At 63.4% G+C, this 57671-nt stretch carries 49 protein-coding genes and 1 pseudogene (2 of these 50 cut by a window edge); 18 read left to right on the top strand and 32 right to left on the bottom strand.

The window, feature by feature from the left end; genetic code table 11:
* Positions 1 to 354: the 5' end (the start) of a cytochrome ubiquinol oxidase subunit I gene (locus tag AC5RWO_RS12995; protein WP_498731811.1), read on the bottom strand. 1233 nt of this gene lie to the left of the window's left edge; only the first 354 of its 1587 coding nucleotides appear in the window; it begins with the start codon at positions 352 to 354; its stop codon lies beyond the left edge, outside the window.
* 194 nt (positions 355 to 548) lie between these two features.
* Between AC5RWO_RS12995 and AC5RWO_RS12990 the strand changes: the two genes are divergently transcribed.
* Positions 549 to 935: a BlaI/MecI/CopY family transcriptional regulator gene (locus AC5RWO_RS12990; protein ID WP_074702571.1), complete on the top strand. Its 387-nt coding sequence runs from the start codon at positions 549 to 551 to the stop codon at positions 933 to 935.
* Positions 936 to 941: 6 nt separating this feature from the next.
* Positions 942 to 1895 carry a M56 family metallopeptidase gene (locus AC5RWO_RS12985; RefSeq protein WP_498731809.1) on the top strand — a complete coding sequence of 318 codons (954 nt, stop codon included), beginning with the start codon at positions 942 to 944 and terminating at the stop codon, positions 1893 to 1895.
* Between the two features lie 67 nt (positions 1896 to 1962).
* On the opposite strand, the gene AC5RWO_RS12980 is transcribed toward AC5RWO_RS12985, so the two are convergent.
* Positions 1963 to 4074 carry a DNA gyrase/topoisomerase IV subunit B gene (locus tag AC5RWO_RS12980; protein WP_498731808.1) on the bottom strand — a complete coding sequence of 704 codons (2112 nt, stop codon included), beginning with the start codon at positions 4072 to 4074 and terminating at the stop codon, positions 1963 to 1965.
* A gap of 268 nt (positions 4075 to 4342) precedes the next feature.
* Here AC5RWO_RS12980 and AC5RWO_RS12975 point away from each other — a divergent pair, with 268 nt between their 5' ends.
* Entirely contained in the window at positions 4343 to 4564 is a 222-nt protein-coding gene (locus AC5RWO_RS12975; protein WP_074702574.1) for a DUF7455 domain-containing protein, read from the top strand.
* A 98-nt stretch (positions 4565 to 4662) separates the two neighbouring features.
* On the opposite strand, the gene AC5RWO_RS12970 is transcribed toward AC5RWO_RS12975, so the two are convergent.
* From AC5RWO_RS12970 to AC5RWO_RS12955, 4 genes are all read right to left on the bottom strand, one after another.
* Complete coding sequence (locus tag AC5RWO_RS12970) at positions 4663 to 5901, bottom strand: RNA polymerase sigma factor (RefSeq protein ID WP_101632632.1); 1239 nt, start codon at positions 5899 to 5901, stop codon at positions 4663 to 4665.
* Positions 5902 to 6218: 317 nt separating this feature from the next.
* On the bottom strand, positions 6219 to 7424 hold the full coding sequence (locus AC5RWO_RS12965; protein ID WP_498731806.1) for a DUF4192 domain-containing protein: 1206 nt from the start codon (positions 7422 to 7424) through the stop codon (positions 6219 to 6221).
* A 157-nt stretch (positions 7425 to 7581) separates the two neighbouring features.
* On the bottom strand, positions 7582 to 8934 hold the full coding sequence (locus AC5RWO_RS12960) for an MFS transporter (protein ID WP_498731805.1): 1353 nt from the start codon (positions 8932 to 8934) through the stop codon (positions 7582 to 7584).
* Between the two features lie 51 nt (positions 8935 to 8985).
* Positions 8986 to 9933, bottom strand: a complete 948-nt coding sequence (locus AC5RWO_RS12955; protein WP_498731804.1) for a proteasome assembly chaperone family protein — start codon at positions 9931 to 9933, stop codon at positions 8986 to 8988.
* A gap of 262 nt (positions 9934 to 10195) precedes the next feature.
* On the opposite strand from AC5RWO_RS12955, the gene AC5RWO_RS12950 reads away from it, so the two are divergent.
* From AC5RWO_RS12950 to AC5RWO_RS12930, 5 genes are all read left to right on the top strand, one after another.
* On the top strand, positions 10196 to 11725 hold the full coding sequence (locus AC5RWO_RS12950; RefSeq protein ID WP_498731803.1) for a leucyl aminopeptidase: 1530 nt from the start codon (positions 10196 to 10198) through the stop codon (positions 11723 to 11725).
* A 209-nt stretch (positions 11726 to 11934) separates the two neighbouring features.
* A complete protein-coding gene (lpdA, locus tag AC5RWO_RS12945; RefSeq protein ID WP_498731802.1) occupies positions 11935 to 13317 on the top strand; it encodes a dihydrolipoyl dehydrogenase in 1383 nt (460 codons plus the stop codon).
* 119 nt (positions 13318 to 13436) lie between these two features.
* Positions 13437 to 15191 (top strand): 2-oxoglutarate dehydrogenase, E2 component, dihydrolipoamide succinyltransferase, encoded by a 1755-nt coding sequence (sucB, locus tag AC5RWO_RS12940; RefSeq protein ID WP_498731800.1) that lies wholly within the window; start codon positions 13437 to 13439, stop codon positions 15189 to 15191.
* A 174-nt stretch (positions 15192 to 15365) separates the two neighbouring features.
* Positions 15366 to 15725: a hypothetical protein gene (locus AC5RWO_RS12935; protein ID WP_498731799.1), complete on the top strand. Its 360-nt coding sequence runs from the start codon at positions 15366 to 15368 to the stop codon at positions 15723 to 15725.
* Between the two features lie 216 nt (positions 15726 to 15941).
* On the top strand, positions 15942 to 16373 hold the full coding sequence (locus tag AC5RWO_RS12930; RefSeq protein WP_074702582.1) for an OsmC family peroxiredoxin: 432 nt from the start codon (positions 15942 to 15944) through the stop codon (positions 16371 to 16373).
* 76 nt (positions 16374 to 16449) lie between these two features.
* Here AC5RWO_RS12930 and AC5RWO_RS12925 read toward each other — a convergent pair whose 3' ends face one another.
* A complete protein-coding gene (locus tag AC5RWO_RS12925; protein WP_498731798.1) occupies positions 16450 to 19914 on the bottom strand; it encodes a S41 family peptidase in 3465 nt (1154 codons plus the stop codon).
* A gap of 91 nt (positions 19915 to 20005) precedes the next feature.
* Here AC5RWO_RS12925 and AC5RWO_RS12920 point away from each other — a divergent pair, with 91 nt between their 5' ends.
* Positions 20006 to 20908: a TIGR01777 family oxidoreductase gene (locus tag AC5RWO_RS12920; RefSeq protein WP_498731797.1), complete on the top strand. Its 903-nt coding sequence runs from the start codon at positions 20006 to 20008 to the stop codon at positions 20906 to 20908.
* Between the two features lie 20 nt (positions 20909 to 20928).
* Here the strand turns inward: AC5RWO_RS12920 and AC5RWO_RS12915 are convergent, their stop codons facing one another.
* Entirely contained in the window at positions 20929 to 22545 is a 1617-nt protein-coding gene (locus AC5RWO_RS12915) for a serine/threonine-protein kinase (RefSeq protein WP_498731796.1), read from the bottom strand.
* Between the two features lie 104 nt (positions 22546 to 22649).
* On the opposite strand from AC5RWO_RS12915, the gene lipB reads away from it, so the two are divergent.
* The 3 genes from lipB to AC5RWO_RS12900 all read left to right on the top strand — a co-directional run bounded on the left by lipB (position 22650) and on the right by AC5RWO_RS12900 (position 25250).
* Positions 22650 to 23363, top strand: coding sequence for a lipoyl(octanoyl) transferase LipB (lipB, locus tag AC5RWO_RS12910; protein WP_498731794.1), 714 nt, complete (start codon positions 22650 to 22652; stop codon positions 23361 to 23363).
* Positions 23360 to 24373 carry a lipoyl synthase gene (lipA, locus tag AC5RWO_RS12905; RefSeq protein WP_498731793.1) on the top strand — a complete coding sequence of 338 codons (1014 nt, stop codon included), beginning with the start codon at positions 23360 to 23362 and terminating at the stop codon, positions 24371 to 24373. The genes lipB and lipA overlap by 4 nt, the downstream gene beginning before the upstream one ends.
* A gap of 118 nt (positions 24374 to 24491) precedes the next feature.
* Complete coding sequence (locus tag AC5RWO_RS12900) at positions 24492 to 25250, top strand: DUF4191 domain-containing protein (protein ID WP_498731792.1); 759 nt, start codon at positions 24492 to 24494, stop codon at positions 25248 to 25250.
* Positions 25251 to 25327: 77 nt separating this feature from the next.
* On the opposite strand, the gene AC5RWO_RS12895 is transcribed toward AC5RWO_RS12900, so the two are convergent.
* Entirely contained in the window at positions 25328 to 25765 is a 438-nt protein-coding gene (locus AC5RWO_RS12895; protein WP_498731790.1) for an RDD family protein, read from the bottom strand.
* A gap of 243 nt (positions 25766 to 26008) precedes the next feature.
* Here AC5RWO_RS12895 and glnA (AC5RWO_RS12890) point away from each other — a divergent pair, with 243 nt between their 5' ends.
* Positions 26009 to 27433 carry a type I glutamate--ammonia ligase gene (glnA, locus tag AC5RWO_RS12890; RefSeq protein ID WP_498731789.1) on the top strand — a complete coding sequence of 475 codons (1425 nt, stop codon included), beginning with the start codon at positions 26009 to 26011 and terminating at the stop codon, positions 27431 to 27433.
* A gap of 180 nt (positions 27434 to 27613) precedes the next feature.
* Positions 27614 to 27775 (top strand): DUF7455 domain-containing protein, encoded by a 162-nt coding sequence (locus AC5RWO_RS12885; protein WP_498731788.1) that lies wholly within the window; start codon positions 27614 to 27616, stop codon positions 27773 to 27775.
* On the opposite strand, the gene AC5RWO_RS12880 is transcribed toward AC5RWO_RS12885, so the two are convergent.
* The 4 genes and pseudogenes from AC5RWO_RS12880 to glnA (AC5RWO_RS12865) form a co-directional block, all read right to left on the bottom strand.
* The gene (locus tag AC5RWO_RS12880; RefSeq protein ID WP_498731786.1) at positions 27776 to 28123 is read right to left on the bottom strand and encodes a cupin domain-containing protein; all 348 of its coding nucleotides are present in this window, start codon (positions 28121 to 28123) and stop codon (positions 27776 to 27778) included.
* A gap of 128 nt (positions 28124 to 28251) precedes the next feature.
* Positions 28252 to 28975, bottom strand: a pseudogene (locus AC5RWO_RS12875) (amino acid ABC transporter ATP-binding protein); the annotation flags it as partial.
* Between the two features lie 37 nt (positions 28976 to 29012).
* Positions 29013 to 32030, bottom strand: coding sequence for a bifunctional [glutamine synthetase] adenylyltransferase/[glutamine synthetase]-adenylyl-L-tyrosine phosphorylase (locus AC5RWO_RS12870; RefSeq protein ID WP_498731785.1), 3018 nt, complete (start codon positions 32028 to 32030; stop codon positions 29013 to 29015).
* 9 nt (positions 32031 to 32039) lie between these two features.
* Positions 32040 to 33380 (bottom strand): type I glutamate--ammonia ligase, encoded by a 1341-nt coding sequence (gene glnA, locus AC5RWO_RS12865; protein ID WP_498731783.1) that lies wholly within the window; start codon positions 33378 to 33380, stop codon positions 32040 to 32042.
* A gap of 147 nt (positions 33381 to 33527) precedes the next feature.
* On the opposite strand from glnA (AC5RWO_RS12865), the gene panB reads away from it, so the two are divergent.
* Positions 33528 to 34406, top strand: a complete 879-nt coding sequence (gene panB, locus AC5RWO_RS12860) for a 3-methyl-2-oxobutanoate hydroxymethyltransferase (RefSeq protein WP_498731782.1) — start codon at positions 33528 to 33530, stop codon at positions 34404 to 34406.
* A gap of 36 nt (positions 34407 to 34442) precedes the next feature.
* Here panB and AC5RWO_RS12855 read toward each other — a convergent pair whose 3' ends face one another.
* Complete coding sequence (locus tag AC5RWO_RS12855) at positions 34443 to 34607, bottom strand: SPOR domain-containing protein (protein WP_498731780.1); 165 nt, start codon at positions 34605 to 34607, stop codon at positions 34443 to 34445.
* 80 nt (positions 34608 to 34687) lie between these two features.
* On the opposite strand from AC5RWO_RS12855, the gene map reads away from it, so the two are divergent.
* Both map and ppgK read left to right on the top strand, forming a co-directional pair.
* Positions 34688 to 35566 (top strand): type I methionyl aminopeptidase, encoded by an 879-nt coding sequence (map, locus tag AC5RWO_RS12850; RefSeq protein ID WP_498731779.1) that lies wholly within the window; start codon positions 34688 to 34690, stop codon positions 35564 to 35566.
* A gap of 52 nt (positions 35567 to 35618) precedes the next feature.
* Entirely contained in the window at positions 35619 to 36431 is an 813-nt protein-coding gene (ppgK, locus tag AC5RWO_RS12845; RefSeq protein WP_498731777.1) for a polyphosphate--glucose phosphotransferase, read from the top strand.
* A gap of 96 nt (positions 36432 to 36527) precedes the next feature.
* Here the strand turns inward: ppgK and nrdR are convergent, their stop codons facing one another.
* Both nrdR and hisD read right to left on the bottom strand, forming a co-directional pair.
* Positions 36528 to 37028: a transcriptional regulator NrdR gene (gene nrdR / locus AC5RWO_RS12840; RefSeq protein WP_498731776.1), complete on the bottom strand. Its 501-nt coding sequence runs from the start codon at positions 37026 to 37028 to the stop codon at positions 36528 to 36530.
* A 116-nt stretch (positions 37029 to 37144) separates the two neighbouring features.
* Positions 37145 to 38404 carry a histidinol dehydrogenase gene (hisD, locus tag AC5RWO_RS12835; protein ID WP_498731775.1) on the bottom strand — a complete coding sequence of 420 codons (1260 nt, stop codon included), beginning with the start codon at positions 38402 to 38404 and terminating at the stop codon, positions 37145 to 37147.
* Positions 38405 to 38677: 273 nt separating this feature from the next.
* Here hisD and AC5RWO_RS12830 point away from each other — a divergent pair, with 273 nt between their 5' ends.
* The gene (locus AC5RWO_RS12830) at positions 38678 to 39208 is read left to right on the top strand and encodes a flavin reductase family protein (protein ID WP_498731774.1); all 531 of its coding nucleotides are present in this window, start codon (positions 38678 to 38680) and stop codon (positions 39206 to 39208) included.
* Between the two features lie 12 nt (positions 39209 to 39220).
* On the opposite strand, the gene dnaE is transcribed toward AC5RWO_RS12830, so the two are convergent.
* The 16 genes from dnaE to AC5RWO_RS12750 form a co-directional block, all read right to left on the bottom strand.
* Positions 39221 to 42763, bottom strand: a complete 3543-nt coding sequence (gene dnaE / locus AC5RWO_RS12825; RefSeq protein ID WP_498731773.1) for a DNA polymerase III subunit alpha — start codon at positions 42761 to 42763, stop codon at positions 39221 to 39223.
* Positions 42764 to 42824: 61 nt separating this feature from the next.
* Complete coding sequence (locus AC5RWO_RS12820; protein WP_498731772.1) at positions 42825 to 43760, bottom strand: RluA family pseudouridine synthase; 936 nt, start codon at positions 43758 to 43760, stop codon at positions 42825 to 42827.
* Positions 43753 to 44361, bottom strand: a complete 609-nt coding sequence (gene lspA / locus AC5RWO_RS12815; RefSeq protein ID WP_498731771.1) for a signal peptidase II — start codon at positions 44359 to 44361, stop codon at positions 43753 to 43755. The genes AC5RWO_RS12820 and lspA overlap by 8 nt, the downstream gene beginning before the upstream one ends.
* A 133-nt stretch (positions 44362 to 44494) precedes the next feature.
* Complete coding sequence (locus AC5RWO_RS12810) at positions 44495 to 45190, bottom strand: DivIVA domain-containing protein (protein ID WP_498731770.1); 696 nt, start codon at positions 45188 to 45190, stop codon at positions 44495 to 44497.
* A gap of 164 nt (positions 45191 to 45354) precedes the next feature.
* Positions 45355 to 45642: a YggT family protein gene (locus AC5RWO_RS12805; RefSeq protein WP_074702604.1), complete on the bottom strand. Its 288-nt coding sequence runs from the start codon at positions 45640 to 45642 to the stop codon at positions 45355 to 45357.
* Between the two features lie 71 nt (positions 45643 to 45713).
* Positions 45714 to 46247, bottom strand: a complete 534-nt coding sequence (locus AC5RWO_RS12800; protein WP_498636838.1) for a cell division protein SepF — start codon at positions 46245 to 46247, stop codon at positions 45714 to 45716.
* Positions 46248 to 46291: 44 nt separating this feature from the next.
* Positions 46292 to 47062: a YggS family pyridoxal phosphate-dependent enzyme gene (locus tag AC5RWO_RS12795; RefSeq protein ID WP_498731768.1), complete on the bottom strand. Its 771-nt coding sequence runs from the start codon at positions 47060 to 47062 to the stop codon at positions 46292 to 46294.
* The gene (locus tag AC5RWO_RS12790; protein ID WP_498731767.1) at positions 47055 to 47768 is read right to left on the bottom strand and encodes a purine nucleoside phosphorylase YfiH/LACC1 family protein; all 714 of its coding nucleotides are present in this window, start codon (positions 47766 to 47768) and stop codon (positions 47055 to 47057) included. The genes AC5RWO_RS12795 and AC5RWO_RS12790 overlap by 8 nt, the downstream gene beginning before the upstream one ends.
* A 34-nt stretch (positions 47769 to 47802) precedes the next feature.
* Positions 47803 to 49008 (bottom strand): cell division protein FtsZ, encoded by a 1206-nt coding sequence (gene ftsZ / locus AC5RWO_RS12785; protein WP_498636843.1) that lies wholly within the window; start codon positions 49006 to 49008, stop codon positions 47803 to 47805.
* A 206-nt stretch (positions 49009 to 49214) separates the two neighbouring features.
* A complete protein-coding gene (locus tag AC5RWO_RS12780) occupies positions 49215 to 49850 on the bottom strand; it encodes a cell division protein FtsQ/DivIB (RefSeq protein WP_498732002.1) in 636 nt (211 codons plus the stop codon).
* Between the two features lie 413 nt (positions 49851 to 50263).
* Positions 50264 to 51694 (bottom strand): UDP-N-acetylmuramate--L-alanine ligase, encoded by a 1431-nt coding sequence (gene murC, locus AC5RWO_RS12775; protein WP_498731766.1) that lies wholly within the window; start codon positions 51692 to 51694, stop codon positions 50264 to 50266.
* Positions 51691 to 52797 (bottom strand): undecaprenyldiphospho-muramoylpentapeptide beta-N-acetylglucosaminyltransferase, encoded by a 1107-nt coding sequence (gene murG / locus AC5RWO_RS12770; RefSeq protein ID WP_498731765.1) that lies wholly within the window; start codon positions 52795 to 52797, stop codon positions 51691 to 51693. The genes murC and murG overlap by 4 nt, the downstream gene beginning before the upstream one ends.
* Before the next feature lie 28 nt (positions 52798 to 52825).
* A complete protein-coding gene (ftsW, locus tag AC5RWO_RS12765) occupies positions 52826 to 54181 on the bottom strand; it encodes a putative lipid II flippase FtsW (RefSeq protein WP_498731764.1) in 1356 nt (451 codons plus the stop codon).
* Positions 54182 to 54199: 18 nt separating this feature from the next.
* Positions 54200 to 55744, bottom strand: a complete 1545-nt coding sequence (gene murD / locus AC5RWO_RS12760) for a UDP-N-acetylmuramoyl-L-alanine--D-glutamate ligase (protein ID WP_498731763.1) — start codon at positions 55742 to 55744, stop codon at positions 54200 to 54202.
* Complete coding sequence (gene mraY, locus AC5RWO_RS12755; RefSeq protein WP_498731762.1) at positions 55726 to 56835, bottom strand: phospho-N-acetylmuramoyl-pentapeptide-transferase; 1110 nt, start codon at positions 56833 to 56835, stop codon at positions 55726 to 55728. The genes murD and mraY overlap by 19 nt, the downstream gene beginning before the upstream one ends.
* On the bottom strand, positions 56832 to 57671 hold the 3' portion of the coding sequence (locus AC5RWO_RS12750; RefSeq protein ID WP_498731760.1) for a UDP-N-acetylmuramoyl-tripeptide--D-alanyl-D-alanine ligase. Its footprint extends 687 nt past the window's final position; only the last 840 of its 1527 coding nucleotides appear in the window; its start codon lies beyond the right edge, outside the window; the stop codon is at positions 56832 to 56834. Before AC5RWO_RS12750 ends, mraY begins: the two co-directional genes overlap by 4 nt.

Genomic DNA, 57671 nt, shown 5'->3' with positions numbered 1-57671 from the left:
GCCCCAGCCAAAGATCCACAGGCCCAGGAAGATCGACTCGACGAAGAAGGCCAGCAGCGATTCCAGCGCCAGCGGCGCACCGAAGACATCTCCGACGAAGCGGCTGTACTCGCTCCACGCCATGCCGAACTGGAATTCCTGCACCAGGCCGGTGGCCACGCCCATAATAAAGTTGATCAGGAAAAGTTTGCCCCAGAACTTGGTCATCCGCAGGTACTGGTCCTTGCCGGTCCGGTACCAGGCCGTCTGCATGACCGCGACGACCAGGCCGAGGCCGATAGTCAACGGCACCATCAGGAAGTGGTAGACGGTGGTGATGCCGAATTGCCAGCGGGCGATTTCCAGGGCTTCCACGATAAATACCCCTTCGGGACGAGCCGGCACAGGCTAAGGCGTCGGCGGGAAATATTTCTACAGGCCGTAGAAGTACAACTTTCTACGTAGTGTAGAACAATTTCCGCAAACGCGGTAAATTAGAGAGTGAGACCACATCCCGGCAGCCTGAGCCGCCGGGGCGAGCAGCTAGTTTGGTAGGACGAAGGAAATACATGGCAACTCTTGGGGAGCTGGAACGCGCGGTTATGGACCTGCTGTGGCAGGCCGACTCGGAAGATCCAGCGGAGATCGCTTTTACCGCAAACGCCCTGCGCGACCGTCTGGCACGGAAAACGGATTCAAGCCCGGATGGCAAGGAACTGGCAGTAACGACTGTGCTCACTGTTTTGTCCCGGTTGGAAAAGAAGGGCCTGGTACAGCGTGAACGGGACATCCGTCCGCACCGCTACCGGGCAGTGACCAGCCGTGAGGAACACACTGTTGAGTTGATGAACGAGGTCCTTGGATCCGCGCCGGACCGCGAGGCCGTGCTCGCCAAATTCATCGGCAGCGTTTCCGAACAGGAAGCCGAAACCCTGCGTAAGCTGCTGACTGCGTAGCCCGTAGTGTTCTGGGCCTCGTATCTCTTGGCCGCCATGGCGGTCATTTTGGCGTGGCCCGTGCCGGTTTTGCTCGCCCGGGCAAAATGGACCGCACGGGCACCGGTCACGGCCTTGGTACTGTGGCAAGCCATCGCGCTGGCAGGCGGGCTCTCCATGATCGGCGCCATGCTGACATGGGGGCTGGAACCACTGGGCGAGAACCTCCTTGCGGGGCTTCAAGGTCTGGCCGGGCTGCTGGCCAGTTACGCGCCGGCACCCGGCCTGGACCTGGTCCATGTGTTCGCGCTCAGTGCTGCTCTGCTGCTGGGCGTACATCTGGTCTTCACTCTGCTGTTGACCTATTACCGGATCCGCAAGCAACGCAACAAGCACCGTGACCTGCTGAACCTGCTCAGTTCTCCGGTCAAAAACTCTCCCAAGACCCTGGTGATCAGCCATCCCGCACCGGTGGCGTATTGCCTCCCCGGCGGAGCTGGCTCCGTTACAGTACTCTCGGAAGGTCTGCTGGAGTTGCTCCGGCCCGAAGAGCTCGAGGCGGTTCTGAACCATGAGCGCGCCCATCTGAACCAGCGCCACGACCTGCTGCTGTGGGCCTTTGCTGCCTGGCGCTCCGCGCTCCCCTGGCTGCCGACATCGCAGCTCGCGCAGCGTGCCGTGAACGAACTGATCGAGATGCTCGCCGATGACGGGGCACTCAGAACCGCGAACAGGGAAACCTTGATCCGTGCCGTTGCCGTGGTGGCTAGCGGCGAACGGCCAACCGGCGTCGGCCCTCCAGCCAAAGAGTTGCTGACCCCGGAAGAGTCTGAGGCCCTGAGCACCGCCCACCGGCTGCACCGGCTACTGTCGCCGTCGCCGCCTCTGGGCAAGCCCGCGCAAGCACTGGTGCTGGGCTGCTCGGCCTTGCTGCTGGCCGTGCCGACCGTCCTGCTCCTGGCCCCGGGGCTGGCCGGGTAGCAGCAGAACGCTGGCACCCTCTCCGGACTGCCTGCAAGCGGCTCCCCCGCTGCAGGCCTGACCTTCGTTAGGCGTCGATCCGCTCGCGGTCCAGCATGGCTGCACCGGCAACAATGAACTCCTTGCGCGGTGCCACGTCCGACCCCATCAGCAGGTCAAAAGCACGCTCGGCAGCCTCGGCATGCTCGATGCCGACACGTCGCAGAGTCCGGTGCCGCGGGTCCATGGTCGTTTCAGCCAACTGGTCGGCGTCCATTTCGCCCAGGCCCTTGTACCGCTGGATCGGCTCCTTGTAGTTCCGGCCGCTCTTCTCCAGTTCGGCCAGCAGGCGCAGCAGTTCATTCTCCGAGTAGGTATAGATGAGTTCGTTGGCTTTTGATCCGTGATTGATTACTTCCACCCGGTGCAACGGTGGTACCGCGGCGTACACCCGGCCGGCTTCAACCAGCGGGCGCATGTAGCGGAAGAAAAGCGTCAGCAGCAGCGTACGGATATGCGCACCGTCGACATCGGCGTCGGTCATCAGGATGACCTTGCCGTAACGGGCGGCGTCAAGCTGGAAACTTCGGCCCGAACCGGCGCCCACCACCTGGATCAACGCGGCGCACTCGGCGTTGGCAAGCATGTCTCCCACCGAGGCCTTCTGGACATTAAGGATCTTGCCGCGGATCGGCAGCAGCGCTTGATGGTCTGAGGAACGGGCCAGCCGCGCCGTCCCCAGTGCGCTGTCACCTTCGACAATGAACAGCTCGGAGCGCGCCACATCATCCGTACGGCAATCCAGCAGTTTCGCCGGCATCGAGGAAGTTTCCAAGGCGTTCTTGCGCCGCTGCGTTTCCTTGTGCACGCGCGCGGAAATCCGCGACTTCATCTCGCTGACAACCTTTTCCAGCAGCAGCGCAGACTGGGCCTTGTCTCCCCTGGCCGTGGAGGTGAGCTTCGCTTGGATTTCCTTTTCCACCACGCGCGAGACGATATTGCGGACGGCGGAGGTACCGAGGATTTCCTTGGTCTGCCCCTCGAACTGCGGTTCGGCCAGCCGCACGGTCAGCACGGCAGTCAGGCCTGCGAAGACGTCATCCTTTTCGATCTTGTCATTGCCGGCCTTGAGCTTGCGCGAATTAGCTTCAATGACCTTGCGGAAGGTTTTCAGCAGTGCCTGTTCGAAACCGGCCTGGTGGGTGCCGCCCTTCGGTGTAGCGATGATGTTGACGAAGCTGCGGACGCTTGTGTCATAGCCAATCCCCCAGCGAAGGGCGATGTCCACCTCGCAGTCCCGTTCAACCTCCGCCATCCGGCTGTGGCCCTTTTCGTCCAGCACCGGCACGTTTTCCTTGAATTTGCCGGAGCCGTGGACGCGCCAAACATCGGTGACCGCGCTGTCGTTGGAGAGATACTCGACGAACTCGGCGATCCCGCCGTCATGCTGGAAGACCTCTTCAATCGGCCCGTTTTCTCCGGGCGTACCGGGCAACTGGCGTTCGTCGCGCAGAGTGATCCGAAGCCCTGGAACCAGGAAGGACGTCTGCCGCACCCGGGCCTGCAGTTCCTCATAGGAGAACTTGGCATCGGGGGTGAATATCTGGCGGTCGGCCCAGTAGCGGATCCGAGTACCGGTGACACCCCGCTTGGCTTTGCCCACCACTTCAAGAGTGGAGCTCTGCAGGAAAGGCTCGAACTTCGAATCGGGGCTGGGGCGTTTGCCCGTGTCCGCGAAATGTCCGGGCTCGCCCCGGCGGAAGGACATCTGGTACGTCTTGCCGCCGCGGTCCACCTGGACATCCAAACGGGAGGAGAGGGCGTTGACCACGCTGGCGCCGACGCCATGCAGGCCACCGGATGCTGTGTACGAACCTCCGCCGAACTTTCCGCCGGCGTGCAATTTGGTGAAAACGACTTCGACACCGGTCAGGCCGGTCCGCGGTTCCACGTCAACGGGAACCCCGCGGCCGTCATCGTGGATTTCCACGGAACCGTCGGGATGCAGGATGACAGTGATGCTCTGGCCGAATCCGGCCAAAGCCTCATCCACTGAGTTGTCGATAATTTCCCAGAGGCAGTGCATGAGTCCACGCGAATCCGTGGACCCGATGTACATGCCTGGGCGCTTGCGGACCGCTTCCAGTCCCTCGAGGACGGAAAGATGGCGGGCTGTGTAATCGGAACTCGGTGGCGCCACTGAACTAGGAACTCCTTGGCCATACGAAAAGTGAACTCAAACATCCCGGGGGCTCCCCGGGCGGCCGCTTGCAAAATAAAGGACCGATACTAGGCTAGTCCCCTTTAGCAGCACGGATGTGCACCTCTTCGGCCAGCGCGTCGGGGATCACAGCAGATCCTGCCCGTTACGTACATGTGATACGCGGTCAGCGAAAGTGATCCAAAGGTGCAAAGAAAACAGCCAAAGCAGTGGTTGTATGGACATACACATTTGTAAGGAGGTCGTCATGACAACAGCAGTAGCTACCCGAGAACTGACCGCAATGGACCGTTGTGATCGCTGCGGGGCCCAGGCCTACGTCCGAGTTGTGTTGGAGTCCTCCGGGGGAGAATTGCTTTTCTGCGGACACCACGCCCGCCAGCACGAACCGCAGTTGCGTTCCAAGGCTGCCGAATGGCAGGACGAAACCGGCCGGCTTCGCGAGACGCCTGCCATGGCTGCGGAATAGACTTCAGGAATTCCTCTGTCGCACAGCCGATAACTGCATAAATAACGATGGCGCCGTCCCCTTTCGGGGGACGGCGCCATCATTATTGGCCGTGGAGATTAGTCCAGGTAGTCGCGCAGCACCTGGGAACGAGACGGGTGGCGCAGCTTGGACATCGTCTTGGATTCAATCTGGCGGATCCGTTCCCGCGTCACGCCGTAGACCTTGCCGATTTCGTCTAAAGTCTTAGGCTGGCCATCGGTCAGGCCGAAGCGCATGGCAACGACGCCGGCCTCACGCTCAGACAAGGTGTCCAGGACGGAGTGCAGTTGCTCCTGCAGCAGGGTGAAGCTGACTGCGTCCGCCGGGACAACAGCCTCGGAGTCCTCGATCAGGTCACCGAATTCGGAGTCGCCGTCCTCGCCCAGCGGCGTGTGAAGGGAAATCGGCTCGCGGCCGTACTTCTGGACCTCGACAACCTTTTCGGGCGTCATGTCCAGCTCCAGCGCCAGTTCCTCCGGCGTAGGCTCACGGCCCAAGTCCTGCAACATCTGCCGCTGTACACGGGCAAGCTTGTTGATGACTTCGACCATGTGCACGGGAATACGGATGGTGCGGGCCTGGTCGGCCATGGCACGGGTAATGGCCTGGCGGATCCACCAGGTGGCGTAGGTCGAGAACTTGAAGCCCTTGGTGTAGTCGAACTTCTCCACAGCACGGATCAGGCCCAGGTTGCCTTCCTGGATCAGGTCCAGGAAAAGCATGCCGCGGCCGGTATAACGCTTGGCCAGCGAAACGACCAGACGAAGGTTGGCCTCGAGCAGGTGGTTCTTCGCACGCTTGCCGTCGTGGACAATCTGCTCCAGATCACGGCGAAGGCGCGTTTCCATGCTGCCATCGTCCTTGGCCAGCTTCTCTTCGGCAAAAAGTCCGGCCTCGATGCGCAGCGCGAGATCGACTTCCTGCTCTGCGTTCAGCAGGGCGACCTTACCGATCTGCTTCAGATAGTCCTTGACCGGATCTGCAGTGGCTCCGGCCGAAACTACCTGCTGGGCCGGAGCATCATCGTCGTCCGCGTCGGAGTAGACGAAGCCGCCTTCTTTGCCGGCAGGCTTTGCGGTTTCGTCAGCTTCATCGGCTTCGTCAATAACGTCCGGCTCGGCGTCCTCATCCTCGACGTCAACGTCGGTCTGGTCCTCAGCGGCTTTTGTGGTCTTCTTGGCTGCGGGGCCCTTCTTGGCTGCGGCTGCACCTGGCTTGCGACCGCGGCGCTTGGGCGCGGCGGGAGAGGCAGAAGTTGTCGTGGCGGTAGCAGTCTCCTCCACGGGAACTGCAGCAGTCTTCTTCTCAGGTGACACAGAGAACCTTTCATACGGGCGGTCTGTGATGATACCTGTGGGTAACACCACTATGACCCTGTCAAGTCCGTGTTTGATTTCAAGCAAAAGCCACAGATGCAGGGTCTGCGATACATAACCTGCTCTGCGCCGCGGGTATTCCCATACTGGTCATACCCACTTGCAACACGAACCCGACCGGGTCTCGGTTCCCATTGTCTCACGTTTTCACCCCGCTGGTGAACGAACATTTGCCTTCCTCGCCTGTGTTGCCGCGACCGTATGGAGATGGCGGGCGGCAGGGCTCGGCCGGCTTTCACCGCGGCTCGCGATGCCGGTCAGGCAGCTCGATCGGCTGACCCGGACCACGATGAGTCTCGGTCCGTAGCCCAAACAGGCAGGGTGCCGGTCGCGACGAAGTCACTGAGCAGCCGGGCGAGGCTGTAGTTCGGGAACTCCTGCAGAACCATTTCCAGTGCCTCGTGCGCCATGGATCCGCGGCCGCGGGCCCATTCAAGCCACGCCAGCAGAGTTCCCGCTGCCGCCTTGGACGACCCCTCCGACCCGTAATAAAGGCCGACCAGAAGATTCGCTGCCCGGTCCACCCTGGCCCATTGCGGGGCCTGCGGGGAATCCCCGAGCAGCACGGCATCGAAGATGCGCCGGTATGCATCCAAAGTCATACCCGGTTTCCATGTCGCGCAGGGAAACGGGCCCACCGGAGGGACATCGATGCCGGTCGGTTCGGTACCGGTCAACACTCCGCTGCTGACTGCGCCTCCGTAAGCAGCATCCAGTCCGCGGCAAATCAGCACGATAACGGCGTCGCGGACATGAAACGAAGTCAGACTCGCGAGCAAAAAAGGGATCCGCTCCGGTCCGGGCGCAGAGCGGATGGCTGCGTCCCAGCAGAGCAGGGTCCGTCGGAACACCTCAGGTGCATCCCAGCGCCCCTCAAGCTTCCGCACGATTTCGCTGCTCTTACTGAACATTGCAGCTGCAGACTTCGCGACGGCGGATTCGGAGCGTCGGAGAGTGAGGGCTTGGCTCACGGACGGGGCGACGCTGCTCCCCCGGAAAATCATCTCCGCGTTGATGGTGCTTTCGGCGATACGTTCCACCGGATGGCCACCCGCCGGGCAACAACCCGGCCCCTTGCAGTGGAGGCAGCGGAAACGCTCGGAACCCACAACCCACCCGTCCCGGACGGGCAGGCCGGCACCATCGAGAGCGGTCAGGAGCAAGTCCAAAAGGGTCTCATAAGGGGGAAACTGCATGCACCCTTCCAACGCATCGATGTACAACACCAGCAGCGAGCTGTCCGCCCGGCTGTCCTTGCGGAGGTAAGCGGTGGCAGCGTCGGCAAAACGCGCCAATTCGTCCTCACCGCTGTCCTTCGGCAGGTCAACGCGAAGAGTAGCCCCTAGCCGTTTGCCGTTCAGGGACAGCAGCACCAGGCTTTGCCGGGGTTGGAACTCCAGAGCGTGGGGTATGTAGCCAAGGATGTCTTCTGGCCGGGACACATGAATTGTTTGTTTGTTCATTCCCCCAATCTGGCCGGGCCTGATGCCGTCGGACAGAGCCCCACGGCGCAATGTGGAGCAGTCGACACCACGGCACGTTTGTGGAGGAAGAGCCGTGCGAATCGCTTGTAGGTCGCACAGGAGTTGTTGAATCACATCCGGCAGTGTGTGTCCTGCTTTAACGCCGGCCGGCGCCCGCATCACGGCGGCGGTCCCGGCGTTGTTTGCGCAACCGGCGCTGTCGGGCCAATGCCACCCGCAGCGGCGGCACATCCTGGCCCTCCGCAGCCATGTTGGCCCTGACCCTCCTGCGGATGAACAGGATGGCAGCCGTGCCGCCGCCCAGGAACAGGAACTGGACGCTCAAGGCGATACGGAACGAGTCCAGGGCGTAGAGCTCCCCCTGCGAGTAACCGCTGGCATAAAGAGCATCCAGCGCCACCCCGACACAGAACATCACGAGCAGCGCGGAGACAAACCCGCCGACGTTGACGATTCCGGTTGCTGTGCCGGCCCGGCTGACCGGGTTGAAGGTCCGGGCGAAGTCGAACGCGATCATTGACCCCGGGCCGCCGACCGCCAGGACGAGAACCAGCACAACCAGCAGCCAGAAAGGTGCCCTCCCTGGATACAGCAACACGGCTAGCCACACGGCTGCCGTCGCGGCGATGATCAGCAATACGAGCGAGGAACGACGGAGCGGATGGCGGGCAACCCACCGTCCGAAAAACGGGCCGCTGCACAGTGCCACCGCCACGAAAACAGTCATCAGTGCCGAAGCTGCAGCCGGTTCCAGTCCCTGACCAGAAACCAGGAAGGGAAATCCCCAGGTCAGAATAAAGACGTTCCCCGCAAACTGCACCGTGAAATGCGACCAAAGCCCTAGCTGCGTTCCCGGTTGTTTCCACGCCTGCGCCAGAGAGACACCCGTCTGCCGAAGCGTGGGCGGCAGGTCCTGCTCCACCCCGGAGGGAACATTGCGGATGACAGTCGCCGCGAGGATGACGGACAGAACCGACAGAGCGGCCACGGAGAGGAACGCTGTCTGCCAGCCTTGCAGATTCAGCAGCGCCACGAATGGAATAACGCTGAGCAGCTGGCCCAGCTGACCCAGCTGCCCAGTCAGCTGGGTCAGCAAAGGGATACGTTTTCCGCTGAACCAGATCGGCAGCAGCCGCAGCACCGAGACGAAGGTCATCGCGTCACCGGCGCCCACCAGCAGACGGCCGGCCAGCCCTTCCGGAATGGAGGAAGCAAATGCGAGCTGGACCTGGCCGGCACACATCAGAACTGCACCCCCGGTAATCATGAACCGGGGCCCAAACCTGTCCACCATAAGACCTACGGGGATCTGCAGACCCGCGTAGACGAGGAGCTGCACGACTGTAAACGTGGACAGCGCCGCGGCAGTGGCATCAAAGCGTTCGGTAGCGTGCAGGCCGGCCACCCCGAAGGAGGTGCGCTGGGTGATGGCGACGAGGTAGGCGAAGACGCCTGTTCCCCATATCCACCAGGCACGCCGTGTATCCATGCCTCTTATTATTGGCGCGACCCGGGCAGAAGACTAATTACCGAACGAGTCTCAGTCGGTGGAGTCCGCACCAGGTTCAGGGCCGCGGTGGGTATCCGCAAGGCCGGCGAGGAAGGCTTCCACTTCGGCCCCCAACTCTTCGGCGTCCGGAAGCTCGTCATTATCCTTGGTCAGCAGGGATCGACGCGTCTCGTGTTCGGCGTACTTGTCATAGCGCTTTTCAAGTTTGCTAACCACATGCTGGACTTCGACAGATTCGTCAACCTGCCGCGCTATTTGAGCCTCCACATCACGGCCGGTCTCGCGCAACCGGTCGGTCGGCAGGACCAACGAGGCAGCTGCACCCAGATACTCCATCGTCGTCACGGCAGCCTGCGGATACTCCGCCTCGGCCAGATAGTGCGGGACGTGGACGGAATAACCCGTGACATCATGTCCGGCTTCGATCAACCGCACCTCCAGGAGGGGGCCGATGGCTGCCTGCAGCTGGGCGGTTGGTTTCCAGGCCGTAATACCGTCAATGAGCTCCGGCCGGTTTCCATGGACGGTCACGCCGAGCGGACGGGTGTGCGGCACGGGCATCGGAAGCGCCTGCACCCACGTCACCAGCCGGACCTCAAGCCTTTCCACCAGGGAAATCACTGCCCGGGTGAAGCGTTCCCACTGCAAATCCGGCTCGGCGCCCGTCAGGAGGAGGAACGGTTGGCCCATTCCGTCGTGCAGCCGGTACAGCTCGATTTTCGGGCGCTCGTAGTCCGTGAAGTGGTCGCCCACGAAGGAAATCTGCGGCCGCTGGCTGCGGTAGTCGATGAGCTGGTCCGCATCAAAGGACGCAATGAGTTCTGAATCCAACTGCTCCAGCAGCTCTTCCGCGAGTTGGGAAACGACATGGCCGGCTTCGGCAATTCCGGTAAACCCCATGACCAGGTTGAGACCACGCAATTCCGGCGAACCAATCAGTTCGGCATTTGTGCTGAACAATGAATTAGCATCGAGCATCCTGTCCTCCGTTCTGATGGTCGGCTTGGGCGCACACTGGCGCAACTATCTTTTGTATCAGCGCACCCGCTGGCGAAATAATTCCGTGGCTCTGCCGAAGCGGCCGGAACCGGAGCTACCCGCATCGGAATATGCGCCGTTCCGTCAGGTTCCGGCGCATCAAAGCCCCTACGGACTACTGTAGACACAACGCTACGAATGGACGCATCGGCCGGGGTCGGCCCGGTGGACTCCTACTCAAGACAAGTGAGGTCAGCACTTCGTGATCAGAACCACCGAGCCCAGGATCAACGCCACGGCCAAGGACGTCCGGAAGATCCAGTGCGATGCACTGGTGGTGGGGGTGGCCCAAGACACGTCCGGACCGGTCCTGGTGGGCAGCCCGCTCCGCGGCAAAGCGGCCCAGGCGCTGAACGACTCCCTAACGGTACTGGGCATCACCGGCGCCACCGATGAAGTCCGAAGACTGCCTGGCCTGCCCGAGCTCAATGCCGAGGTTCTGGTCCTTACCGGTCTGGGGAAGATGGAGCAGGGTGTCCCCCTGTCCGAGGAAACCCTGCGCCGGGCCGCCGGATCGGCGGTGCGCCAACTGGGCGGGATCTCCAGTGTCGCCCTTGCCCTGCCTGCTGAAACACCGGCCGCCGCGGCCGCCGTGGCCGAAGGCGCGGCGCTGGGCGCGTACTCATACAACGAACACCGCAGTGCCTCCGCGTCCGGGAAGCGGCCCGAACATGTCGAAACGGTTACCGTGCTGAGCCCGGCGGCCGGCGAAAAGAGCGTGATTGCAGCCGTCAAACGTGCGCAGATCATCGGCCGTGCGGTCAATGCCACGCGCACCCTGGTCAACCAGCCGCCGAGCCACCTCTACCCGGAAACGTTCGCCGATGCAGCCGCGGCGCTGGCTAAGGATCTGCCGGTCAAGGTGACCGTACTGGATGAGAAAAAGCTGGAAAGCGAGGGCTTCGGCGGGCTCGTGGGCGTCGGCAAGGGCTCTGCCCGTCCGCCCCGGATGGTCAAGGTGGAGTACTCCCCTGCCCGGGCCAAGATTAAACTCGCCTTCGTCGGCAAGGGCATCACCTTCGACTCTGGCGGTCTGTCGCTCAAGCCGGCCAACGGCATGGTGACGATGAAGTGCGATATGGCGGGCGCCGCCGTCGTACTTAACGCTTTGCTGGCCATTGCCGAACTGGGCTTGCCGGTCAAGGTCACCGCCTGGCTGTGCCTGGCCGAGAATATGCCGTCTGGACATGCCCAGCGGCCCTCGGACGTCATGACGGTGTACGGCGGCACGACGGTCGAGATCCTCAACACCGACGCCGAAGGCCGGCTCGTGATGGCCGATGGCCTCGCTGCAGCGAGCGAGGAGGCGCCGGATGCACTGATCGACGTTGCCACACTGACCGGTGCACAAATGGTTGCGCTCGGCAGCCGGGTTTCCGCCGTGATGGGCGAGGACGGCGTGCGGGACGCGGTCAAGGCTGCGGCGGACCGTGCGGGCGAGCTGTTCTGGCCGATGCCCCTGCCCGAGGAACTGCGCTCCAGCCTGGATTCGCCGGTGGCCGATCTGGCCAATATGGGTGAAAAGTTTGGCGGCATGCTCACGGCGGCAATCTTCCTGCGCGAATTCGTCGGTGAGGTCAACGGGGAAAAGATTCCGTGGGCACACCTGGACATCGCCGGCCCGGCATTCAATGAGGGCGCGGCCTACGGCTACACGCCGAAGGAAGGTACCGGCGTCGCGGTCCGGACGCTGGTAGCTTATGCGGAAGACGTGGTGGCAAGAGCCCGCTAAACGGGCCGCCTTGATAGGCGTCACCCTGCTGCTATCCGTCAATCACATGGTGGAGTGAATCCGCGCACATTGTGGTCCGGATTCACCTTCACCGAGTAGATGATGGTAGCTGGGTGACGCTAAGGTGATCAGAAAACACCTAGAAATCACTTCACCCAATCAAAGTCGACGTGCGGACGCACGTCCTGACACCCCGAGGGAGCGTTCACGTGGCCGATTCGGCAACTGCGCAAGAATTCGACATCCTGGTACTCGGCGGCGGCAGCGGTGGATATGCCGCCGCTTTGCGTGCCGTACAGCTGGGTTTCACGGTAGGCCTGGTTGAAAAGGGCAAGCTGGGTGGCACCTGCCTGCACTGGGGCTGCATCCCGACGAAGGCGATGCTGCACGCGGCCGAACTGGCCGATCATGCCCGCGATTCCGCCAAGTACGGCGTGAACGTGACCCTGGATTCGATTGATATGGGTGCGGTCAAGGCTTACAAGGACGGCGTCGTTGCCGGCAAATTCAAGGGCTTGAGCGGACTCATCAAGATGAAGGGCATCACCGTCATTGAGGGTGAGGGCAAGCTCACCGGCAAGGACACCGTTGAGGTCAACGGCACGACCTACACCGGCAAGAACATCATCCTCGCCACCGGCTCCTACTCGAAGACACTGCCCGGCCTGGAAATCGGCGGCAAGGTCATCACCTCGGAGCAGGCCCTGGACATGACGGAACTGCCGAAGAAGGCAGTCATCCTCGGCGGCGGCGTCATCGGCGTCGAATTCGCATCGGTCTGGAAGTCGTTCGGCGTGGATGTCACGATCGTCGAAGGCCTGCCCTCGCTGGTTCCGAACGAGGACCCGTCGATCATCAAGGTCCTGGAGCGTTCCTTCAAGAAGCGCGGCATCAAGTCCAACACCGGCGTCTTCTTCGAAAAGGTCGAGCAGAACGACGACGGCGTTGTCGTCACCCTCGCCGACGGCAAGACTTTCGACGGCGACCTGCTGCTCGTGGCGGTTGGCCGCGGTGCCAGCACCTCGGGCCTGGGCTTCGAGGAAACCGGCCTGACCGTGGACCGCGGATTCGTCATCACCGACGAGCGCTGCCACACCGGCGTCGGCAACATCTACGCCGTCGGCGACATCGTTCCCGGTGTCCAACTGGCCCACCGCGGGTTCCAGCAGGGCATCTTCGTGGCCGAGGAAATCGCCGGCAACAACCCGGCGATCGTTGAAGACATCAACATTCCGAAGGTCACCTTCTGCGAGCCCGAGATCGCCTCCGTAGGGCTCAACCAGCCGCAGGCTGAAGAGAAGTTCGGCAAGGAGAACGTCGAAATCGCCGAGTACAACCTGGCCGGCAACGGCAAGAGCTCCATCCTCGGCACCAGCGGCATCATCAAGATGGTCCGCCAGAAGGATGGACCCATCGTCGGCATGCACATGATCGGCGGCCGCATCGGCGAGCAGATCGGTGAAGCGCAGCTGATCGTGAGCTGGGAAGCCTACCCCGAGGACGTCGCTGCCCTGATCCATGCACACCCGACCCAGAACGAGGCCCTCGGAGAGGCCGCCATGGCCCTCGCCGGCCGGCCGCTTCACGGTTAGCCAGACCCCCTGCTTGGTGCACTCCGTCCTGAGGCGGGGTGCACTATGCTCAAAACAAGATTCCCCAGCCCGACCAGAGCTGGACCGGAGAAAACAGATTTAAGGAGAACGGGGACGAAATGTCTGAAACCGTGAACTTGCCCGCCCTCGGTGAGAGTGTCACCGAAGGTACCGTTACCCGCTGGCTGAAGCAGGTCGGTGACCGGGTAGAAGTAGACGAGCCCCTGCTCGAAGTTTCCACCGACAAGGTTGATACCGAGATCCCGTCCCCGGTTGCGGGTGTCATCGAGGAAATCCTCGTCGCCGAAGACGAAACTGCCGACGTCGGCGCCGCGCTGGTCCGCATCGGCGACGGTTCAGGTTCCGGCGAGGCTGCCCCGGCCGAGGCTGCCCCGGCACAGGAAGCTCCGGCTCAGGAGGCTCCCGCGCAGGAAGCTCCCGCCGAAGAGGCTCCGAAGCAGGAAGCTCCGGCTGCCGAATCCGGCGCCAAGGGCACGTCCGGATCGGGCGAGGGCACCGAAGTTACGCTCCCCGCGCTGGGTGAGAGCGTCACCGAAGGCACCGTCACTCGTTGGCTGAAGCAGGTAGGCGAAGAGGTAGCCGTCGACGAACCGCTACTTGAGGTCTCCACGGACAAGGTCGATACCGAAATTCCCTCCCCGGTAGCCGGTACTCTGCAGGAGATCCGGGTGAATGAGGACGAGACCGCCGAGGTCGGCTCCGTCCTCGCCGTCATTGGCTCCGGCGCAGGTGCCCCCGCCGAGGCAGCTCCGACAGAGGCAGAGCCTGTTGCCGCCGCACCCGCACCGCAGCGCGAAGAGCCGGTCGAAAAGCCGGCTCCCGCCAAGGAAGAAGCTCCGGCCCAGCAGGCAGCGCCCCCCGCTCCTGAAAAGGCACCTGCAGCCCCCGCCCAGGCCGAGGCTGCGGAAGGTGCCGTCGCCTCCGACGCCGGTTACGTGACTCCGCTGGTGCGCAAGCTGGCCAACCAGCACAGCATCGACCTGTCCTCCGTGAAGGGCACCGGTGTCGGCGGACGCATCCGCAAGCAGGACGTGCTCTCCGCTGCCGAGGCAGCCAAGGCTCCTGCAGCGCAGGCCGCTCCGCCGGCAGGCAAGGCAGCGGCCCCCGCTCCGGCTGCCGCCGGTGCAGGCAAGCGCGGCACGGTGGAGAAGGCCCCGCGCATCCGCCAGGTCATTGCCCGCCGCATGCGCGAGTCGCTGGATGTTTCCACGCAGCTCACGCAGGTCCATGAAGTGGACATGACCAAGGTTGCCAAGCTTCGCGCCAAGGCCAAGAACTCCTTCCAGGAGCAGAACGGCGCCAAGCTGACCTTCCTGCCGTTCATCGCCAAGGCGGTCGCGGAAGCGCTCAAGCAGCACCCCAAGCTGAACGCTTCGTACGACGAAGAGAAGCAGGAAATCACCTACCACAACGCCGAGCACCTGGCGATTGCGGTGGACACCGACAAGGGTCTGCTCGTGCCGGTTATCAGCGACGCCGGAAACCTGAACCTGGCCGGTCTTGCCGGCAAGATCGCCGATGTTGCGGACCGCACGCGGACCAACAAGATCGGCCCGGACGAACTGTCCGGCGGCACGTTCAGCATCACCAACATCGGCAGCGTGGGTGCCCTGTTCGACACCCCGATCATCAACCAGCCGCAGGTAGGTATCCTCGGCACCGGCGCGATCGTCAAGCGCCCGGTTGTGGTCTCCGACGCGAACGGTGATGACTCGATCGCCATCCGCTCCATGATGTACCTGTCGCTGACCTACGATCACCGCCTGGTCGACGGCGCGGACGCAGGCCGCTTCCTGCAGACGCTGCGCACGCGCCTGGAAGAGGGCGCCTTCGAGGCCGACCTGGGCCTCTAACCAGATCCGGACAACGACGGCGGCGGGTGGCGTTCCAGCGAACGTCACCAGCCGCCGTCGTCGGCTTAACGGCACAGTTCCGACGGATTCTCGTACTACAGATCGTAGAAAAGTTAGCTCCTGCGGCTCCGTGGCGCGGCGTATTCCCTGCTCAGAGCCGATAAGCTAAATGTCATGGAGATCCTTTACAGCATTTTTGTCTTTCTGCACGTCGTAGGTGCGGCCATGATCGTGGGCATCTGGATCGGCAACATGAAGAAGCCGACCGTCCACCCGCGCCAGTTCGACGGCGCCATGCTCCAACTGATCACCGGCGTCATCATGATGGGCCTCATCCCGGCCATGCCCGATGACTTCACTGACCCCAACTACGTCAAGCTCGGCATCAAGCTCGTCATCGCCCTCGTTGTCGGTGTGCTGGCCTTCATCGGCCGCCGCAAGTACAAGGCCAATGAACCCATCTCAACCGGCCTGGCACATGCAGTGGGCGGTCTGGCCCTGCTCAATATCGCCCTCGCAACCCTCTGGAACTGATCCACGGGGTTTATCCAACGGCCGGCATCCCTCAGGGGTGCCGGCCGTTTGCATGCCGGTCGTAACTTTTTCCTTCCCCGTCGCCGCGTTCCAAGCCGGACGCAACGTGGTGGCAAACGATTCTGCCGCACCCTAGGATGAAGACGAAGGCACCGGCCAGTGGCCGCTGCCCGCACAGTAGGATCATCCGAATCAGTTCCGACCCAAGGAGTGCACATGGCTACAACCCGCTCGGCCCACACCGTATGGAAGGGCGACCTTTTCACCGGATCCGGCCAGACTTCCCTGGACACCTCCGGCCTCGGCACCTACGACGTGACGTGGGACGCCCGCGCGGAAAAGGCGGAAGGCAAGACCAGCCCGGAGGAACTGCTGGCCGCTGCCCACGCCACCTGCTACTCGATGCAGTTCAGCAACATGCTCAAGGAAAACGGCACTACCGCCGAGAGCATCAAGACGTCGGCCGCCGTTGACTTCGTACCGGGCACCGGGATCACCGAAATCCGTCTGACCGTGGACGCAACCGTCCCGGGCATCAGCAACGAAGACTTCCAGCGCCTGGCCACCGGCGCCAAGGATACCTGCCCGGTTTCGGGTGCACTGGCTTCGGTTCCCAGCATCACCGTCGAAGCCACTTTGGCCAGCTAGCCAGCTGCGACAGCAGTAACTGAAGGACCCCGGTGCGTAATCTGCACCGGGGTCCTTCACTGTTTCAGAGCGGCTATCAGCCGGCGTCCTGCGGGCGCCGCGGCAGCTTGCCTGGCCGCAGCGAACGGTATCCGGACAGCGCCGGCGGCCGGTCGGTCGGCAGTTCCTTCAACATCTCCTTGAGGATCCCCACGCCGTGCTCCAACTGCGGGTCCTCCCCCGCTGCGTAGGCGTGCGGCGGATACGGTACCTCGATGTCCGGTTCCACTCCGTAGTTCTCAACGCTCCAGCCCACATCCTGGGTGAACCAGAAGGCATACCGCGGCTGGGTGACACCGGTGCCGTCTGCCAGCGAGAACCGGCCGTCGATTCCCACTACGCCGCCCCACGTCCGTGTGCCGACCACCGGACCGATGCCTCGCAGCTTGGCGACCTGGGTAATGATGTCCCCGTCCGAACCGGCATATTCATCGGTCAGTAGAACGACGGGGCCTCGCGGGGCGTGGGCCGGATACGTTCCCGGCTGCTCGCCCCGGGCAAGGTTCCAGGCGGTCACCTTGCGTCCGATCAGCTCCGCCACGAGCTGGGAGGTATGCCCGCCCCGGTTGCTGCGTACATCGATGATCAGCGCGTCCCTGGTGGTCTCCACATCCAGGTCCCGGTGCAGCTGCGACCAGCCACGGGCCACCATGTCGGGGATGTGCAGGTAGCCGAAGCCGCCGCCGGAAGCTTCCCGCACGATCCGCCGGTTTCCGGCCACCCAGTTCTGGTACCGCAGCCGTTCTTCATCCGCTACCGGCACCACGGCGATCCGGCGCTGTTTGCCCGGTTCCCCCGCCTCGGGTCCGTTGATGATGGTCAGCTCCACCGTCTTGCCCGCGGCTCCCACCAGCAGCGGTCCCGGGCCGCTGCGCCGGTCCACCGGGATACCGTCCACAGCGGCGATGATGTCGCCGTTCCTGACCCCGGCACCGGGTGCATTCAGCGGGGAACGTGCCAACGGATCCGAGGACTCCCCGGCCAGGATTTTCTGCACGCTCCACCCGGCGTCCGTGCTGACGATATCCGCGCCGAGGAGCCCTTGCCTCCCGGCCCCGGGCTCCGTCACGGGCGCGGGAGTTACGTAGGCGTGCGACGTGCCCAGTTCGCCGTGGAGCTCCCACAGCAGGTCCACTAGGTCGTCGTGGGAGCCGAGGCGTTCCACCAACGGACGGTACTGCTGGTAGACCCCGTCCCAGTCGAGCCCGGCCATGTCCTCGGCCCAGAAGAAGTCCCGCTGCAGCCGCCAGGCTTCGTCGTAGGCCTGGCCCCACACCTTTAGCGGATCCAGCAGCAGGCGGATCCGGCTCAGGTCCACCTGGACGCTGTCCGGCGCGTCGTCTTCGACCTTGGCGGCCACCGGCACGGACCGGACCTGCTGTTTGTTCAAGTACACCAAATGCTTGCGGTCCCCGGACACGGCGTAGGATTCCAGCGCCGGTACCAAAACACTGACCTCGCGGCGTGAGATGTCGAACCGCTCCAGCCGGTTCGGCTGGTCCGGATCTTCCGCCGACGCCCGGCCCTCACCGGTGACGCCCGCAGCCTCCGTGGCCAGCCAGAGCAGCGCTCCGTCTACCGCGGCGAGGCTGCTGTAGCGGCCCTGCGGCACCGGGAGGGGAATGATCCGCTCCGGCAGCTGCAGCGGGTCGACAACCACGGGCGGAACTCCGGCCGGGGCATCGGGCTCTGTGCCGACCTCCGGTGCCGGCTCGGGGACAGTGCCGTGGACCGCCGGGCCGAAAGGCGACGGCGTCGCGGAGTCCAGCGCCACCAGGAAGGGTTTGGTGGACTGCGGAAAGCTCAGGTCGAAGCTGTGCGTGTCGTAAACCGGGTCGAAGCTGCGCTCCGAGAGGAACGCCGCGAATTTGCCGTCCGGGCTGAAGGCCGGCCCGTGGTCCCGGAAGCGCCCGTCGGTGATGTCCAGAACGCCGTCCCCACTGGAGGCGGTGACCTCTGCCAGCCTGAGTTTGGTCCGGCTGCCCTCGGACGATACGGGTTCGGTCCACATGAGCCACCGCGAATCGGGCGAAAAAACCACCTCGTTGATCGCGCCATGGCCGGTCGAGGCTACTTCGCGCAGCTCGCCGGATTCGGCCTCGAGCACCAAGAGCTGGCCGAATTCCGTCGCCACGGCCGCCAGCTTGCCATCGGGACTGGCGGATATGGTGCTCACGCGCGTGGGGGCGGCAAAGTCGATTCGTCGGGTGCCGCTGACGCGGCTGGCTGCCTGCTCTGTCGGGGTTCCGCCGTCGTTCGCTGTTTCATCCGTAGAAACGGACGACGACGACGGGGCCGCTGGCTGGGGGTTCGCCACCACGGCTGAGGCGGAGACCGGGCGGGGCAGGCCTGCGTCCGGTTCAGGCTCCGGCGTTTTGGGCTGCGCGGACTCCTCCATCGTGGCGGCCGGAAGGTCCTCGAAGACGCGGCGGAGGTAGAGCGCCTCGACGCCGTCGTGGTCTGCGGCGTAAATCACTGTGTCCGCACCGAGCGGACGGGCCAGCCTGGCACGGACGCCGGGGGTCGCTTCGACTACGCGCGAGGGGCCATCGCGGTGGGTGAGCCAGTGGATGGTGCCATGGCTTTCCACAACCGAGGCTGTCCCGTCATGGTTGGGAACAGCGGCGGCCAGGTGCCGGGCAACGTCCAGCGGCCGCGGACGGCGCGAGGTCGAAGCCGAACCAAGGCTGATGTCCAGCTTCTTGGGTTCATCGCCGAGCGATTCCACCAGCCACAGTTCGCCGGCGGATTCATACACAATCCGCTGCCCGTCGGTGGAGGCGTGGCGGACATAGAACTCCTCGTGATCGGTATGCCGGCGCAGGCCCGACCCGTCCGGCGCGACGGAGTAGAGGTTGCCGTAGCCTTCATGGTCGCTGAGGAAGGCGACGCGGCCGCCGATCCACATGGGGTCGGTCAGACTGCCGTCCAGGTCCGCCGCCAGACGCTGGAATTCGCCCGAACCGTCCCGGTCGATCCAGAGTTTGCCGGCGGTTCCGCCGCGGTAGCGCTTCCACCAGGCCGGCTCGCGGGAGAGCACGCTGCCGATCGCCACGGGACGCTCGTCACCGACGACCGGCCCGAAGGCAATCGAATCGACCGGACCGAACTTCAGTACCTTGGCGACGGAGCCGTCCAACGGCACCGCGTGCGCCCAGGTATGGCGGGATTCCTCCCGCTGGTGCGCGCTGGTCACGATGACGTCGCCGGTTGCGGTAAAGCCCTTGACCCGGGTGGAGGCATGGCCCCAGTAGGTCAGCTGCCTGAACCCGCCGCCATCCACGGCAGCTACGACAGCCTCGGGCGCGCTGCCCTGCACCACGCTCCACGCAATATGCCCGCCGTCGGGCGAGAAACGCGGGTTCCGGGCAGGAAGCCCCAGCGACGAAATCCGCCAGGCCCGGCCGCCCTGCAGCGGTGCCACCCACACATCGTCCTCGGCCACAAAGGTGACCAGCTCGGCGTGGATGTGCGGATAGCGGAAGTAACTCGATGAGGTCATGCTTCGATCTTAACCATCTCGCTGCGGCAGACAGGTCGGTGACTTGCCGCAGGCCGTTCCCCAACTGGTTATTCGATGATGTGATGGGCAGATGAAGATCCTCATTTCGGGCGCGTCCGGTCTGATCGGCAAGGCGCTGGCCGGACACCTGGTTTCCTCCGGGCACCGGGTCAGCCGGCTGGTCCGCCGCCCGCCGCGCGGCGAGGGTGAGTTCGAATGGGATCCGGCGGCCGGCCGTCTGGATCCGCGGGTGGTCGCGGGCCACGATGCCGTAGTCAATCTGTCCGGTTCACCGCTGCGGGCCCGGCCCTGGACCAGGTCATCGCGCGAGCAGCTGTATTCCTCCCGTGTTGCCAGCACCCGCACCCTCGCCGGAGCCATTAACCAACTGGAGAACCCTCCGAAGGTCTTTATCAGCCAATCCGGTTCCGGAATCTACGGGGACCGCGGCGATGAGGTCCTTACGGAAGCATCCGCAGCCGGCAGTTCGCCCGTGATGGCGGATGTCTGCCGGCGTTGGGAAGAGGCGGCGTTGCAGGCCTCGTCTCCGACCATCGTTACCCGTACCGGCGTGGTGCTGACACCCCATGGCGGAGCCCTGCCGCGGTTGCTGCTGCCGCTCAGATTGGGCCTGGGCGGCCCGCTCGGCACCGGTCGGCAATGGTGGCCGTGGATCACGCTGGCCGATGAAGTACGAGCCTTGGCCTTCCTGCTCGAATCGGGGCTGTCCGGCCCTGTGAATGTGTGCGCGCCCGTTCCGGCCCAGGTAGACCAACTGGTGTCCGTCCTGGCGGCCGAACTGCACCGGCCTGCGATGTTCCGCGTCCCGCAGGAAGTGATGACCACGGTTCTGCCCGGCTTGGCTGAGAACATCATCCTGGCGAGCCAACGCATGCTTCCGGAGCGTCTTGAGGCCGCGGGTTTCGAGTTCGGCCAGGCAAACCTGCAAGACGCTGCCCGTTGGATCCACGACGAGTTGGGCCGCCGCAGCTGAACCCGCCCGCACACGCCGCATCAGGCGCCGTCGCGGACTTCGCCAACCAGCCACCTGCCGTCCTGGCGTTCCAGCACCAGCACCAACTGCTGCCTCTTGCCCTCCGTCACAGACAGGACGAGGCCGCCGCTGGCGTCGCGCTGCTCAAAAGGTGAGGTGATGATTGTGGCTTCGACCACCGCCGAAGTCCCGGTACGGGACACCGTCCGCACCTCCTCCGCCTTGGCTGCGAGTCCGCTGAACCAGTGTTCCAGCGAGGCCAGCGTGGATATAACCTCGGTGTCCGCCGCCATCGGAGCGGATCCGACGACATTGACGTCGTCCAGCACGGACACGTCCCTGCTCCGCAGTGCTTCGGTACGCAACCAGGTCAAGGCGGCAACGGCAGCGGCCGGATCTTCCGCTGTAGCTGCCCGCCCCAGTTCATCAGGCAACGGCCGAGCCGTAGGCGGTCCGGTTGCATCGGCGGCCGCCCCGCCCGGCACCGCCGCTGCTGCGGCCTGCGCAGCAGCGTCTCCGGGTGTGTCAATTGCCTCGGACCCGACGAGGAGATTACCCGCGAAAACGGCCAACGCAAGGGCAATCGCCAAGGAGGCCGCAACAACGAGGACGCGGCCAAGGGGCGCCTTACCCTGACGGGTTGCGGCGCCGGCAGCACGCCGGACCGCCTGCGGCTTCCGCAGGCGGTCCGGTTTTTTTGCCGGCCGCGGCCCACGCCGCTTGGCTCCAAAGGCGGTCCGCTTCTTGCCGTCCCGGACAATCCGCCGGGTCAGCAGCTGCGGGGCCACCGACGGATGTACAGCGGCGGATAGGTCCACCGGTGCCGGGTCCGCGGTCCGGTAAACCCGGCGGGCAAACTCTTCCGCCTCCGGCCGTTGCTCGGCCCCATCCGCCAGTGCCGCTTCCAGCAACTCCACCAAGGGCAGCGGCACGTCCGGCACCATGACATTCAACGGCGGACGCTGGGCGGTGGCGGCCGGTACCCGTCCGGTGAGCATGAACCAGCCAAGGGCGGCCAACGCGTAGATGTCCGCCTCCGGCTCCAGCCGTTGCCCGACGTCGCCCCGCCTTGGCGATGGTGGACGGAATCCCTGCGTCCCGCCGTCGTCGGCCCGGTGGCTGCCGACCGCCCGGCCGATACCGAAGTCCGCCAGCAGCGGTTTGCCCATGGACGTGAAGAGGACGTTGCCGGGCGAAACGTCGCCATGCGTCCTGCCGCCCGCGTGCAGAAACGCCAGCGCCTGCGCGATCGGCGTCAGCACCGTAACCGTTTCGGCCACAGACAAGGGGCCCCGGGCGGCAATGACCGAAGCCACCGATCCACCCGCGGCGTATTCGAGCAGCAATCCCAGCCCGGCGTCCGTGTCCACCTTGCGGAAGACCTGCAACAGATGGTCGTGCCGCAGTCCGTCGGTCAGCAGCCGTTCCCGCTCCGCCTTCGGACGGGCATCGCCGCCGTTGGAATTGAAGACCTTCAGCGCATATTCGCGGCCGCCGGCCTCTTCCGCCACCAGCCACACGGCGGCCGAAGAGCCGCTGCCGAGCCAGCGTTGTACCCGGAATCCGGGTACCTGCGGCCGGGCCGGCTCATCCGCAGGGCTGCTGTCACCGGCTTGTGTCGGGTGCTGAAGCATCATGCTCCAGATTTACTACAGCCGCCGATCCGCTGCAGAAGTTATCCACAGCCAGGGGCCCTTCACACAAATGGAGCCACTACCGGCTCAAGGCGTAGGCTGTCGCCATGAGCCTTGAGTTTTCCCGGATAGGGTTTGCCCCCGACTTCGTCGACTACCAGGAGGGGTGGGACCTGCAGCGTCGAATCCACAGTGATGTGGTTGCCGGCACCGCTGCGGGCAAAGTCCTCCTGCTGGAACACAGCCCTGTTTACACGGCCGGCAAGCGGACCGAAGAACATGAGAAGCCGTTCGATGGCACGCCCATCATCAATGTGGACCGCGGCGGCAAGCTGACCTGGCACGGCCCGGGGCAGCTGGTTGGTTATCCGATCCTGGCCCTGCCGGATCCCACCAAGGTTGCCGACTACGTGGACATTCTGGAGCAGGTCCTGATCAACGTGCTCGCCGGCTTCGGCATCAACGGCTCCAGGATCGAAGGCCGCTCCGGTGTCTGGATCAAGGGCGACGGCGATCGGCAGGACCGCAAGATTGCCGCCGTCGGCATCCGGGTCAACCACCGCGTGACCATGCACGGCTTCGCCCTGAACTGCAATAATGATCTGGCCCCGTATGCGCAGATCATTGCCTGCGGCATCACCGACGCCGGCACCACCAGCATGAGTATAGAAGCCGGACGCAACATCTCCCCCGCCGATGTTGCCGGCCGGGTCGAAGAGGAACTGAACAAGTACGAGGCAGCGCTGGTTAAACCGGCCGGCCTGCCCGAGAATACCGCCAACACAGCTGGCACCAGCCAGCCCGAAGGAGCCCTGAAGTGACTCTCGCCCCCGAAGGACGGCGTCTGCTGCGCGTCGAAGCACGGAACGCGGCCACCCCGGTCGAGCGCAAGCCGGACTGGATCAAGGCCAAGGTCAACATCGGCCCCGAATACGTGAGCATGAAGAACCTGGTCAAGAAGGAAGGGCTGCACACGGTCTGCGAGGAAGCCGGCTGCCCGAACATCTTCGAGTGCTGGGAAGACCGCGAGGCCACCTTCCTCATCGGCGGGTCCGAATGCACCCGCCGTTGCGACTTCTGCCAGATCGACACCGGCAAGCCCTCCCCCATCGACATCCTGGAGCCCACCAAGGTGGCCCAGTCGGTCCAGCAGATGAACCTGCGCTACGCCACCGTCACCGGTGTGGCGCGCGACGATCTGGCCGACGAAGGCGTCTGGCTCTACGCGGAAACCATCCGCAAGATCCACGAGCTGAACCCGGGCACCGGCGTCGAAATCCTGATCCCGGACTTCTCCGGCAAGCCCGAGCACATCAGCGCCATCTGCGAGACCAAACCCGAGGTCTTTGCCCACAACGTGGAGACCGTGCCGCGCATCTTCAAGCGCATCCGCCCGGCCTTCCGCTACGAACGCTCCCTGGATGTCATCACCCAGGGCCAGCAGCACGGCATGGTCACCAAGTCCAACCTGATCCTGGGCATGGGCGAGACCCGCGAGGAAATCTCCGAGGCGCTGCGCGATCTGCACCAGGCCGGCTGCGACCTGATCACCATCACCCAGTACCTGCGCCCCACCGAACGCCACCACCCGGTTGAGCGCTGGGTCAAGCCCCAGGAATTCGTGGAGCTGCAGGAAGAGGCAATCGAGCTCGGCTTCCTCGGCGTCATGAGCGGCCCGCTGGTGCGTTCGTCCTACCGGGCCGGCCGCCTCTGGGCCACCGCGATGCGCAAGAAGGGACGGGAACTGCCCCCGGAACTCGCCCACATCGCCGAAGGCATCGAGGATTCCGGCGCCACCCGGCAGGAAGCCTCCAGCCTTATCTCCCGGTAACGCCGCCCGGCTGCAACTTTTCACCCGAGGGGGTCCGGACGCCGCAGCGCCGGGCCCTCTCGCTGTGCCCGCGCCTCGGCCAAAATTCCGGCCGGCTTCACGATAGAATTGAGTCATTATGGCCAATAGCACCGATTCCGACGCAAATACCAAGCGTGGTCTCTTCTCACGCAAGCCCAAAGCCGAGAAGCCTGCCAAGGCGAAAAAAGGCCCCGGGCGCCTGAAGCAGATCGGCCAGGTCTTCCAGATGACCCGGCGCAACGATCCCAACGTAGTCTGGCTCATGCTGCTGGCCTTCCTGGGCATCGTGGCCGTTGGCCTGCTCATCGGGTTCCTGATCAACAACTGGGTCACCCTGTTGATCATCTCCATCCCGCTGGGCCTGCTGGCGGCAACCTTCATCCTCTCCCGCCGTGCCGAACGCGCCGCCTTCGCCCAGATCGAGGGCCAGCCAGGTGCTTCCGGTGCCGCCCTGAGCGTGCTGCGCCGCGGCTGGATCCTGCAGGAACAGCCGGTGGCAGTCAACCCGCGGACCCAGGATGCAGTCTTCCGTGCGATCGGCCGCCCCGGCGTCATCCTCGTGACCGAAGGGCCTTCGAACCGCGTCAAGACCTTGGTGGACGCCGAACGCCGGAAGCTGAACCGCATCCTGCCCAACGTGAAGGTCCACGTCATCGAGACCGGCCGCGGCGAGGGCCAGGTTGAACTGAGCAAGGTAGCCAAGAAGGTCCAGAAGCTCAAGAAGGAACTGACCAAGCAGGAGGTGCATGCGGTGGATAAGCGCCTGCAGGCCCTCGGCAGCAATAAACTGCCCATCCCGAAGGGCGTTGATCCGTTCAAGGCCCGCCCGGACCGCAAGGCAATGCGCGGCCGCTGACCATACCAAGCCACTAACGACGGCGGCGCCTCACCTTTCCAAGGTGGGGCGCCGCCGTCGTTTGTAAAGTTTGTGAACTACATGCGGACCAGGACCGTGCCCATCGCGCGGTCGTGCAGGCCGCGCTGATCGGCATCGAAGACTACCGCGGGAACAACCAGGCAGAGCAACACGGTACGGACAACGGCGGCGAGCGGCCCGGCGGCGGACCCATCCAGCTTGCGCACCTGGATGCCAACTGCGCGGTGCCCGATGCTGTAGCCGAGCGTGCTGACCAGGAGCAGCTGCTCAACGGCGAAGATCAGCAGAATGCTCAGCTCGTTGCCACCGAAGAGCCACGCGGCGATGAGATAGCACAGGATCCAGTCGATCATCAGGGCAATGACGCGGCGGCCCAGGCGGGCAATAGAGCCCGGGCCGCGCTGGGGCAGCCCCAACCGCTGGCCGGGCCACTGCTGCTCTTTGGAGGGAGGCGGTCCTTCGAGCCAGGAACCAAGGTCTTTTCTGCTTACCACTCCTCTAGCCTACCGACCTCCGGGCTGGACGCGGTCGTGATGGCCGCCGCAAGTGACCTGCGTAACGTTGTCTGGGTGCGGACGCTAACACCGCGCTAGGCTTAGGGGCACATCGATTAAGTAACCTGCCGGAAACAATCGCGACACCAAAGGGAAATTCCCTGCTTCTACATTAGTAACTGTTGCTGGCGCCTGTGTTGCAGCCGGCAGGTACCCCCATGAATGCGTAAGGAGCATGACCCGATGTTCAAGAATGCGGACGAGGTCCTCAAGTACATCGCCGACGAAGAAGTAAAGTTCGTCGACATCCGATTCACAGACCTGCCAGGCGTCCAGCAGCACTTCAACGTGCCGGCCAAGACCGTTGACGCGGATTTCTTTGTCAACGGCCAGCTGTTCGACGGTTCCTCCATCCGGGGTTTCCAAGGCATCGCCGAGTCCGACATGCAGCTCATCCCCGACGTCACCACCGCATTCATCGATCCTTTCCGCGTGGAGAAGACCCTTGCGCTGAATTTCTCGATCGTGAACCCGCGCACCGGCGACCCATACCACCGCGACCCCCGCGGCGTTGCCGAGCGCGCCGAGGCCTACCTCGCGTCGACCGGCATTGCCGACACCGCGTACTTTGCCTCCGAAGCCGAATTCTTCATTTTCGACGATGTGCGCTACCAGTCCAGCCCGGAGTACTCCTTCTACAAGGTGGACTCCGTCGAGGCCCACTGGAACAGCGGCCGCAAGGAAGAGGGCGGCAACCAGGGCTACAAGACTTCGGTCAAGGGCGGATACTTCCCCGTTGCCCCGACGGACAAGCAGGCCGACCTGCGCGATGCCATCTGCGTCGAGCTGGACGAGGTAGGCATTGAAGTTGAGCGCTCCCACCACGAGGTCGGCGCTGCCGGCCAGGCGGAAATCAACTACAAGTTCACCACGCTGACCCATGCCGCTGATGATCTGCTGAAGTTCAAGTACATCGTCAAGAACGTGGCAGATGCCTGGGGCAAGTCCGCCACCTTCATGCCGAAGCCCGTGTTCGGCGACAACGGCTCCGGCATGCACTGCCACCAGTCGCTCTGGAACGGCTCCGAGCCGCTTTTCTACGACGAGAAGGGCTATGCCGGACTGTCCGACACCGCCCGCTGGTACATCGGCGGCCTGCTCAAGCATGCTTCGGCCGTGCTGGCTTTCACCAACCCGACGGTGAACTCCTACCGGCGTCTGGTCAAGGGCTTTGAGGCTCCGGTCAACATGGTCTATTCGCAGGGCAACCGCTCCGCCGGTATCCGCATCCCGATCACCGGTTCGAACCCGAAGGCCAAGCGCCTCGAGTTCCGCGCACCGGACCCCAGCTCCAACCCGTACCTGGCCTTCGCCGCCCAGCTGATGGCAGGTCTGGACGGCATTCGGAACCGGATTGAGCCGGCCGACCCGATCGACAAGGACCTCTACGAGCTGCCTGCCGAAGAGGCCAAGGACATCCAGAAGGCCCCGGGCTCGCTGGAAGAAGCCCTGAGTGCGCTGGAGGCGGACAACGAGTTCCTGCAGGCCGGCGGTGTGTTCACCCAGGACCTGATCGACACCTGGATCGCCTACAAGCGCGAATATGAAATCGCGCCGCTGTCCTTGCGCCCGAACCCCTACGAGTTCGAGCTCTACTACGGCTGCTAGCCAAATCCCGCAGCAAAACCGCGGTTAGTCTGCAAAGAGTCCGCACGAGCGGCCCACACTTCGGTGACGGCGGCCCGTGCGGACTCTTTTGTTCAGGAATATCCATCCCAAGCCCACCCCAAGCACAGTGAGGCACACTGGAGATTACACACCAGTTGCATCACACCTAGGGAGGGCGAAATGTTGTGTGATCGATGCGGGGTCCCCGCCTACGTCCAGGTAATGCTCGACACCGGCGGCATGCTCTCCTGGTGCGCCCACCACTACCGGGAATACCAAGAAGCGCTCTTTGCCTGCGCCATCAGCGTTCAGGACGAACGGTACCTACTTGAGGCGAAGTAGTTATGCTTTACTGGAGCCGGAGTCCAAGTGGGTTTCGGTGACTGCGGTGAGCAGGAAGACGGAGTCCTCGTTGGCTTCGACCGAGTGGCGTTCCTGCGGGACGATTTCGAGCTGGTTCTCGTTAACTACGAGCCGCCCACCGGCCGAGACTACGGTAACCGATCCCTCCAGGACATAGATGCTGGCAGCCAACGGCGCATTGTGCTCGCCCAGGACCGCTCCCGCCCGCAGAGCAAGCACCGTTTGGCGCAGCGGACCGTCCTGGGCCACCATCGCGGCACTGCGGCCGTGCGCTGCGCCGCCCGCCGCACTCAGATGTTCGCGTGCAATCACGTCGATATCAGTCATGTCGTTGCGCTCCTTCATCAGTGGTCCTGGCCTCAGCCTAGCCGCAGCGGCGAGCAGGCGGCCACCGCGGTGTCGAATGAAGCGTACGACGACGGCGCCCGCCTTGAGCGGGCACCGTCGCGACATTTCAGAGCCTTGGCCAGGAACTCCTGGGTGCGGGTCTGCTGCGGGCGCCGAAGAGGTCCTCCGGCTTGCCTTCCTCGATAATGGGACCTTCCGCCATGAAGATGACGCGGTCGGCAACTTCTCGGGCGAACCCCATCTCGTGCGTAACCACCACCATCGTCATGCCCTCCGCAGCGAGGTCCTGGATGACCTGCAGGACCTCGCCCACCATCTCCGGGTCCAGGGCGCTGGTCGCCTCGTCGAAGAGCATGATGTCTGGGTTCATCGCCAGAGAGCGTGCGATTGCCACACGCTGCTTCTGTCCGCCGGAGAGCTGCGCTGGCCTGGCGTCGGCCTTGTTGGACAGGCCCACGCGTTCAAGCAGTTCCAGGGCCTTGTTCCGGGCCTGCGGCCGGCTCAGCTTCTTCAGTTCCACCGGCGCGAGCATGATGTTCTCCAGCACGGTCATATGCGGAAACAGGTTGAAGTGCTGGAAGACCATGCCTATATGCTGGCGGACCTCGTCCAGGTTGACCTTGGGATCGGTGAGGTCGAAACCGTCCACCACCACCTTGCCGCCGGTGATGTCCTCCAGCTTGTTCAGGCAGCGCAGGAAGGTGGACTTGCCGGACCCGGACGGCCCGATGACGCACACCACCTCACCTTCGGCCACCTCGACCTCCAGGCCTTTGAGTACCTCGTTGCTGCCGAAGCTCTTATCAGACCGGCGACGTTAATCTTGCTCACTTGTTGAACCTCTTATCCAGAATGTTAGAGGTGCCCCTTAGGTTCCGTAGCCGTAGAAGTAGCGTTCAAAGATGCCGCGGGTGCGCCGGGTAATCCGCAGATAGTCTTCCTCGATGGCTCCGGCGTTTCCCGGGCTGTAGCCGCACCAGCGGGCTACGGCTTCCAGGTCCCGCCGCGAGGAGGGCAGCACGTCCGCGTTCTTTCCACTCCAGATCATGTTCGCCGAACGGATCCGGCTCGCCAGTGACCAGCTCTGTCGCAGCGTGAGCACATCTGCATTCGGGAGCAGCTCTGCCTCGCCGATCGCATCCAGGGCCTCCAAAGTGCCGGTTGTCCGTAGCGCAGGCACCCGGTGCGCGTGGTCGAGCTGAAGCAATTGAACCAGCCATTCCACATCGCTCAGCGCGCCACGGCCGAGCTTGAGGTGCCGGGACGGATCGGCGCCGCGGGGCAGGCGTTCGGATTCCACTCTGGCTTTGATCCTGCGGATTTCGCGGACTTCCTCCGGTCCGACCTCGGCCGGATAACGGATGGGGTCGATCAGCGCGGTGAACTCGGCCGCGAGGTCGTCGTCGCCGGCGATGGGCCGCGCCCGAAGCAGGGCCTGTGCCTCCCAGATCAGTGACCACCGCTGGTAGTACTCCCGGTATGAGTCGAGCGAACGCACGATCGGTCCGTTCTTCCCCTCCGGACGCAACGACACGTCAATTTCAAGGGTGCGCTCGGCAAGCACGGGCGGGCTGCTCGGCTGCTGGAGCAGAGCGGAAATCTGCGAAACGATTCGCATGGCCTGCTGCTGGGCCGCATCGTTGTCGGCGCCGGGCAGCGGCTTGTGCACGTACATGACATCGGCGTCCGAGCCGTATCCGATCTCCCTGCCGCCTTGGCGTCCCATGGCGACGATGAGGAGGTTGGTGAGCTGGTCCTCCTCGGCGAAGACAGCTGCTTCGGCAACATGCAGAGCACCAAGAATGGCCGCCCGGTCCGTATCGGAGAGAGCAATGCCGACCTGCCGTTGGTCCAGCAGGCCCGAACTGTCCGCGATGGCGGTGCGCAGCGTTTCGCGACGGCGAATCAAACGGATCAGGCGCATGGCCGCCTTGGGGTCCTGGTGGCGGGCCAGTTTGTGCCGGATCTCGTACCATTGCGCGTCGAACGACCACGGAAACAGTTCCTTGTCCGATCCCAACCAGGCCGCAGACTCCGGCGAGACTTCCAGCAGGTCCGTAATGAACCGGCTGCTGGACAGAATGTGGCAAAGCCGCTCAGCCGCGGAGCTGGAGTCACGGAGCATGCCCAGATACCAGTGCGACTCCCCCAGCGCCTCGCTCAGCCGCCGGAATCCGAGCAAGCCGGAATCCGGGTCCACGCCATCGGCGATCCATTCCAGCAGGACGGGGAGCAACTGGCGCTGCAGCTGCGCCCGCCGGCTTATTCCGCTGGTTAAGGCCTCGATATGGCGCATCGCTCCGCGCGGATCCACATATCCCAGTGCCGCGAGCCGGGCCTGGGCGGCTTCGGGCGTCAGCCGGACTTCGTCCGTGCTCAGATTGGCCGCGGAGACCAGCAGCGGACGGTAGAAGATCCGTTCATGAAGTTCGCGTACCCGGCGCTTGGTCCGCTGCCACTTCTGGAGCAGGGCTTCAGGGCCGGGACGCTGCGTTTCCAGCGAACCGAGCGAGGATTTAGCCAGCGCACGCAAGGCGTTGTCGTCCTGGGGCATCAGATGCGTCCGGCGCAGCTGGACCAGCTGGATGCGGTGTTCGAGCACCCGCAAATAGCGGTAGGCTTCGTCGAACTCCCGAGCATCCGAGCGGCCAATGTAGCCGGCGGCGCTCAAGGCCGCGATGGCCGTAGTCGTGTCCCGGACCCGGAGCGTTTCATCCACCCGGGCATGAACGAGTTGGAGCAACTGGACAGTGAATTCCACATCACGCAGCCCACCGCGGCCGAGTTTCAGCTGCCGACCACGCTCATGCACCGGAATGTTCTCGGTCACACGTCCGCGCATGGCCTGCACGGACTCGACGAAGCCGTCCCGTTCCGATGAGTTCCAGATCAACGGTGCAACGGCTTCCTCGTACCGGCGGCCCAAATCAAGGTCGCCGGCAATGGCACGTGCCTTCAGCAGGGCCTGGAACTCCCAGCTCTGGGCCCACCTCTTGTAGTAAGTCAGATGGGATTCAAGCGTGCGGACCAGCCGGCCTTCCTTGCCCTCCGGCCGGAGATTGGCGTCCACCTCCCACAGGCCCGGCTCCGGACCGGCAGAAAAGACGGCCCTGCTCATCCCGGTAGCCAATGCCGTGCCAATGGTGGAGGCATGCGCCTCATCCATACCGTCGGCTTCGATCACATAAACGACGTCGACGTCGGAAATGTAGTTGAGTTCGCGGGCACCGCATTTGCCCATGCCGATCACGGCCAGGCGTACGGCCGCAATCTCTTCCGGATCGAATCGTGCGGCCAGTTCAGCGCGGGAGACAGCGAGCCCGGCTTCAACCGCCGCAGCCGCAAGATCCGCCAGTTCGCGTCCCACCGAGGGCATATAGTCCACCGGCGAGGCCGCGCCGAGGTCCCGGATAGCCAGTTCGGCCAGGTGCCGCCGGTACGTGGACCGCAGCAGGTTGTAGGCCTCTTTTCCGGTCAGGGCGGCCAGCGGCTGTTCGGCGGCAGGATCAGCTCTGACGGACTTCAGCAGTGAAGCACGGAGCTTTTCTGCCGGGACAGCTCCGGGCTCCGCGCTGACCTTGGCCGAAAGAACGTCCAGATGCTCCGGCCGGCGCAGCAGGAATTCGGCCAAGGCTTCCGAGGAGCCGAGCAGCCGGAACAGCGCCTCGCTCTCGTCTTCCCCGGCGTTGACCAGCTCGGCCAGCTGAGGATGCCGCTCCAGGAGCCGGACCAGGGAAACGAGGGCCAGGTCCGGATCCGCGGCATATGCGAACCCGGCAAAAAGCCGCTGCTGGTCCACCCCATCGAGTTCGGACGAATCGAGAAAGCGTGTGCTCTTCTCCAGATCGTTGAAGCCCTTGGAGATCAACCGCCGGTTCAGACTCATGGCCTCAGCTTAGAGGATGTCGATGTTGCGCCTGAGCTCGTGCGGCGTCACCTGGATGCGGTAGTCGTGCCATTCGGCACGCTTGTTGCGCAGGAAGATCTCGTAGACCTGTTCACCGAGGATTTCGGCTACCAGTTCCGACTCTTCCATCGCGCGGATGGCGTCGTGCAGGCTTGAGGGAAGCGGGTCGTGGCCCAGCGCCCTGCGCTCGGCGGAGCTGAGGCTCCAGATGTCTTCCTCCGCTGCAGGCGGCAGCTCATAGCCTTCCTCAATGCCCTTCAATCCCGCGCCCAGCAACACGGCGTAAGCCAGGTACGGGTTCGCCGCCGAATCGATCCCGCGGTATTCCATCCGGGCGGACTGGCCCTTGTTCGGCTTGTACAGCGGGATGCGGACCAGGGCCGAGCGGTTGTTATGGCCCCAGGAAATGTAGCTGGGAGCTTCGCCGCCGCCCCAAAGCCGCTTATAGGAATTTACGAACTGGTTCGTCACCGCGGTGAATTCGGGCGCATGTTTCAGGATGCCCGCCATGAACTGGCGTCCGGTCTTGGAGAGCTGGTATTCGGCACCAGCTTCAAAAAAGGCGTTGGAATCACCTTCGAAGAGGGAAAAGTGCGTGTGCATCCCGGAACCGGGGTGGTCGGAGAAGGGTTTGGGCATGAAGGTTGCGTAGATGCCCTCCATCAGCGCTACTTCTTTAACCACGGTTCGGAACGTCATGATGTTGTCGGCGGTCTGCAGGGCGTCCGCGTACCGAAGGTCGATCTCGTTCTGCCCGGGACCGTCTTCATGGTGGCTGAACTCCACGGAGATGCCGACGTTCTCCAGCATGGTCACCGCGGTGCGGCGGAAATCCTGGGCGACGCCGCCGGGCACATGGTCGAAATAGCCGGCGCGGTCTACCGGCACCGGCACGCCGTCAGGCCCGAGCTCCTGCGATTTGAGCAGATAGAACTCAATTTCCGGATGGGTGTAGCAGGTGAAGCCCATGTCGCCGGCCTTGCGCAGGGTCCGCTTGAGCACGTTGCGCGGATCCGCGACGGATGGTTCGCCGTCGGGCGTGAGAACGTCGCAGAACATCCGCGATGTCTGTTCCTCCTCGCCGCGCCAGGGCAGGATCTGGAAGGTCGAAGGGTCCGGCTGGACCAGCATGTCGGACTCGAAAACCCGGGCCAGCCCCTCGATGGACGAGCCGTCGAAGCCAAGTCCCTCCTCGAAGGCGCCCTCGACTTCCGCAGGAGCCAGCGCCACGGACTTAAGCGAACCGACGACGTCGGTGAACCAGAGACGGACGAAGCGCACGTCCCGCTCTTCGATGGTTCTCAGGACAAATTCCTGCTGACGGTCCATGAATATCCTTCCGCGCCCTGGTCACGGCAAAGCCTCCGGCCTGCCTGCTTACTACTGTACTTAGCCTAATGCGCCCGGGCACCTGTGCCGTGCAACAGTGACGGGTGCGGCTGGAGTGAACAAAGGCCGCGGCATTAGGCTCTACCCATGACCTCACAGACTTCTGGCGCCGAACAGCCCGCCCCGTACGGAGCGGGTGCCGGAGCTAACCGGCCGTCCGGCTCCAAACCGGTGTCCCGTGTCCGCACCCATCACCTGCAGCAGGCCAAGGACAACGGCCAGCGCTTTGCCATGCTCACTGCGTACGAACAGTACACCGCCGAAATCTTCGATGAAGCAGGTGTCGAGGTCCTGCTTGTCGGCGATTCCGCCTCCAACAATGTGTACGGCAACGAGACGTCCCTGCCGGTTACCGTCGACGAACTGATTCCGCTCTGCCGCGCGGTGAGCCGTTCCGCCAGACGTGCGCTCGTAGTGGTGGACCTGCCGTTCGGCAGCTATGAGGTCTCCCCCGCCCAGGCCATCGAGACCTCCGTACGTTTCATGAAGGAAGCCGGTGCCCACGCCGTCAAGATGGAAGGCGGTGCCTTCTACGCTGAATATGTCCGCGCCATGGTCCAGGCGGGCATCCCCGTCATGGCGCACATCGGCTTCACCCCGCAAAGCGAACATTCGCTGGGCGGCTATCGGGTGCAGGGCCGAGGCGAGGACGCACAGCGGGTCGTCGACGACGCCGTGGCACTCGAAGCTGCCGGCGCGTTTGCGGTCCTGATGGAGATGGTGCCGGCCCAGGCCGCCGCGGAAGTGGACAAGGCCCTACGCGTTCCCACCATCGGCATCGGTGCCGGCGCTTCCACAACGGGCCAGGTGCTGGTGTGGCAGGACATGGCCGGACTGCGCGGCGGTAAACTCGCCAAATTCGTCAAGCAGTACGCCGACATACGCACGACGCTGTCGGATGCCGCCAAGGCCTACGCCGACGACGTCCGCAGCGGTTCCTTTCCCGGCCCGGAGCACTCCTTTTAGCTGCCCCGGACCAGCGGTTCCGCGCGCTGGAAGGCGCTATTCGTCGTCGTCCGCGTCCCAGGCCTCGTTGCGCTTCTGCACTTTTTCGAGCGCCTTTTCCGCTTCCTCGCGGGTTTCATAGGGGCCGATGAGCTGCGTCCAGTCGGACTGTGCCCCCACTTCGACTTCGTGGGTGACGACGTTGTACCAGAACTCCGGCATTTGGCTACTCCCTTGCGTTGCGGTTGCTCGGCCCGTTCGGATTAGCGCCCGATAGCGGACCGGGTTATAAGATCGATGGTATGCCCCACAACGTAGCAACAGCACCCCTGGGCACCCTTGTCCAGGGAACCGTCAGTCCAGTCCGGCCCGTTCCGACGTCGATTCCCCGGCCCGAATACGTTTGGAAGCCCGCGCCGGCCAAGTTCACCGGCTCGGAGATCAAGGACGCCGAGACGATTGACCGGATCCGGGTGGCAAGCAAGATTGCTGCCCAGGCGATCGTCGAGGTGGGCAAGCACATTCGTCCCGGCGTCACCACCGACGAGCTGGACAAAGTGGGACACGAATTCCTGCTGGACCACAAGGCCTACCCGTCATGCCTTGGCTACCGTGGGTTCCCGAAGTCGCTGTGTTCTTCGCTGAATGAAGTCATCTGCCACGGCATACCGGATACCACGGTGCTGCAGGACGGGGACATCGTCAATATCGACATCACCGCTTACATCAACGGCGTCCACGGGGATACCAACTACACCTTCCTCGTCGGTGACGTTGACGAGGAGTCCCGGCTCCTGGTTGAACGCACCCACGAATCGCTGAACCGCGCCATCAAAGCGGTTGCCCCGGGCCGGCAGATCAACGTCATCGGCAGGACCATCCAGTCCTATGCCAAGCGCTTCGGCTATGGCGTGGTCCGGGACTTCACCGGGCACGGCGTCGGCGAAGCCTTCCACTCCGGTCTGATCATCCCCCACTATGACGCCGCCCCTGCCTACAGCACGGTCATGGAGCCGGGCATGGTGTTCACCATCGAGCCCATGCTGACGCTGGGCACCATCGAGTGGGACATGTGGAACGACGATTGGACCGTCGTGACCAAGGACCGCAAGCGGACTGCGCAGTTCGAACACACCCTCGTGGTGACCGACTCTGGTGCAGAAGTCCTGACTTTGCCATAAGACGCCAGTAGGCTGTTGGCCAGACGTATTCGAACGACAGTGCGGAGATCCCATGCCCAACAGCGCCGACGAGAAGGCCGCCAAAAAGGCTGCCCGGTCCGTCATTGGCATTGACATCGGCGGAACCGGCATCAAGGGCGGCATCGTTGACCTGAAAAAGGGCAAACTGCTGGGCGATCGTTTCCGCATCGACACTCCCCGCCCTTCCACCCCCGAGGCAGTTGCCGACGTCGTAGCGAAGATCGTGGAAGAACTCTCATCCCGTCCGGAAGCCCCGGCGGCCGGCAGCCCGGTCGGTGTCACGTTCCCCGCCATCATCCGCCACGGGGTTGCCAAATCCGCCGCAAACGTGGACCCCAGCTGGGTGGACACGGACGTCGACGCGCTGCTCACCCGGAAGCTGGGGCGGGAAGTCCAGGTTATTAACGATGCCGACGCTGCCGGGCTGGCCGAAGCACGCTACGGAGCGGGTGAAGGGGTCGGGGGGACAGTACTGGTCATCACCCTGGGGACCGGCATCGGTTCGGCCTTCATCCACGATGGCAAACTCATACCGAATGCGGAACTTGGGCACCTGGAGATCGACGGGTTCGACGCCGAGTCCAAGGCATCAGCTACCGCACGCGAACGCGATGGACTGGACTGGGATGCCTATGCGGTGCGTCTGCAGCGCTATTTCTCCCATGTCGAGTTCCTGTTCTCGCCCGAACTGTTCATTGTCGGCGGCGGCATTTCCAAGCGCAGCCAGGACTTCCTGCCCAAGCTCGATCTCAATACCAAGATCATTCCCGCCGAGTTGAAGAACAACGCCGGCATTGTGGGCGGGGCCCTGCAGGCAGCGCTCAGTTTCAAGTACTTCAAGTAAGGAAAAAGGGCCCGCAGCAGCGGACCCTTTCCTTCTGTGGCGCCGGTGGCAGCCGCGGCTTCCCCTCCGTGGCCGCCACCGGAAACTGCGGCGTTGTTACTGTGCCGTCAGCGGCCGCTGGGTTCCTGAGGGGCCTTGCTTTTTGGTTGCCTCCGCTTCAACCCGCAGCCGGTCTATCGCGGCTTCGAAATCCTCAAGGGAGTCGAACGACTGATAGACACTGGCGAATCGCAGGTAGGCGACCACATCCAGGTTCTTCAGGGGCCGAAGAATCGCAAGACCGACTTCATGGGCGTCGATTTCCGCTGCCCCGCTGGACCGGATGGATTCCTCCACCTCCTGGGCCAGCATGGCCAGGTCGTCTTCGGTCACCGGGCGGCCCTGGCAGGCCTTCCGGACGCCGTTGATGACCTTCGCCCGCGAGAACGGCTCCGCCACACCGGAACGCTTAAGAACGCTCAAGCTGGTGGTTTCGAGGGTGGTGAATCGCCTGCCGCATTCAGGACACAGCCGGCGTCTGCGGATCGCCGATCCATCGTCGGTCAGGCGGCTATCCACAACCCTGGAATCAGGATTACGGCAGAACGGACAGTACATACCGGATCCTTTCGTGGCCAGACAGCAACTGGTCAATCATAAAACTACATCTTGCGAATTACAAGCGTGTGACTACTACATCTTGTGTCTTCGCCAGGCTGCCGCGGCGCCAGGAGTTACGAGGGGAATCTGACGGTGACGGCCTCCCCATGCGCCGGCAGGTCTTCCGCCGCGGCCAGCGAAACAATGTGCCCGCCTACTTCGCGCAGCGCACGCTGGTCGTAGTCGATAATCTGGACGGCTTTCAGGAAAGTGGTGACGTTGAGGCCGGATGCGAATGTGGCGGTCCCACTGGTTGGCAGGACATGGTTGGAGCCGGCACAGTAATCCCCCAGGCTCACCGGTGAATAGTTGCCGACAAATATGGCGCCCGCGTTGCGGATACGCGCGGCGATCCCCGAAGCATTCTCGGTGTGGATCTCAAGGTGCTCCGCCGCATAGGCGTCACAAACCGCAATGCCGTGCTCGACATCGTCGACCATAATCACGCCGGACTGCGGTCCGGAAAGGGCCTCGCGAACCCTGTCCGCGTGCTTCGTGCTGCCAATTTGGACAGCAAGTTCCCGACGCACGGCCTGAGCCAGTCTCTCCGACGGCGTCACCAACACTGACGCGGCGTGGGGATCATGCTCTGCTTGGCTGATCAGGTCCGCCGCGACGAAAGCCGGCTCCGCACTGCCATCCGCAAGGATGGCAATTTCGGTGGTGCCCGCCTCCGCGTCAATGCCCACCACACTCTTGACCAGGCGCTTGGCCGTGGCAACGAAGACGTTGCCGGGACCGGTGACCACATCGACCGGGGCAAGCGCGGGACCGAAATCATTGGCGGGAACACCATAGGCAAACGCCGCCACTGCCTGCGCACCCCCGATGGCGTAGACCTCGTCAATACCCAGCAGACGGGCTGCGGCCAAAATGGTGGGATGCGGCAGGCCTCCGAAGTCTTTCTGCGGTGGTGAGGCCAAGGCGATCGAACCAACGCCGGCGGCCATCGCCGGAACGACGTTCATCACCACAGACGAAGGATAGACCGCCAGCCCGCCCGGGACGTACAGGCCCACCCGCGAAACCGGTACCCACTTGTGCGTGACCGTGGCGCCTGCGGCGATCTCCACCGTAGCATCGGCGGGCTTCTGCGCGTCGGCAAAGACCCGCGCCCTCGCAATGGACTCCTCCAGGGCGGCACGGACCGCCGGATCAAGTGCCTCCAATGCACGGACCAGTTCTTCCTGCGGCACGAGGGGGTGCTGCTGCTGCACGCCGTCAAACCGCGAAGCCAGTTCGGCAAGCGCCGTGAACCCGCCGCTTCGCACCTCGTTGATAATCTCCTCGACCGCATGCGAGGCAACGTCAAAAGTCGTCTCTGCCCGGGGCATGGCGGCCTTCAGTTCTGCAGTATTTAAATGGCGCCCGCGCAGGTCCAAAAGGGGAAACTGGGAAAAGGATTCAACGTTCGAAGCAGGATTCACGTCTCCATTCTACTGAGCCCGGCCCAGTCGTTTTCCTGCCGGCAGCCGCGGTTGGGGAGCAGGCAGGAAAATTAGCACAACTTAACACAATGCCCCGCGCCGCCCGATGCCGAATACGCTGAACAATAATGGGTCAGGCTGTCTTCTGTCCCCACCGAGTAGTTCTGGAGAAACATTGTTGTGAGTGCCGAATCCGTAGCAGCACAGTCTGTCACGCCCGCCGAGCAGCTGCTGGGAACCACCTTCCGGGAGGTCTTCCGGCGGCACGCTGCCGGAGTGGCGATTCTCACCGTTGAGTACGAGGGCAAGCCCTTTGGCTTCACGGCGACCTCGGTGGCGTCCCTGTCGGCAGAGCCACCGCGCTTCACCTTCAACATGGCCCGCTCCAGCTCATCCTGGCCCGCCGTCGCGAACTCGAACTATATTGGCGCCCATATTCTCGGCCAAGACAACCGCGGACTCGCCGACCGCTTCGCCCGCACGAAAGACCGCTTCAGCGGAGACCATTGGGAAGCAGGTCCTTACGGGGTTCCTCTTCTGAAGGATGTACATGCCTATCTGGTCGGCAAGATCCAAATGCGAGTGTCGTTCGAAAACAACGCTGTGGTGATCGTCGAGGTAGTGGAAGGCTCGCTCGGCGACGAAGCGACGCCGCTGCTGTACCACGGCGGCTCCTACATGCGCCCCAGCCCGCTCGAATACCAGATCTAAGTCCCGGAGGCGTTAGACGTCGAGGCAGGCGGGGCCCAGCAGCACCTTAAGATCCCCAAAGAGCGACGGCGTGGGGTTGACCCGGAGATCCACGCCCAGTTTCATCACTTCAACTTTCCGTGAGCTGTTCAGCCGTACCTGGACTTCGGTGGTTCCCGGGTGTGTCCGCAGCACATCGCCAAGGGAAGACACCACGGTCTCGGTCGCCTTGAAGCTGGCCATGGAAATCACCACCGGCCCGGAATGGCCATCGCTGAGATCGGGAACCGTCAACTCCTGGGCATTCAGCGTTACCGCGCCGTCATCACGGCGCTGCAACCTGCCGCGGACGACGACGATCAGGTCTTCGGCCAGGATGGTCGAGATCGGTCCGTAGACCTGGCCGAAGAACATCACTTCCATGGAGCCGCCCAGGTCTTCCACTTCGGCACGGGCGTACGCGTTGCCGCTGTTCTTGGCTATCCGGCGCTGCAAGGAAGTGATCATTCCGGCAATGGTGACGATGGCACCGTCCGCCGGACCGTCCTCGCCGATAACGGAGGTAATGGTCAGGTCCGCATGCTGGCTCAGCAGACCTTCCAAGCCCTGAAGCGGATGATCCGAGACATACAGGCCGAGCATGTCGCGCTCGAACGCCAGTTTGTCCTTCTTGTCCCATTCCGGCAGATCCGGAACTTCCACGGCCAGTCCGCCGGTGGTTTCACCGCCGTCGTCAAAGGCACTGAAGAGGTCGAACTGGTTGGCTGCCTCGTTGCGCTTGAGCACAATGACGGAGTCAACCGCTTCTTCATGGATCATGGCCAGGGCACGGCGCGGATCGCCGAGCGAGTCGAACGCGCCGGCCTTGATCAGCGATTCGATGGTCCGCTTGTTGCAGACAACCGCAGGAACCTTCTGCAGGAAATCGCTGAACGAACTGAAGTGCCCCTTCTCCTCGCGGGCGGCGACCATGGCATGGACCACGTTGGCGCCGACGTTGCGAATGGCGCCCATGCCGAACCGGATGTCCGTGCCGACCGGGGTGAAGTTCAGGCTGGATTCGTTGACGTCCGGCGGAAGCACCGTAATGCCCATGTGGCGGCACTCGTTCAGGTACATCGCGAGCTTGTCCTTGTCGTCACCGACGGAGGTCAGCAGCGCAGCCATGTACTCGCCCGGATAGTGCGCCTTGAGGTACGCCGTCCAATAGGACACGACGCCGTACGCGGCCGAGTGTGCCTTGTTGAACGCGTAGTCCGAGAACGGGAGCAGGATATCCCACAGTGTCTTGATGGCTGCGGCGGAATAGCCGTTGTCCTGCATGCCCTTTTCGAAGCCGGCGTACTGCTTGTCCAGCTCCGACTTCTTCTTCTTGCCCATGGCGCGCCGCAGAATATCTGCCTGGCCGAGCGAGTACCCGGCCAGTTTCTGCGCGATCGCCATAACCTGTTCCTGGTAGACGATCAGGCCGTAGGTCCCGCCCAGGATTTCGGCCAGCGGCTCCTCAAGTTCCGGGTGGATAGGAGTGATCTCCTGCAGCCCGTTCTTGCGCAGCGCGTAGTTATTGTGCGCGTTAGCGCCCATCGGACCGGGGCGGTACAGCGCAAGCACCGCGGAAATGTCTTCGAAGTTATCCGGCCGCATGAGCTTGAGCAGGGACCGCATCGGGCCGCCGTCGAGCTGGAAGACTCCCAGGGTGTCGCCGCGTGCCAGCAGGGCGTAGGAGTCCGGATCATCCAGTGTCAGGTCCTCAAGCACCAGCTCGAAGTCCCGGTTCATCTGGATGTTTTCCAGTGCGTCCGTGATGATCGTCAGGTTCCGCAGGCCGAGGAAGTCCATCTTGATCAGGCCGAGGCCTTCACAAGTCGGATAGTCGAACTGCGTAATGACCTGGCCGTCCTGCTCACGGCGCATGATCGGGATGATGTCGATCAGCGGATCCGAGGACATGATCACACCAGCCGCGTGGACGCCCCACTGCCGCTTCAGGCCCTCGAGTCCGAGCGCCGTTTCGAAGACCTTGGCTGAATCCGGATCCGACTTGAGCAGTTCCCGCAGCTCTTCGGCCTCGCTGTAGCGTTTGGCCTCCGGATTGTGCACATCCTGCAGCGAAATGCCCTTGCCCATGACGTCCGGCGGCATCGCTTTGGTCAGCCGCTCACCCGTCGAGAAGGGGTAACCCATGACGCGCGAGGAGTCCTTCAGCGCCTGCTTGCCCTTGATGGTGCCGTAGGTGACGATCATGGCCACCCGCTCGTCGCCGTACTTCTCGGTGACGTACCGGATGACCTCCGAGCGGCGCCGATCATCGAAGTCGACGTCGAAGTCAGGCATGGAAACACGGTCCGGGTTGAGGAACCGTTCGAAGATCAGACCGTGCTTGAGCGGATCGAGGTCCGTGATGCGCATGGCGTATGCCGCCATTGAACCAGCGCCCGAACCACGGCCCGGTCCCACCCGGATACCGTTGTTCTTGGCCCAGTTGATGAAGTCGGCCACGACCAGGAAGTACCCGGGGAAGCCCATCTGGGAGATGACGCCGACTTCGTAGTCCGCCTGCTTGCGGACGTCGTCGGGAATACCAGCCGGATAGCGGTAATGAAGGCCCTTCTCGACCTCCTTGATGAACCAGGACTCCTCGTTCTCGCCTTCCGGAACGGGGTACCGCGGCATGTAGTTGGCCTGGGTGTTGAACTCGACGTTGCACCGTTCGGCGATCAGCAGTGTGTTGTCGCAGGCCTCCGGGTAGTCGCGGAAAATGGCCCGCATCTCGGCCGGAGATTTCAGGTAGAACTCATCGGCGTCGAACTTGAAGCGTTTGGGATCGGCCATTGTCGAGCCGGACTGGACGCACAGCAGTGCCGCGTGGGCCTTCGCATCCTCGGCATGTGTGTAATGCAGGTCGTTGGTCGCCACCAATGGCAGCTGCAGCTCGCGGGCCAACTTAAGCAGATCCGCCTGGACATTGCGCTCGATGTCCAGGCCGTGGTCCATCAGTTCGCAGTAGAAGTTCTCCGCCCCCAGGATGTCCCGGAAATCCGAGGCGGCCTGCATCGCTTCCTTGTAGAGCCCAAGCCGCAGCTTCGTCTGCACCTCGCCCGATGGGCAGCCCGTGGTGGTGATCAGGCCCTTGCCGTAAGTCTGCAGCAGGTCCCGGTCCATGCGGGGCTTGTACAGGTACCCCTCCAGTGACGCCAGCGATGACATGCGGAACAGGTTATGCATGCCCTCGGTCGTCTCGGCCCACATCGTCATATGCGTATATGCACCGGCGCCCGAGACGTCGCCGCGGCCACCGTCGCCCCAGCGCACACGAGTCTTGTCCGACCTAGCCGTGCCGGGCGTCAAATAGGCTTCCACCCCGACGATCGGCTTAATGCCAGCGTTGTTGGCCTTGTTCCAGAAATCAAAGGCGCCAAAGACAAAGCCGTGGTCCGTGGTGGCCACGGAGTCCATGCCGAGTTCGTGGGCATGTTCGAAGAGGTCCGTCAGGCGGGCTGCGCCATCGAGCATGGAGTATTCGGTGTGGTTGTGGAGATGTACAAACGAATCAGTACCGGAAATCGAGCTAGTCACAGTTGCCACCACTTCATTCTAGGCGGGCACGTCTCATGCCGCGGTTCCGCCGTCATACAGATCAGACCCGGTGTTCGGCCAGTGCATCAAGTGCATAGGCGAGATCCTGGGGATATTCGCTTTCGTACTCCACCCATTTGCCGGTGACCGGATGGTCGAAACCGAGTTTCTTGGCGTGGAGCCATTGTCTGGTCAGGCCAAGTTCGGCCGCGAGCTTCGGGTCCGCCCCGTACGTCAGGTCCCCGGCACACGGGTGCCGGAGGGCGGCGAAATGGACGCGGATCTGGTGCGTCCGCCCCGTTTCCAAGTGAACTTCGACCAACGAAGCCTTTCCGAACGCTTCAATCACCTTGTAGTGGGTGACCGAGTTCCGCCCGTCCTCCACCACGGCGAAACGCCAGTCGTAGCCCGGGTGCCTGCCGATGGGGGCGTCGATGGTTCCTTCGAGCGGGTCAGGCAGGCCCTGCACCAGTGCGTGGTAGACCTTATCCACCGTACGTTCCTTGAAGGCCCGCTTGAGCAGCGTATAAGCGTGCTCTGTCTTGGCCACGACCATGACTCCCGACGTGCCGACGTCGAGCCGGTGCACAATGCCCGCACGCTCGGCCGCCCCGGACGTGGAAATCCTGTATCCCAGTGCGGCCAGTGCACCCACCACCGTGGGGCCGACCCAGCCGGGCGAGGGGTGGGCAGCCACTCCCACAGGCTTATCAATCACGACGAAGTCATCATCGTCACCGAGAACCTTCAAATCTTCCACCTCTTCGACGACGATCTCCAACGGATCCCGCTCTTCGGGTCTGCGGATTTCAAGTTCTCCGGCCTCCGGCAACCGGTCTGATTTGCCCAGGACTTTGCCGTTAAGCCTGACATTGCCCGCTGTGCACAACGCCGCAGCCGCCGAACGCGATATGTCGAGCAGGCCGGCTATGGCGGCGTCGGCGCGTTTGCCCGAAGTCTCCGGGTCAAGGGAGAACTGGTGAAGCTGATCAGGCACCGCGCTGCTCCGGATTGCCGTCTTTCGGAGGCTGTTTTCCGGACGGTACGCGTTCGCCGTCGATGCCAATGCCCATGAAGGTCAGAATGCACCAGAGTATTACGCCGCCGACCACAGCAGAGTCCGCGATATTGAAGATGGCGAAATTGGGGAAGGCGATGAAATCCACCACATGCCCTACACCGAAAGACGGTTCCCGGAAGAGCCTGTCGGTCAGGTTCCCCAACGCACCGCCCAGAAGCAGGCCGAGGGCGACGGACCACCAGGCTGAACGGACCTTGCGTGCGTAGAAGATGATGGCACCGGACACCAGGACCATCACTATCGTAAAAACCCAGGTATAGTCCTGGCCGATCGAAAACGCCGCGCCGGAATTCCGGATGAAGTGCCAGTGCAGCAGCGGGGGCAGCACCGGAATGATATCGCCCTCCGTCATGGTGCTGACAACCCACCATTTGGTCAGCTGATCGAAGAGGTAGGCAAACGCGGCGCAGCCTGCCAGGATCAGGACAAAACCAGCGGTACGCCGGCTGCGGACACCGGTGTGCTGGCTTTCAATGCTGCTGTCCGCGGGCTGGTCCGCGGAAGATGGTTCAGACATGATTCTTTTCTAACGGCAGTTGCGGATGGCGGCACGGAACCCTGCTAAAGAAAAGGCCGGTGTCAGGGAACCCCCGGCACCGGCCATCCTTACCCTTGAACAAAGGGCTCAAAACTGGGTCAAGCTAAGGACTCTAGCTCTCCTTGACGTCCGGAGTCGCAAAGGATCCGCGGGCTTCCAGATCGCGCAGCTGGCCTTCGATGTAGGCCTTGAGGCGTGAACGGTAGTCCCGTTCGAAGCCGCGCAGCTGCTCGAGCTTGCGCTCCAGTACAGCCTTCTGCTGCTCCAGAGAGCCCAGCGTCTTGCGGCTCTTCTCTTGTGCATCGTTGACGAGAGTGCTCGCTTCCATCTGAGCTTCGGCAATGATCTTGTCGCGCTGCTCGACGCCGGCGTTGACATATTCGTCGTGAAGCTTCTGCGCCATAGCCAGAACACCCGCGGCGGACTCGGCAGTGGCTGTGTGGCCGCCACCGGCTGCTGGAGCGGCGGGAGCCGGAGCACTGACCACCGGAGTGGCCGCCGTAGCGGGAACAGCCGCTGCAGGCTTCTCGCGCTTAGGCTCTTCCTTGATCTCCTCCTGCGGCTCCTCTTCCTTGGCCGGTTCGGCCTTCGGAGCGGCTGCAACAGGGGCCGGGACGTTACCAGCGGATGACTGGCCCGAGGTGGCTTCGCCGAGCTTCTTACGGAGCTCGTCGTTTTCCTGGTTCAGCCTGCGCAGTTCTACGACGATTTCATCAAGGAAGTCATCGACCTCGTCCTGGTCGTATCCTTCACGGAACTTCGTCGGTTGGAACCGCTTGTTGACAACGTCTTCTGGCGTCAGAGCCATGTGGTCACCTCATACTGGTTCTTGTGGATCATGATTTCGTGCCAATGCACTCATGACAACGGTAGCGAATAATCGCCATGACGATTTACATTCACTAGGGATATCTGAATCAGAGTATATCTTTTCGATCTTGAAAACTAACCGCGTCTGGAGCAGGTCGGTCCCTAGGCAAGGCCTGCAACGATGAACAACGCAATGCTGGTCAGAATGAAGAGAACCAGGAATGCCAGGTCCAATGCAAAGCCGCCGATGCGCAGCGGCGGAATCATCCGTCGCAGTGCCCTAAGCGGCGGATCAGTCACAGCATAGATGGCCGATGCAGCCACCAAGGCGACGCCACGCGGGCGCCATTGCCGGGCAAATGTCTGGACAACATCAAAAACAATGCGGATAATCAGCGCCAGCTGGAACAGCATGAGCACTAAATACAGCAGAGCAAAAATAATGGACACGCGGGTTCCACGATTCCTAGCGGTAGACGAGCAGTTAAATGAGCATACTGCCGTATGGGCAGTATGCTCCGCTAGCTCTGGTTGAAGAATGTCGCCTGGTGGTCGCTGGCCTGCTTATCCTCGCCGAGCACTTCCATGGTCGACGGCGAGAGCAGGAACACCTTGTTGGTGACCCGTTCAATGCTGCCATGCAGTCCGAAAACCAATCCGGCCGAGAAGTCAACCAAGCGTTTGGCATCGGCCTCGCCCATGTCGGTCACGTTCATGATCACGGGAATGCCGTCGCGAAAGCTTTCACCAATGATTTTAGCGTCATTGTAGGAACGGGGATGGACTGTAGTGATCTGACGCAGCACGGATGACTCCTCACGGGATGACGGGGCACGCTTGATCGGCGTAACGGGAGCACGGTATTCCTCCGCCACCGGTTTCACGGGCGACGGCGCGCTCTCCACCCGGCGCTCCTCACGGCTCTGTTCCACACGCTGGTCCTCGTCCCGATTCTGGGGCTCCCTGTTCAGCGACTCGTTTTCCTCGGACTCGTAGTGCTCGTCACCGTCGGCGAGCCCAAGATAGATCATTGTCTTGCGCAAAGCGCCGGCCATGGTTAGCTCCTATCGTGTCTTCAACACTGCTCTCGCCAAAAACGCTACCTCAAAGCAGGTCTCGGTCCGAGGACATCTGAGCCGACACGCAGGTGTGTCGTACCGGCCGCTATGGCCGCCTCCAGGTCCTGGCTCATGCCCGCCGAGACCATCCAAGCGTCCGGAAAAATTTCGCGCAACTTGGCCGAATAATCCATTAACCGGTCAAAGGCCGGAACCGGGTCCGTTCCAAGCGGCGCAACGGCCATCAAGCCGCCCAGCCGGAGACCACTTGCTGCATCAATGGCGCGCGCGAGTTCCTCGATCTGTTCGGGTTTGGCGCCTCCCCGAGGACCGGCTGCCTCCCCGGCTTCGGGTACATTTGTGCGCTCATCGAGATCGACCTGGATCAGGCACAGCAGTTCCGGCCGCGGAGGTTGGTTGGCGGCACTGCGGCGGTCCTGCTCAACGGCCATCGCTTTGTCCAGAGCACCGATCAAAGAGGAACGGTCCACCGAATGTACGGCGTGCGCATACCGCACCACAGACTTGGCCTTGTTCTTCTGCAGCTGCCCGATGAAGTGCCAGCGAAGGGACTCACCCGCCGCCGTATCCGCCAGCTCCTCCGCCTTATGCGAAGCTTCTTGGTCCCGGTTCTCCCCCACGTCCCTAACACCGAGTGCCGCTAGCGCGGCCACGTCGGCGGCGGGAAAGAATTTCGTCACCACAATCAGTTCGGGGGCAGGACCGGTGCGTCGGGCAGCAGCAGGCTCAATCCTCATCCGCACCTTCGTAAGGTTCCGGCGAAGCTCCTCAGTCCTGTCTCTATCAGTCATGTTCCCTCCATACGAGACCGGCGAAGCGGCCTGTCTGCGGATTGCGCCGGTAGGAGAACAGCCGGGAATCCTCGATGGTGCATCCGCCCAGCCGCCGCGTTTCCACGTCCAGCGTTTCCAACTGGACCGCCGCGCCGGCCGGCAGGTCCAAAGCCGGCGTTCCCCAAGAAGTTTCAGAGTATAGCTGCGGCAGTTGCTCGCAGGATGCTGCCCTCATGTGCCCGGGGACCTCGTAACAGCGTCCGCAGATCGAGGGGCCAATCCACGCCCGGATGTCCGACACTCCCGCGGCCCGCAGTTCGGACACAGTGTTCACCAAGACCCCATCCAGCAATCCCCGCCTGCCCGCATGTGCGACGGCGGACGCTTGTCCTCCACCCGCGGCGGAACCCACGAAGACGACCGGCAGACAATCGGCCACCATCACCGCAAGCGGCACGTCCGCCTGGGGTGACACGAGCGCATCAATTTCCGTTTCCGGCGGAGGCGGCGGCTGTGCTGTCGACGCCATGCCCACGTTGGCGGAATGGACCTGGTTCATGAAGCGCAGCGAGCCCGGCACCATACCGAGTTCGGCTTCCAACGTTCTGCGTCTGTTCTGGACAGCCGCCGGCACATCGCCCACGTGCAAAGCAAGATTGCCAGCAGCCTTGTCAGTAAACGCCACCCACAGGCCGTCGCCGACCTGTTCGCGCCACCAAAGCACTGCCGGCAATCCTGTCGTTGTCGCGGTTTCAGTTCTATTTGAGGAAATCCGGGACGTCCAGGTCATCGGTGCGGCCGGCCGTCAGGTCGGGCTCGACGACGGCAGGCAGATCTACATCGAAACCTGCATCCGCCGGGACGTCGTAACGCTGCGGCATCTGCCCCCAGCTGCCGCTGGAAGCTGCAGGCGCCGCTGCCGGGACCTGTGCGTGTTCGGCAGGCTGGGACGGCGGGACGGCCGGCGCTGCCGGGGCGTTCGCGGGCTTCTGCGCAGGCTGCGCTGCGGACGTAACATCCACCTGGTCAAAACCCGCGGCGATCACAGTGACGCGGGCCTCGTCGCCGAGGGCATCGTCGATGACCGCACCGAAGATGATGTTCGCCTCCGGGTGGGCCACTTCCTGCACGAGGCGGGCGGCCTCGTTGATTTCGAACAGACCAAGGTCCGAGCCGCCCTGGATGGACAGCAGCACGCCGTGCGCACCGTCGATGGATGCTTCCAGCAGCGGCGACGCGATGGCCAGTTCGGCCGCCTTGACTGCACGGTCCTCGCCGCGGGCGGAACCGATCCCCATCAGGGCCGAGCCAGCGCCCTGCATGACGGACTTCACGTCAGCGAAGTCCAGGTTGATCAGGCCAGGCGTCGTGATCAGATCGGTGATGCCCTGGACGCCGGACAGCAGGACCTGGTCGGCCGAGCGGAAAGCGTCGAGCATCGACACGTTGCGGTCGCTGATGGAGAGCAATCTGTCATTGGGAATTACGATCAGCGTGTCCACTTCATCGCGCAGCGTCTCGATACCACTTTCGGCCTGGTTCGACCGCCGACGGCCCTCGAAAGTGAAAGGACGGGTAACGACACCGATGGTCAGCGCACCCAAAGAACGCGCGATACGTGCCACCACCGGAGCGCCACCGGTACCGGTGCCACCGCCTTCACCGGCAGTTACGAAAACCATGTCGGCGCCGCGAAGCACCTCTTCGATTTCCTCAGCGTGGTCTTCGGCAGCCTTGCGGCCAACTTCCGGATCGGCGCCTGCGCCCAGTCCACGCGTAAGTTCACGCCCCACATCAAGCTTGACGTCTGCATCGCTCATGAGCAGAGCCTGCGCATCAGTGTTGATGGCAATGAACTCCACGCCGCGGAGCCCTACCTCGATCATTCGGTTGACGGCGTTCACTCCACCGCCGCCGATGCCGACGACTTTAATGACGGCCAAGTAATTTTGCGGTGCTGCCACGTCCTGTGTCCCTTGTTCGAATCTGTGCACTGATCAATTCCGCCAGGCCGGAGCGGACACCGGCCCAATGGTTCACTTGGTAACCTTAACCCTCAACTTGAGGGTTAGAGTTATGTCAAGTAACTTCTATTCCGAGACGCTAGGCGTATCCCCGGCCTCATGCAACGACCGCTGCCGCGTGTCGCTTATCTGTGTGGATTGTTGTCTCAACGCGTGACCGGCATGGTCGGGGTCGAAACATCGTAAACCTCTACTTCAACGTCTGGTTCGGGCGCGTTGAGCAGCGCTTCGAAAACCTTGGCCTTCAACTCAAGCTGGCTGTCGTTGCCCCACAGCACCTTTTGTCCGTTGGTCAACTGCAGCTCAACCGAGTCGATTGACTTGGCAGATGCATGTTCCAACTGCGCCAGAATATCCGCCGGAAGCGCGCTGAGAACAGCCGTGATAGTCCGGAATATCTCCTGGTCCTTGCTGGCCGCGCTTTCGTCAATCAGCGGCAGCTCGGCGGACTTGCGCTCTTTCACCGAGCCGATCCTTTTGCCTTCTGCATCGATCAAGGCGAACGTCTTGCCCGTTTCCAGGACGGCGACAGGAATTCGTTCCGTGATTTCCACGGCAAGTTCCGATGGCGGCCGGGCTTCAACTGTAACGTCCAAAACGGCCGGCAACCCCTCGAGCAGCGGCCGCACGTCGTCGTCGCCAACCTGCGGCAACGGTTGCTCTTTCAGCGGCGCGAGCGCCTCGTCGACCGTCTTCTCCGATGTCAGATTGGTGCCAGTGACCGTAATGGTTTTGATCGCCAGGACCGGCGAGAACACCAGTACCAGGATCAGGGCCACCACCAATACCGCTGCTGCTACGGCGCCGATCCAGATCCGGCGGCGCAGTTTCCTTCCAGGATGTTCCGGAAAGGCTACAACGGTTGTACTGCGCGGGGCAGGCCCAACCTTCTTGTCCGGAATGGATCCGGCCGCGCCTGAGGTGGCACGGTTTTTCTTGCGACCCTTCGGACGTACCGGTTTTGCCGCTGGCGCGGTCTTCATCCCGGTTTCCGCCGGCAGGACACCCACTTTGCCCGAATTCACCCGCACGTTCCCGCGGTCTGCTTGGGTAGCCGCCTGCCGCCCGGCAGAACCGGACGCTGGCCGTTGAACCGCCTCATCCTCGCGGCTGGCGGACGCGCCCGGAGGGGACGGCGGAGCCTGTTTCCGGGAACCAGCAGGAGTCACGGGTCTGCGCGGCTTCCTGCTTACCATCAAGCAGCGCCGTCCGCTGTTCGCTGGGCGAGGCGGTCTACCAACTGTGGGCCAAATTGCGTGATGTCCCCGGCGCCAACGGTCATAATAATGTCGCCCCTCCGGGCCCGGTCGACCACGGATTTCAGCGCACGGTCCGGGTCTTGCTCGTACCCGCCGGGCCGCTCGAGCCGGGACGTGATCAGCTCACTGGTCACGCCGGGAATGGGATCCTCACGCGCCGGATAGATATCGAGCACGGTCACCGAGTCCGCCAACGACAAGGCCTCCGCGAACTCTGCGGCAAATTCCCGCGTCCGGGAGAAAAGGTGCGGTTGGAACAGCACATGGACTCCGTGGCCGCCGGCAACCTTTTTCGCCGCTGACAAGGCTGCGTGCACTTCGGTCGGATGGTGGGCATAGTCATCGAAGACTCGGACCCCGTCCGCCTCGCCCTTCGCCTCAAAACGGCGTGCGGCTCCGGTGAATCCTGCCAGTCCATCCGCAGCAACGGCCGGATCAACACCGCTGCAAAGCCCGACGGCGAAGGCTGCCGTCGCATTGCGGATATTGTGTGCACCGGGTACCTGGAGCCGGAGCTCGTGCCGCTGCCCGTCGACGACAATCCAGCTGCTGCTGGTCCCCGCGGCAAAACCGCTGTCTTCAATCCGCACGTCCGCCTCGGGCGAATATCCATAGCCGAGGATGCGGTGCCGGGCACCGGATTCCCGGACCCTGTCCGCCAGATCGCGTGCCCCCTGGTCGTCTACGCAGACAATAAGTGTTCCGTCCTCAGGTAGGAGGGCCGCGAACGTGTCGAAGGATGCGTAAACGGATTCGGCGGAACCGTAGTGGTCCAGATGGTCGGCCTCCACGTTCGTGACCACAATGACTTTCGGACGGTAATTCAGGAACGAACCATCCGATTCGTCGGCTTCGGCCACGAACAGTTCGCCGGCACCGTAGGCGGCATTGACCCCGAGCGCGGCCACGTCCCCGCCGATGGCGAAAGACGGTTCCTTGCCCGCGGCCCGCAGCATGACGGTGACCATCGCCGTCGTCGTTGTTTTGCCGTGCGTACCGGCAATGGCGATCAGCTCTTGCGATCCGATCGAAGCGGCCAGCGCGACGGAACGGTGGATGATGTTCAGTCCCGCGGAGACCGCCGCCTGCAGCTCGGCGTTATCGGGACGGATGGCCGTTGAGACGACTACGGTGTCCGCGTCCGCAACATTGGCTGCGTCATGGCCGATGTAGACCCTCGCCCCCAGCCGCTCCAGCTGGCCCAGAACCTTGGAGTCGCGGCTGTCGGAGCCGGAGACATTGACGCCCCGGGCGAGCAGGATCCGGGCGATCGCGGACATGCCCGCACCTCCGAGCCCGACAAAGTGGACGCTGCCCAGATCCTCAAAAGCAAGCTCTTGGGTTGTATGGAAATCAACCGCTTTCACTGCTGCCTCCCTGTGGCTTGGATAACCATTGCCGCCATGCGTGTATCCGCGTCCCTGATGCCCAGCCCGGCAGCCGCCGTTGCCATGGCTTGGAGCTTGTTGTGGTCCTGCAGCAGCGCAGGCAGCTCTGCAGTTGCCCAGTCAGGCGTGAAGTCGGCGTCCTTGACCATCACCGCTCCCCCGGCCCCGACGAGGTCCGCAGCGTTCAGCGCCTGCTCGCCGTTGCCATGCGGCAGCGGGACAAGAACTGCCGGCAGTCCGACGGCGGCGATCTCGCAGACAGTAGCTGCGCCGGCCCGGGCCAGCAGCAGATCCGCTGCGGCGTAGACGTTTTCCATACCGTCCACGAATTCGACCTGGTGGTAGCCGGGAACGCTGACCAGGCTGCCATCGGGCTCCCGAAGCTCTTTCCCTTTGCCCGTTATGTGCAGGGTCTGGATGCCGGCCGCCGCAAACTTCTCCAGCGACGCCCGGATGGTGCGGTTGATGCTGGCGGCGCCGGATGATCCGCCCGTCACGATCAACGTAGGCTTATCCTGTTCCAGGCCCAGCCGGTCCCTCGCCGCAGCACGCGCGGCCGAGCGGTCCAGGGTTGAGATTTCCCGACGCATCGGCATTCCGACCCAGGTGGCATCAGGCAGCTTGGTACTCCGGAACGCCACCGCCACGTCGTCGGTCAGGCGAGCACCCACGCGGTTGGCCAACCCCGGGCGTGCATTCGCCTCATGGATCACCAGCGGCACCCTGGCCAGCTTGGCGGCGATATACATGGGAGTGCTGACGTACCCGCCAACACCGACGACGACATCCGCTGCCGCGCCTTCGATGATGCGGCGCGCCTGCTTGACCGCGGTGCCAAACCGGAACGGCAGCTTAAGCAGATCCAGTGAAGGACGCCGCGGGAATGGAACCCGCTCGATCGTGGCCAGCTCGTAGCCGGCAGCGGGAACCAGCCTGGTTTCCATGCCTGCAGCCGTGCCAACGGCCAGAATTGCGGCGTCGGGTGTCTGCTCCCGAATGGCTCCGGCGATGGCCAGCAGAGGGCTGATGTGTCCGGCGGTGCCGCCGCCGGCGAGAACCACGGACGGTTCATGGGTCTTCATAAAGTACTGGTACCTTCTGCCTCGGTCATTACTTGCTGATCTTTGCGGCTGGCTCCGGAGCCTTCCGCTGCGCCAGTTTCCTGGCACGGTTCCTGGCACGGTTCCTGCCCGCCCGGGCATCAGGCCGGGCAAAAGATAACAGTACCCCGACCGCGGCAAGTGTGATGGTCAGGGCCGACCCGCCGTAGGAAATGAACGGCAGCGGAACACCGACGACGGGCAGCAACCCGGTCACCACGCCCATGTTCAGGAACGCCTGGCCAATGATCCACACCATGATGGAGCCGCCGAAGATGCGGACGAACGTATCGTTCTGCCGCATGACAGTACGCACTAATGCAACCGCCATCAAACCGAACAAGAGGACGACGACGAAGGTGCCGAGCAGCCCTAGCTCTTCTCCGATGATGGCGAAGATGTAGTCATTGTGTGCCTCCGGAATCCAGTTGTACTTTTGCCGGCTCTGTCCGAGGCCGACGCCCCACCAGCCGCCCGACGCCAGCGCGAACAGGCCGTTGCACGACTGCATGTTTAGCCCGGTGGTGACCTCGCAGCTCTGGTCCAGCCACATGGTGATGCGGCCCATCCGGTTGGGGCTCGCCACGACCATGACCAGCACGCCGGCCGCCGCCACCAGCCCAGCCGAAACGAACATCTTCAGCGGAGCCCCGGCGAAAAACATAGCCCCTGCAAGAATAAGCATGAGGATCATTGCAGTACCCAGATCCCTGCCCAGCAGCACTAAGCCGATGATCAAACCGGCGCCCGGTACGACAGGAATGACCAGATGCTTCCAGTCCCGCAGCAGATGTTCCTTGCGGACCAGAACTGTAGCCATCCACAGCGACATGCCAAGTTTGGCGACCTCGGACGGCTGGCCGGTCATCCCGCCCGGGAGCTTGATCCAGTTGCGGTTGCCACCAACCGACTCGCCTAGCGGAGTGAAGACCAGAAGCAACAACACCACCGAAATAGCCAGTGCCGGCCAGGCAAGCTTCTGGTAAGTCTCCGGGCTGAGCCGGGACAGGATCAGCATCACAGCGATACCGAGACCGGCAAACACGCCCTGTTTCAGGAACAAGCTGAACGGTGATTCGCCGTCGGCAATGGATTCCACGGCGGATGATGAAAGCACCATCAGCAGGCCGATGGCAGTCAGGGCCAGGGCCGAACCCAGGATGAGGTAGTAGCTGAAGCCCGTCGGTTCCTGACCGGTTCCTTCAATCCGGTCGAGCAGTGCTTTGGCTTTGACCCGCAGCCCGGTTTGGCTCCCCTCGGGGCCTTCCCCCTGGCTCCGGAGCTTCCTGTCAGCGGAACCGGCCGGACGGGCAGACGCCTTCGACGCCGGTTTCCGGGGTGTTTCCCGGTTGGGCGTGTTGACCATTACTGCTCCTTACGGGCTCTACGCCTGACCTTCCTGGATGCCACGGACCGCTTCGATGAATGCATCGCCGCGATGGGCGTAGGACGTGAATTGATCCATGGAGGCAGCCGCCGGAGCCATCAGCACGGTATCCCCGTCTACGGCAATCCCTGCTGCCGCGGCCACAGCTGAAGCCATGATCTTCCCGCCGGTGACTTGTTCGTCTCCGCCCGCGGGCTGTCCTTTATCAGTGTCTCGCGCCGGAACCGTGATCACCGGAACATCCGGAGCGTGTCGCTCCAACGCGGCCAGTAAGCCCGTGCTGTCCTGGCCGATAACGACGACGGCCTTCAACCGTCCGCTGTGTGCAGCGACGAGTTCGCTGTAGTTCACGCCCTTGGACAATCCGCCGGCGATCCACACCACCGAGGAGAACGCCGCCAGCGAGGCCGCCGCCGCGTGTGGATTGGTTGCTTTGGAGTCGTTGACCCACAGCACTCCATCAATCTCGGCGACTTTCTGGATCCGGTGCGCCCCCGGGTTGTAATTGCGGATGCCGTCGCGGACCGCGGCCGGTTCCACCCCGTAGGCACGGACCAATGCTGCGGCCGCAAGCGCATTGGCAACCAGATGCCGTGGGGCCAGCTCGCCCAGGTCCGTCAAGGCCGCCAGCTCGGCTGCCGAGTCCTTGCGTGCTTCGATAAAGGCGCGGTCCACGAGCAGATTTTCCACCACGCCGACCATGCTCACGGCCGGCATACCGGTGGTGAAGCCGATGGCGCGGCAGCCCTCCACGACGTCGGCCTCTTCCACCATCGCCTCGGTCTCACGCTGTTCAGCGTTGTAGACGCAAGCAACCTTGGTGTTCGCGTAGATCTTGGCCTTGTCCGCAAGATAGTTCTCGTACGAGCCGTGCCAGTCCACATGGTCCTGCGCGACGTTGAGGCAGACGCTTGCCAGCGGCGAGAGCGAATGGGACCAGTGCAACTGGAAGCTGGAGAGTTCGACGGCGATCACGTCGTAGCCCAGCGGGTCCCGAATGGCATCAAGAACAGGGGTGCCTACGTTGCCGGCCGCGATGGCCCGCAGTCCGGCCGCCTGCAGCATCGAAGCTGCCAGGCCTACCGTTGTGGTCTTTCCGTTGGTCCCGGTAATGACGAGCCATTCGGCGGTCCGCCGCCCGGCACGCTCGCGTACCCGCCAGGCAAGCTCCACATCGCCCCAGATGGCGATCCCGGCTGCTGCGGCGGCGGCGAGCAGGGGCTGCCGCGGGCTCCAGCCGGGCGAGGTGACCACGAGTTCGGCCGGTTCGCCGTCGACCAGCGGAAGCGACTGGGTGTGCTCAGGCCCCAGCAGCACCTGATGGGCACCGACGATTTTCAGCGTGTCCGCCTTAGCCCGGTTTTCCTCGGTGTCCTGGGCGTCGACCAGAACCACCTTGGCGCCGAGTTCAATCAGGGTGTCTGCCGCGGAGAAGCCGGACAGTCCTATGCCGGTGACTACCACCCGCAGTCCGGACCAGTCTGCGTCCCAGGATGCCAGTGAATCCAGCCGTTCGTTCACGCTCACAGTCCAACAACCCATTCAGCGTAGAAGATGCCCAGTCCTGCAGCCACGCACAGGCCGGCGATAATCCAGAACCGGACCACCACTGTGACCTCGGCCCAGCCTTTGAGCTCGAAATGGTGCTGCAGCGGTGCCATCTTGAAGACTCGTTTGCCGCCGCTGAGTTTGAAGAACGCAACCTGGATGATGACCGAGAGGGCAATCAGGACAAACAGGCCTGCCAGGACGACCAGCAGCAACTGGGTGCGTGAAAGGATCGCGAAACCGGCGATGGCGCCGCCGAGGGCCAGCGATCCGGTATCGCCCATGAAGATCTTCGCAGGCGAGGTGTTCCACCACAGGAAGCCGATCAGGGCGCCGCAGAGCGAACCGGCCAGCAGTGCAAGATCCATCGGGTCCCTGACCTCATAGCAGACCTCCCCCGCCACCTTGATGGAACCGCAGGCCTGGTTGAACTGCCAAATACCCATCAGCATGTAGGCGCTGAACACCATGACGGAGGCGCCGGCCGCCAGGCCGTCGAGCCCGTCGGTCAGGTTCACGCCATTGGTAGCTCCGGTCACGATCAGGTTGGACCAGACAATGAACAAAATGGTGCCGAGCACGGTGCCGCCTGCGGCCAGGTCCAGCCACGGTACGTCCCGGACCACGGAGATGTTCATCGACGCCGGAGTGCGCCCGGCCTCATCCGGGAAGTTCAGTGCCAGGACGGCGAACAGCACGCCAACGATGCCCTGGAGCACTATCTTGGACCAGGCCCGGAGTCCCAGGCTGCGCTGTTTCGAGATTTTCAGGAAGTCATCCAGGAAACCGACCAGGCCCATACCGGCCATCAGCAGCAGAAGCACACCGCCGGACACGGTGGGACCGGGGTGGTTCTGGTTCATCATCCATTCGAGCAAGTGCGTGCCGAAATAGGCGACGACGACGGATCCGACAATGACGGTACCGCCCATGGTCGGTGTGCCGCGCTTCGTGTGGTGGGAAGTCGGACCGTCATCGCGGATGAACTGGCCGTAGCCCCTTTTGACGAGCAACCTGATGAACAACGGCGTGCCAACGAGGGCAAGCACCAGAGCCATTGCCGAGCCGATAAGCAGGGAAATCACGACTGGATACCTCCCTCTGCAGGAATCGGTGTTTCTGCCGCGCCGGACGGCGGGGCAGTTGGGGACGGCTCGCGGCGCGCTACCCGGTCTCCCAGGTGCCGTAACCCGGCCCCGTTGGAAGACTTGAACAGCACCAGGTCGCCCGGTCGCAGATCCCGCTGGAGTACCTTGTAGGCATCTTCCGGTGTCTCGACGAAGGTGGATTCATCGCCCCAGGAACCCTCCATGACGGCTCCGGTGTGCATGGCCCTGGCCCCGGTGCCCACCACGATCAGCTTGGCGATGTTCAAGCGGACCACAGTCCGCCCGATGGCGTCGTGCTCGTGGATGGAATCCTCTCCCAGCTCCAGCATCTCGCCCAGTACCGCCCAGGTACGCCGTCCCTCGCCGCGGCCAAGTTCGGCCAGGGTCCGCAGGGCGGCACGCATCGATTCGGGGTTCGCGTTGTAGGCGTCGTTAATGACCGTCACACCGTCCGGCCGCTCGGTGCGTTCCATTCGCCAACGGGACGCCGGACCGCGGCCGTTCAGGCCGCTGGCGATCAGCTCGGCGCTGATGCCAAGCGACCAGGCTGCGGAGGCCGCTGCCAGCAGGTTGGTGGCATGGTGGATACCGATCAGCCCGGAAACGATGCGGCTTTCGGTTCCATCAGGGAAGCGGACCGTCAGTTCCGGGTGCCCGGCGGCATTGGTGCGCACTTCGGTGGCGCGCATAACTTCAGCATCGGCAGCATCCGGCGAGAACCCGACGTCGGCGGTGAAATAGAGCAGCTTCGCCGTGGTGCGGGTATCCATCTGACGTACGCGCGGATCGTCGGCGTTGATGATGGCCGTGCC

The organism is Arthrobacter sp. B055-34 (assembly GCF_059090425.1).
Note: the sequence above shows the minus strand (reverse complement) of the source record. Positions and strands in the feature narration are given on the sequence as shown.

Coding starts and splice junctions, on each gene's coding strand:
- AC5RWO_RS12990 (WP_074702571.1), top strand. CDS start 549: ATGGCAACTCTTGGGGAGCTGGAACGCGCGGTTATGGACCTGCTGTGG.
- AC5RWO_RS12975 (WP_074702574.1), top strand. CDS start 4,343: ATGACAACAGCAGTAGCTACCCGAGAACTGACCGCAATGGACCGTTGT.
- AC5RWO_RS12965 (WP_498731806.1), bottom strand. CDS start 7,424: ATGAACAAACAAACAATTCATGTGTCCCGGCCAGAAGACATCCTTGGC.
- AC5RWO_RS12960 (WP_498731805.1), bottom strand. CDS start 8,934: ATGGATACACGGCGTGCCTGGTGGATATGGGGAACAGGCGTCTTCGCC.
- AC5RWO_RS12955 (WP_498731804.1), bottom strand. CDS start 9,933: ATGCTCGATGCTAATTCATTGTTCAGCACAAATGCCGAACTGATTGGT.
- sucB (WP_498731800.1), top strand. CDS start 13,437: ATGTCTGAAACCGTGAACTTGCCCGCCCTCGGTGAGAGTGTCACCGAA.
- AC5RWO_RS12935 (WP_498731799.1), top strand. CDS start 15,366: ATGGAGATCCTTTACAGCATTTTTGTCTTTCTGCACGTCGTAGGTGCG.
- AC5RWO_RS12930 (WP_074702582.1), top strand. CDS start 15,942: ATGGCTACAACCCGCTCGGCCCACACCGTATGGAAGGGCGACCTTTTC.
- AC5RWO_RS12925 (WP_498731798.1), bottom strand. CDS start 19,914: ATGACCTCATCGAGTTACTTCCGCTATCCGCACATCCACGCCGAGCTG.
- AC5RWO_RS12920 (WP_498731797.1), top strand. CDS start 20,006: ATGAAGATCCTCATTTCGGGCGCGTCCGGTCTGATCGGCAAGGCGCTG.
- AC5RWO_RS12915 (WP_498731796.1), bottom strand. CDS start 22,545: ATGATGCTTCAGCACCCGACACAAGCCGGTGACAGCAGCCCTGCGGAT.
- lipB (WP_498731794.1), top strand. CDS start 22,650: ATGAGCCTTGAGTTTTCCCGGATAGGGTTTGCCCCCGACTTCGTCGAC.
- AC5RWO_RS12900 (WP_498731792.1), top strand. CDS start 24,492: ATGGCCAATAGCACCGATTCCGACGCAAATACCAAGCGTGGTCTCTTC.
- glnA (WP_498731789.1), top strand. CDS start 26,009: ATGTTCAAGAATGCGGACGAGGTCCTCAAGTACATCGCCGACGAAGAA.
- AC5RWO_RS12885 (WP_498731788.1), top strand. CDS start 27,614: ATGTTGTGTGATCGATGCGGGGTCCCCGCCTACGTCCAGGTAATGCTC.
- AC5RWO_RS12880 (WP_498731786.1), bottom strand. CDS start 28,123: ATGACTGATATCGACGTGATTGCACGCGAACATCTGAGTGCGGCGGGC.
- AC5RWO_RS12870 (WP_498731785.1), bottom strand. CDS start 32,030: ATGAGTCTGAACCGGCGGTTGATCTCCAAGGGCTTCAACGATCTGGAG.
- glnA (WP_498731783.1), bottom strand. CDS start 33,380: ATGGACCGTCAGCAGGAATTTGTCCTGAGAACCATCGAAGAGCGGGAC.
- panB (WP_498731782.1), top strand. CDS start 33,528: ATGACCTCACAGACTTCTGGCGCCGAACAGCCCGCCCCGTACGGAGCG.
- AC5RWO_RS12855 (WP_498731780.1), bottom strand. CDS start 34,607: ATGCCGGAGTTCTGGTACAACGTCGTCACCCACGAAGTCGAAGTGGGG.
- map (WP_498731779.1), top strand. CDS start 34,688: ATGCCCCACAACGTAGCAACAGCACCCCTGGGCACCCTTGTCCAGGGA.
- ppgK (WP_498731777.1), top strand. CDS start 35,619: ATGCCCAACAGCGCCGACGAGAAGGCCGCCAAAAAGGCTGCCCGGTCC.
- nrdR (WP_498731776.1), bottom strand. CDS start 37,028: ATGTACTGTCCGTTCTGCCGTAATCCTGATTCCAGGGTTGTGGATAGC.
- hisD (WP_498731775.1), bottom strand. CDS start 38,404: ATGCCCCGGGCAGAGACGACTTTTGACGTTGCCTCGCATGCGGTCGAG.
- lspA (WP_498731771.1), bottom strand. CDS start 44,361: ATGTCTGAACCATCTTCCGCGGACCAGCCCGCGGACAGCAGCATTGAA.
- AC5RWO_RS12810 (WP_498731770.1), bottom strand. CDS start 45,190: ATGGCTCTGACGCCAGAAGACGTTGTCAACAAGCGGTTCCAACCGACG.
- AC5RWO_RS12800 (WP_498636838.1), bottom strand. CDS start 46,247: ATGGCCGGCGCTTTGCGCAAGACAATGATCTATCTTGGGCTCGCCGAC.
- AC5RWO_RS12795 (WP_498731768.1), bottom strand. CDS start 47,062: ATGACTGATAGAGACAGGACTGAGGAGCTTCGCCGGAACCTTACGAAG.
- murG (WP_498731765.1), bottom strand. CDS start 52,797: ATGAAGACCCATGAACCGTCCGTGGTTCTCGCCGGCGGCGGCACCGCC.
- ftsW (WP_498731764.1), bottom strand. CDS start 54,181: ATGGTCAACACGCCCAACCGGGAAACACCCCGGAAACCGGCGTCGAAG.
- murD (WP_498731763.1), bottom strand. CDS start 55,744: ATGGGTTGTTGGACTGTGAGCGTGAACGAACGGCTGGATTCACTGGCA.